At 73.9% G+C, this 57,488-nt stretch carries 43 protein-coding genes and 2 pseudogenes (2 of these 45 running past the window's edge); 20 read left to right on the plus strand and 25 right to left on the minus strand.

Annotated features, from left to right (window positions below; translation table 11 throughout):
* The 3 genes from ACZ34W_RS22535 to ACZ34W_RS22545 form a co-directional block, all read right to left on the minus strand.
* Window positions 1–108, minus strand: the beginning of a protein-coding gene (locus ACZ34W_RS22535; RefSeq protein WP_465606487.1) for a SigE family RNA polymerase sigma factor. The gene continues 414 nt to the left of window position 1, outside the view; the window shows 108 of its 522 coding nt (coding positions 1–108); its start codon is at window positions 106–108; its stop codon lies off the left edge, out of view.
* A 464-nt stretch (window positions 109–572) separates the two neighbouring features.
* Window positions 573–2,093: a M1 family metallopeptidase gene (locus ACZ34W_RS22540; protein ID WP_465606693.1), complete on the minus strand. Its 1,521-nt coding sequence runs from the start codon at window positions 2,091–2,093 to the stop codon at window positions 573–575.
* A 491-nt stretch (window positions 2,094–2,584) separates the two neighbouring features.
* Window positions 2,585–3,109 carry a GNAT family N-acetyltransferase gene (locus ACZ34W_RS22545; RefSeq protein WP_465606489.1) on the minus strand — a complete coding sequence of 175 codons (525 nt, stop codon included), beginning with the start codon at window positions 3,107–3,109 and terminating at the stop codon, window positions 2,585–2,587.
* A 177-nt stretch (window positions 3,110–3,286) separates the two neighbouring features.
* On the opposite strand from ACZ34W_RS22545, the gene ACZ34W_RS22550 reads away from it, so the two are divergent.
* Window positions 3,287–4,264, plus strand: a complete 978-nt coding sequence (locus tag ACZ34W_RS22550) for a polysaccharide deacetylase family protein (protein ID WP_465606491.1) — start codon at window positions 3,287–3,289, stop codon at window positions 4,262–4,264.
* 29 nt (window positions 4,265–4,293) lie between these two features.
* Here the strand turns inward: ACZ34W_RS22550 and ACZ34W_RS22555 are convergent, their stop codons facing one another.
* Window positions 4,294–4,731, minus strand: coding sequence for a YchJ family protein (locus tag ACZ34W_RS22555; RefSeq protein ID WP_329485954.1), 438 nt, complete (start codon window positions 4,729–4,731; stop codon window positions 4,294–4,296).
* Between the two features lie 619 nt (window positions 4,732–5,350).
* Here ACZ34W_RS22555 and ACZ34W_RS22560 point away from each other — a divergent pair.
* Complete coding sequence (locus ACZ34W_RS22560; RefSeq protein WP_465606494.1) at window positions 5,351–10,300, plus strand: amino acid adenylation domain-containing protein; 4,950 nt, start codon at window positions 5,351–5,353, stop codon at window positions 10,298–10,300.
* Window positions 10,297–15,867 (plus strand): non-ribosomal peptide synthetase/MFS transporter, encoded by a 5,571-nt coding sequence (locus ACZ34W_RS22565; RefSeq protein ID WP_465606496.1) that lies wholly within the window; start codon window positions 10,297–10,299, stop codon window positions 15,865–15,867. The genes ACZ34W_RS22560 and ACZ34W_RS22565 overlap by 4 nt, the downstream gene beginning before the upstream one ends.
* Before the next feature lie 56 nt (window positions 15,868–15,923).
* On the opposite strand, the gene ACZ34W_RS22570 is transcribed toward ACZ34W_RS22565, so the two are convergent.
* On the minus strand, window positions 15,924–16,580 hold the full coding sequence (locus tag ACZ34W_RS22570) for an NADPH-dependent F420 reductase (RefSeq protein WP_359804473.1): 657 nt from the start codon (window positions 16,578–16,580) through the stop codon (window positions 15,924–15,926).
* Window positions 16,581–16,755: 175 nt separating this feature from the next.
* On the opposite strand from ACZ34W_RS22570, the gene ACZ34W_RS22575 reads away from it, so the two are divergent.
* Entirely contained in the window at window positions 16,756–18,348 is a 1,593-nt protein-coding gene (locus ACZ34W_RS22575) for an outer membrane protein assembly factor BamB family protein (protein ID WP_465606499.1), read from the plus strand.
* Window positions 18,349–18,351: 3 nt separating this feature from the next.
* Here ACZ34W_RS22575 and ACZ34W_RS22580 read toward each other — a convergent pair whose 3' ends face one another.
* Both ACZ34W_RS22580 and ACZ34W_RS22585 read right to left on the minus strand, forming a co-directional pair.
* Window positions 18,352–18,546 (minus strand): hypothetical protein, encoded by a 195-nt coding sequence (locus ACZ34W_RS22580; protein WP_465606501.1) that lies wholly within the window; start codon window positions 18,544–18,546, stop codon window positions 18,352–18,354.
* Window positions 18,543–18,962, minus strand: a complete 420-nt coding sequence (locus ACZ34W_RS22585; RefSeq protein ID WP_465606503.1) for a hypothetical protein — start codon at window positions 18,960–18,962, stop codon at window positions 18,543–18,545. Before ACZ34W_RS22585 ends, ACZ34W_RS22580 begins: the two co-directional genes overlap by 4 nt.
* A 420-nt stretch (window positions 18,963–19,382) precedes the next feature.
* Between ACZ34W_RS22585 and ACZ34W_RS22590 the strand changes: the two genes are divergently transcribed.
* The gene (locus ACZ34W_RS22590; protein WP_465606505.1) at window positions 19,383–19,787 is read left to right on the plus strand and encodes a hypothetical protein; all 405 of its coding nucleotides are present in this window, start codon (window positions 19,383–19,385) and stop codon (window positions 19,785–19,787) included.
* 103 nt (window positions 19,788–19,890) lie between these two features.
* Here ACZ34W_RS22590 and qcrB read toward each other — a convergent pair whose 3' ends face one another.
* On the minus strand, window positions 19,891–21,543 hold the full coding sequence (qcrB, locus tag ACZ34W_RS22595) for a cytochrome bc1 complex cytochrome b subunit (RefSeq protein WP_329485946.1): 1,653 nt from the start codon (window positions 21,541–21,543) through the stop codon (window positions 19,891–19,893).
* A 375-nt stretch (window positions 21,544–21,918) separates the two neighbouring features.
* Here qcrB and ACZ34W_RS22600 point away from each other — a divergent pair, with 375 nt between their 5' ends.
* The 6 genes from ACZ34W_RS22600 (at window position 21,919) to ACZ34W_RS22625 (ending at window position 28,212) form a co-directional block, all read left to right on the plus strand.
* Complete coding sequence (locus tag ACZ34W_RS22600; protein WP_465606507.1) at window positions 21,919–22,326, plus strand: hypothetical protein; 408 nt, start codon at window positions 21,919–21,921, stop codon at window positions 22,324–22,326.
* A gap of 582 nt (window positions 22,327–22,908) precedes the next feature.
* Window positions 22,909–24,003, plus strand: coding sequence for a sugar ABC transporter substrate-binding protein (locus ACZ34W_RS22605; RefSeq protein ID WP_329485944.1), 1,095 nt, complete (start codon window positions 22,909–22,911; stop codon window positions 24,001–24,003).
* 107 nt (window positions 24,004–24,110) lie between these two features.
* Window positions 24,111–24,899 (plus strand): ATP-binding cassette domain-containing protein, encoded by a 789-nt coding sequence (locus tag ACZ34W_RS22610; RefSeq protein ID WP_329485943.1) that lies wholly within the window; start codon window positions 24,111–24,113, stop codon window positions 24,897–24,899.
* Complete coding sequence (locus tag ACZ34W_RS22615) at window positions 24,896–26,158, plus strand: sugar ABC transporter permease (protein ID WP_329485941.1); 1,263 nt, start codon at window positions 24,896–24,898, stop codon at window positions 26,156–26,158. The genes ACZ34W_RS22610 and ACZ34W_RS22615 overlap by 4 nt, the downstream gene beginning before the upstream one ends.
* Window positions 26,159–26,357: 199 nt before the next feature.
* Window positions 26,358–26,594, plus strand: coding sequence for a hypothetical protein (locus ACZ34W_RS22620; protein WP_352292002.1), 237 nt, complete (start codon window positions 26,358–26,360; stop codon window positions 26,592–26,594).
* Between the two features lie 211 nt (window positions 26,595–26,805).
* Window positions 26,806–28,212 carry a pyridoxal-phosphate dependent enzyme gene (locus ACZ34W_RS22625; protein ID WP_465606510.1) on the plus strand — a complete coding sequence of 469 codons (1,407 nt, stop codon included), beginning with the start codon at window positions 26,806–26,808 and terminating at the stop codon, window positions 28,210–28,212.
* Between the two features lie 24 nt (window positions 28,213–28,236).
* On the opposite strand, the gene ACZ34W_RS22630 is transcribed toward ACZ34W_RS22625, so the two are convergent.
* From ACZ34W_RS22630 to ACZ34W_RS22645, 4 genes are all read right to left on the minus strand, one after another.
* The gene (locus tag ACZ34W_RS22630) at window positions 28,237–29,742 is read right to left on the minus strand and encodes a GH1 family beta-glucosidase (RefSeq protein WP_465606512.1); all 1,506 of its coding nucleotides are present in this window, start codon (window positions 29,740–29,742) and stop codon (window positions 28,237–28,239) included.
* 86 nt (window positions 29,743–29,828) lie between these two features.
* On the minus strand, window positions 29,829–30,770 hold the full coding sequence (locus ACZ34W_RS22635) for a carbohydrate ABC transporter permease (protein ID WP_465606514.1): 942 nt from the start codon (window positions 30,768–30,770) through the stop codon (window positions 29,829–29,831).
* A gap of 1 nt (window position 30,771) precedes the next feature.
* Window positions 30,772–31,776, minus strand: coding sequence for a carbohydrate ABC transporter permease (locus ACZ34W_RS22640; RefSeq protein WP_465606516.1), 1,005 nt, complete (start codon window positions 31,774–31,776; stop codon window positions 30,772–30,774).
* Window positions 31,777–31,859: 83 nt separating this feature from the next.
* A complete protein-coding gene (locus ACZ34W_RS22645; protein WP_465606518.1) occupies window positions 31,860–33,188 on the minus strand; it encodes an ABC transporter substrate-binding protein in 1,329 nt (442 codons plus the stop codon).
* Window positions 33,189–33,764: 576 nt separating this feature from the next.
* Between ACZ34W_RS22645 and ACZ34W_RS22650 the strand changes: the two genes are divergently transcribed.
* Complete coding sequence (locus ACZ34W_RS22650; RefSeq protein ID WP_359804485.1) at window positions 33,765–34,826, plus strand: LacI family DNA-binding transcriptional regulator; 1,062 nt, start codon at window positions 33,765–33,767, stop codon at window positions 34,824–34,826.
* 145 nt (window positions 34,827–34,971) lie between these two features.
* Here the strand turns inward: ACZ34W_RS22650 and ACZ34W_RS22655 are convergent, their stop codons facing one another.
* The gene (locus tag ACZ34W_RS22655; RefSeq protein ID WP_465606520.1) at window positions 34,972–37,020 is read right to left on the minus strand and encodes a glycoside hydrolase family 6 protein; all 2,049 of its coding nucleotides are present in this window, start codon (window positions 37,018–37,020) and stop codon (window positions 34,972–34,974) included.
* A 395-nt stretch (window positions 37,021–37,415) separates the two neighbouring features.
* Window positions 37,416–39,242 (minus strand): cellulase family glycosylhydrolase, encoded by a 1,827-nt coding sequence (locus ACZ34W_RS22660; protein ID WP_465606522.1) that lies wholly within the window; start codon window positions 39,240–39,242, stop codon window positions 37,416–37,418.
* Window positions 39,243–39,894: 652 nt separating this feature from the next.
* Between ACZ34W_RS22660 and ACZ34W_RS22665 the strand changes: the two genes are divergently transcribed.
* Window positions 39,895–40,407 (plus strand): isochorismatase family protein, encoded by a 513-nt coding sequence (locus tag ACZ34W_RS22665; protein ID WP_329485933.1) that lies wholly within the window; start codon window positions 39,895–39,897, stop codon window positions 40,405–40,407.
* 164 nt (window positions 40,408–40,571) lie between these two features.
* On the opposite strand, the gene ACZ34W_RS22670 is transcribed toward ACZ34W_RS22665, so the two are convergent.
* Window positions 40,572–41,237 (minus strand): class I SAM-dependent methyltransferase, encoded by a 666-nt coding sequence (locus ACZ34W_RS22670; RefSeq protein WP_465606525.1) that lies wholly within the window; start codon window positions 41,235–41,237, stop codon window positions 40,572–40,574.
* Between the two features lie 176 nt (window positions 41,238–41,413).
* On the opposite strand from ACZ34W_RS22670, the gene ACZ34W_RS22675 reads away from it, so the two are divergent.
* Window positions 41,414–41,845: a VOC family protein gene (locus ACZ34W_RS22675; RefSeq protein WP_329485931.1), complete on the plus strand. Its 432-nt coding sequence runs from the start codon at window positions 41,414–41,416 to the stop codon at window positions 41,843–41,845.
* A 70-nt stretch (window positions 41,846–41,915) separates the two neighbouring features.
* Here the strand turns inward: ACZ34W_RS22675 and ACZ34W_RS22680 are convergent.
* Window positions 41,916–42,188: pseudogene (locus ACZ34W_RS22680) on the minus strand (transposase); the annotation flags it as partial.
* A 156-nt stretch (window positions 42,189–42,344) separates the two neighbouring features.
* Here ACZ34W_RS22680 and ACZ34W_RS22685 point away from each other — a divergent pair.
* On the plus strand, window positions 42,345–42,761 hold the full coding sequence (locus tag ACZ34W_RS22685) for a GNAT family N-acetyltransferase (protein ID WP_465606527.1): 417 nt from the start codon (window positions 42,345–42,347) through the stop codon (window positions 42,759–42,761).
* Between the two features lie 69 nt (window positions 42,762–42,830).
* Window positions 42,831–43,111: pseudogene (locus tag ACZ34W_RS22690) on the plus strand (helix-turn-helix domain-containing protein); the annotation flags it as partial.
* Window positions 43,112–43,247: 136 nt separating this feature from the next.
* Here the strand turns inward: ACZ34W_RS22690 and murQ are convergent.
* From murQ to ACZ34W_RS22705, 3 genes are all read right to left on the minus strand, one after another.
* Entirely contained in the window at window positions 43,248–44,309 is a 1,062-nt protein-coding gene (gene murQ / locus ACZ34W_RS22695; RefSeq protein WP_465606529.1) for an N-acetylmuramic acid 6-phosphate etherase, read from the minus strand.
* Window positions 44,310–44,449: 140 nt separating this feature from the next.
* Window positions 44,450–45,130: a DUF6445 family protein gene (locus ACZ34W_RS22700; protein WP_465606531.1), complete on the minus strand. Its 681-nt coding sequence runs from the start codon at window positions 45,128–45,130 to the stop codon at window positions 44,450–44,452.
* Between the two features lie 162 nt (window positions 45,131–45,292).
* Window positions 45,293–45,937, minus strand: coding sequence for a TetR/AcrR family transcriptional regulator (locus tag ACZ34W_RS22705; protein WP_465606533.1), 645 nt, complete (start codon window positions 45,935–45,937; stop codon window positions 45,293–45,295).
* A gap of 140 nt (window positions 45,938–46,077) precedes the next feature.
* Between ACZ34W_RS22705 and mca the strand changes: the two genes are divergently transcribed.
* Window positions 46,078–46,959, plus strand: a complete 882-nt coding sequence (gene mca / locus ACZ34W_RS22710; RefSeq protein WP_465606535.1) for a mycothiol conjugate amidase Mca — start codon at window positions 46,078–46,080, stop codon at window positions 46,957–46,959.
* A gap of 137 nt (window positions 46,960–47,096) precedes the next feature.
* On the opposite strand, the gene ACZ34W_RS22715 is transcribed toward mca, so the two are convergent.
* Entirely contained in the window at window positions 47,097–48,785 is a 1,689-nt protein-coding gene (locus ACZ34W_RS22715) for an extracellular catalytic domain type 1 short-chain-length polyhydroxyalkanoate depolymerase (RefSeq protein ID WP_465606537.1), read from the minus strand.
* 187 nt (window positions 48,786–48,972) lie between these two features.
* Between ACZ34W_RS22715 and ACZ34W_RS22720 the strand changes: the two genes are divergently transcribed.
* On the plus strand, window positions 48,973–49,515 hold the full coding sequence (locus ACZ34W_RS22720; RefSeq protein WP_329485924.1) for a PaaI family thioesterase: 543 nt from the start codon (window positions 48,973–48,975) through the stop codon (window positions 49,513–49,515).
* A 70-nt stretch (window positions 49,516–49,585) separates the two neighbouring features.
* Here the strand turns inward: ACZ34W_RS22720 and ACZ34W_RS22725 are convergent, their stop codons facing one another.
* The 4 genes from ACZ34W_RS22725 to ACZ34W_RS22740 form a co-directional block, all read right to left on the minus strand.
* Window positions 49,586–50,587 carry a YdcF family protein gene (locus tag ACZ34W_RS22725; RefSeq protein WP_329485923.1) on the minus strand — a complete coding sequence of 334 codons (1,002 nt, stop codon included), beginning with the start codon at window positions 50,585–50,587 and terminating at the stop codon, window positions 49,586–49,588.
* A gap of 204 nt (window positions 50,588–50,791) precedes the next feature.
* Window positions 50,792–51,760, minus strand: coding sequence for a prolyl aminopeptidase (pip, locus tag ACZ34W_RS22730; RefSeq protein ID WP_329485921.1), 969 nt, complete (start codon window positions 51,758–51,760; stop codon window positions 50,792–50,794).
* Between the two features lie 314 nt (window positions 51,761–52,074).
* Window positions 52,075–52,899, minus strand: a complete 825-nt coding sequence (locus ACZ34W_RS22735; protein WP_465606540.1) for a lysophospholipid acyltransferase family protein — start codon at window positions 52,897–52,899, stop codon at window positions 52,075–52,077.
* A complete protein-coding gene (locus ACZ34W_RS22740; protein WP_465606542.1) occupies window positions 52,896–53,924 on the minus strand; it encodes a GNAT family N-acetyltransferase in 1,029 nt (342 codons plus the stop codon). The genes ACZ34W_RS22735 and ACZ34W_RS22740 overlap by 4 nt, the downstream gene beginning before the upstream one ends.
* A 226-nt stretch (window positions 53,925–54,150) precedes the next feature.
* Between ACZ34W_RS22740 and ACZ34W_RS22745 the strand changes: the two genes are divergently transcribed.
* The gene (locus ACZ34W_RS22745) at window positions 54,151–54,624 is read left to right on the plus strand and encodes a hypothetical protein (RefSeq protein WP_465606544.1); all 474 of its coding nucleotides are present in this window, start codon (window positions 54,151–54,153) and stop codon (window positions 54,622–54,624) included.
* 85 nt (window positions 54,625–54,709) lie between these two features.
* On the opposite strand, the gene ACZ34W_RS22750 is transcribed toward ACZ34W_RS22745, so the two are convergent.
* Window positions 54,710–56,089 (minus strand): serine hydrolase domain-containing protein, encoded by a 1,380-nt coding sequence (locus tag ACZ34W_RS22750; protein ID WP_465606546.1) that lies wholly within the window; start codon window positions 56,087–56,089, stop codon window positions 54,710–54,712.
* Window positions 56,090–56,477: 388 nt separating this feature from the next.
* Between ACZ34W_RS22750 and ACZ34W_RS22755 the strand changes: the two genes are divergently transcribed.
* On the plus strand, window positions 56,478–57,488 hold the 5' portion of the coding sequence (locus ACZ34W_RS22755; RefSeq protein WP_465606548.1) for a lipase family protein. Its footprint extends 264 nt past the window's final position; the window shows 1,011 of its 1,275 coding nt (coding positions 1–1,011); it begins with the start codon at window positions 56,478–56,480; its stop codon lies off the right edge, out of view.

Below are 57,488 nucleotides of genomic sequence, written 5' to 3' on the forward strand. Positions count from 1 at the left end.
CAGGTCCTCGGCGAGGTGCGGATCGCCGGTCAGCAGCCAGGCCATCCGCAGCAGGCGCGGGCTGCGGGCGGCGACGAACTCCTCGAAGTCCGGTGTCGCATCCCTCATCGTGCCGCCCCCGCCATGGTGCTCCCGTCGTTCCCGCCGTCATCGCCGGCCGTGGTGGCCGTGCCGTCGTCGTCCTACTCACGGCTGCTGAACGCGATGGGAGGTCGAACGGGTTGCCTGCCGGAAGGGCACATTTTCCAGCAGTGCGTCGCGGACCGGCGCCGCGGCCCCCGCCGGGCGTCACGGGCGGGGCCTTGGCATCGTCCGGAGCGGGCCGGCGGGGCCGGCCGGCGCGCGGACCTTGGACGGCCCGCGAGCCGGCCGGAACTCGGCCGGGCGGCGGGCGGGCCGTGTGACCACGATGCGCCCGCGGACCCCCGTCGTACAGGGCGCGCGATGGGCGCCCGAGCGCACCGGACCGGCGCGCTCCGGCGTACGGCGGGGCCGGGGCGACGGTGGCCGGCCGGGAGGCGGGGAGGGGCCCGCCGCACCGGGTGGGTCCGGTACCCCGGAGGGGAGCCGGCTCAGAGCGTCCCGCTGCCGCGCGGCGCCGGGGCGGACCGGTCGGCCGCGCGGTCGGTCGGCGTGACCGGCGTGACGGTCCAGTCCGGGTGGCCCGGCATGGCCGGGGTCCGGTCGCCGTAGAGCCACTCGGTGAGGAAGGCGGTGAGGTCCTGGCCGGACACCTCCGAGGCGGTCCGGATGTAGTCCGCGGTGGTGGCCGTGCCGTCCCGGTGCCGGCGGAGGAACGTCCGCTCGATCCGGTCGAAGGCGGCCGCCCCGACCCGCTCGCGCAGGGCGAACAGCACCAGGGCCCCGCCGGTGTACCGCTGGCTGTCGAAGAGGTCGGCGGCGGTCGGCGAGGCGACCGGCCCGGAGTCGTGGCGCCACTGGTCGCCCTTGGCGTACACGTCGCGCATCCGGTCGGTGAGGGTGGCGAAGCCGCCCGAGTCCGGCCAGCCGCGCTCGTAGCGGTACATCAGGCCGTAGAAGTCGGCGTGGCCCTCGTTCAGCCAGAGGTCCGCCCAGGTGCGCGGCGAGACGCTGTCGCCGAACCACGAGTGCACCAGCTCGTGCATCATGTGCGAGCCGATCAGGGGCTCGGGCTGGCGCAGGAAGTTCGGCTTGTAGAGGGTGAGGGTCTGCGTCTCCAGCCCGGTGAAGCCGAAGGCCGCCGGGTCGTCGGTGTTGGCGGGCAGCAGCCCGTACGTCTCGAACGGGAAGGCCCCGAGGTGCTGCTCGGCCCAGGCCAGCTGGCCCGGGGTGAGCGCGAGGGCGGGCTCCAGAGCGGCGGCGCGCGCGGTCGGGACGACGTCCCGCAGCGGCAGCCCGCCCGGGCCGGTGCGCTCGCGCACCGTGTAGTCGCCGACCGACACCTGCACCAGCTCGGTGGCCATCGGCTCGCGCGAGACGTACCGGCGGGTGGTCTGCCCGCCGTCGCGCCGCTCGGTCGTCGTGAGCCGGCCGTTGGCCACCCCGTACAGCGCGTCCGGCGCGGTGACGGCGACGGTGAAGCGGGCCTTGTCGCTCGGGTGGTCGTTGCACGGGAACACGGTGTGCGCGCCGTCCGGCTGACCGGCCACCGCGAAGCCGTCGGGGGTGGGGACCCAGCCGGTGTGCGGCAGCTTCGCGGCGGGGTCGGCCGAGTAGTCGACCGTCACCCGGAGCGTGGCGTCGCGGCGCACCGGACGGGCCGGGACGACGGTCAGCTTCTCGTCGTGCGCGCGGAACGCGGCCGGCCGGCCGTCGACCCGGACGGCGTGCACGTCCAGGCCGAGCGCGTCCAGCTCCAGGCTGGGCAGGGCGGTGAGTGCCCGCGCCGTCAGCACGGCGGTGCCGTCGACCGTGCGGCTGTCGGGGCGGTAGCGGAGGTCGAGGTCGTAGCCCTGCACGTCGTAGCCGGCGTTCCCGAGCTGGGGGAAGACCGGGTCACCGACGCCGGCGGCCGGAGCGTCCGCCGCGGCCGCGCCGGGCGGCACCGCGGCGCCGAGCACCGCCGTCGCGAGTGCCAGGGCGATGACGAGGCTGGAGCGCGGCCTGGCCAGGGTGATCACCGCTTTCGTGTCGTGTCCCGGAGTGCGGCGGCGAGGTCCGCCGGTGCCGCAGGGTGACCTTTCGAGCACGGATCGTAGCGGATCGGTCGGACGGTCCGGGAGGCCGCGCGACACGCGGCATCCCCCGGACGGCCCACCGCGGTAGCCGAGTGGCTGCGGACTGTCATAGCGTTCGAAGTGCTCCGCCCCCTGACGGACGGGGCCACGGCCGTCGGAGCACCTGGCCAGGTCCGGCGGCCGTTCTTCATGCTCTCACCCCAGCCCGCCACGCGACTCCTGGGCGGGGGCGGGAGCTGGGGACGGGAAACCGCCCCGCCGAGCCCCCCGCCGCGAGCCGTCGCCCCGCGCGAGCCGCGGGGCGCGACGAATCTCCGGTGTGGATGCGCCGCCCGGGCTGGACTTCGGGGCCGCCGCGCGTACTGCTCCCTCCAGCCCCCGCCCCGCCGGCCGGTGGTCCGCGACCGGCGTCAACCGCCTTGCCCCTACTGCTCGGTGAGGTCCTTGCCGTACCAGACCTCGGCGTACGCCCCGCTGGTGTACGCCGGGATCTCGCGGTACCCGTGCCGGGTGTAGAGCGCCCGGGCCTCGACGAGGTCGAGCCGGGTGTCGAGCACGACGCGCTCGGCGCCGAGTGCTCGGGCGCCCTCGTCCACGGCGGCGAGCAGGAGCGCGCCGCCGCCGGTGCCGCGGGCCGCGTGCCGGACGAAGACCCTGGTCAGCTCCACCGTGCGGTCGTCGAGCACCCGCAGGCCGGCGCAGGCCTGCGCGGCCCCGCCGAGGCGGCCGAGCAGGAAGAGGCCGGTCGGCTCCGCGAGGTCGTCGCTGGGGGAGTCGGCCAGGCCGGTCTCGATCTCCTCGGGCGTGCCGTCCCGGCCCAGGTGCAGCCGGTAGTACCGGTTGGCGACGTCGATGTAGTACGCGCGCAGCAGGGCCTGCGCCTCCTCGGAGTTCACATCGGCCCGTTCGATGGCCCAGCGGTCGTTCGTGCGCGGGGTGGTGGTGGTCATGCGCCGGATTATCGGCGTCGGACGGTGCACGGCGCGAACGGTTATCCGGGCTGGACGGCCCGGTGACCTGCGCGGACCGGTGTTGCGCCGGGTGGGTGACGGTGGGATTGGCCGGTGGGCGTGGCGGGGGAGCAGTGCTCCATGGACACACCATCAGATCATCGTATTAACGGAGGGTTGAGGGGGAGTCGCCGGGCCGGAACCGGCCTCGTGGCGGCGGTCTGCCTGGCGGCGGTGATCGCCGGCTGCGCCGCGCCGACCGGACACCAGGCGCCGTCCTCGCGGGCCGGTCTGAGCGCCGCCCCCGCCCCGGCCGCCCCGGCCGCCACCTCCACCGCCGAGCGGGGCGGACCCCGGCCGCCGGCCGTGCCGCTGGCGCTGCCCGGCCTGGCCCGGGCGGAGGAGGAGACCAGCAGCGAGGCGGTGGCGCGCCGGGAGACGGCCGTCCGCGAGGCGCTGGAGACCGCGCGGCGCTGGGGGGTGGACCGGCTGCCGCTGCGGGCGCCGCGGCCACCGGTGTCCAAGCCGGAGCTGAAGCCGGTGCAGGGGGTGCGGCTCCAGGACGGGCGGCCGCCGGTGGTGTACCGCGTCCCGACCGACGAGAAGATCGTCTTCCTGACCGTCGACGACGGCGCGGAGAAGGACCCGGAGTTCTCCCGGATGGCGGCGGAGCTCGGAATCCCGCTCAGCACCTTCGTCGCCGACTACCTCGCGCGCGCCGACTACGGTTACTTCCGCGACCTCGCCGCCCAGGGCGACGCGGTGAACAACCACACCATCAACCACCGCAACCTCAAGGTGCTCGGCTACGACGTGCAGCGGGACGAGATCTGCCGCCAGCAGGACCAGTTGGAGGGGCAGATCGGTACCCGGCCCCGGCTGTTCCGGCCCCCGTACGGCGAGTACAACGACGACACCCTGCGGGCCGCCGCCTCCTGCGGCATCGAGGCGGTGCCGCTCTGGAACGAGGAGGCCTTCCCCGACCACATGGAGTACCGCTACGACGACCAGCGGCTGCACGCGGGGGACATCATCCTCACCCACTTCCGGGGCACCGACCTGTGGCCGGGCACCATGCCCGACCTGCTCCGCAAGGTCGTGAACGACGTCACCGCGCAGGGCTTCGCCCTCGCCCGGCTGGACGACTACCTGTAGCCGCCGCCGGTGCGCCGCCGGCGGCCCGGTCAGTCCACCGCGAGGGCGTCCAGGTACACCCAGGCGCCCTCGTACCGGACGAAGCGGCTGTGCTCGGTCAGGATCCCCTGGTCGCGGCCCTCGGTGTAGTGGGCGCGGAAGGCGACGGTGCCCTCGGCGTGGAAGCGGCCACCGTCGGTGGTGGAGAGCACCTCCAGCCCGGTCCAGCGCAGCGTGGGATCGACGTCGATCGCGTCCGGCCGGGTGTCGGGGTGCCAGGAGCGGAGCAGGTACGCCTCGTCGTGGGCGGCGAAGGCGCTGAAGCGCGAGCGCATCAGCGCCTCGGCGGTCGGCGCGGCGGCCAGGCCCCGGTGGTAGCGGCCGCAGCAGTCGCCGTACGCGGCGGACAGGCCGCAGGGGCAGGGCGAGGAGGGCAGCAGGCGGGGTGCGGGGGTGGCGGCGCGGGGCGCGGAGCGGCGTCGGGACATGGCGTCCATTCTCACCCCTCGCGGGGCCGCCGCCGCCCCGCCCCTGCACCCGGGTGCCGGGCCGGGTGCAGGGGCGGGTGCCGGTCGGGTGCCGGGCCGGGTGTCTGGACGGGGCCGGGTCGCCCCGATCCGCCGGAATCCGGGCGAAGGGGCGGACCCGCTGCGGACATGTGCGTACCGCGTGAAGGCGGGCCGGATCGCGCGGTCGCGCGGCGGTGGTGCGGCCGGCCGCGTACGGCGGGCGTTGCCGAGGGGGTCGTGAGCCTTCGGGGGTGAGTGGCTGACGCTGCTTCAGGCACCGAAATGACGGGTTCAGGTCAAGACATCCGAGGTCGAAGGCCCTTTGCCGCCCCGGAGCTGATGCCCCGTCGGCTACTGGGGAGACCGTATCGGCACCGCGCGCGGATGTCACGGGCTTCGGCAACCGGTAGGAATCGTCGACGAACCGTCACGTACTCGTACCGCTCCGTGGTGATGGGCAGGTGATCTTTCCGGCATATCGAACGAGTGATGGAGATGTGCTGGTCATCCGGAGACCGTTACCCCACCATCTCCGAGGGCACACCGCCCATTTCCAGCCGACCACAAGTCGGCGCAGGGCCATCCCTCAGGAGAGTTGATGAGTTCGACGGGACTTCCTCCACTGGCTCCACCGGACCCGACGGCCTCGCTGGCCGATCTGGTCGACGCACAGGTCGGCCGGACCCCCGGGGCGACGGCGGTGATCGACGGCGACCGGCGGCTGACCTACCGCGAGCTGGCCGCCGCCGTCGACGCGATGGCCGGCCGCCTGGCCGCCGCAGGAGTACGCGCCGAAACCCTGGTGGCGGTCTGCCTGCCGCGCACGGCGGACCTCGTGATCGCCCTGCTGGCGGTCCTGCGGGCCGGCGGCGCCTACGTGCCGCTCGACCCGGCCTACCCGCGGGACCGGCTGGAGCTGGTGATCGGCGACGCGCAGGCGCCCGTGGTCCTCACCGACCGCGCCCACGAGCACCTGCTGGCCGGCGCCGGCGCGACCCTGCTGTACACCGACGCCGAGAGCCCCCGCGCACCGCTCGCCCCGGGCGCCGGCGCCGACTCCCTCGCCTACGTCCTCTACACCTCCGGCTCCACCGGCCGGCCCAAGGGCGTCGCGGTCACCCAGCGCGGCGTCAACGCGATGCTCCGCTGGGCCGCCCGGACCTACGGGCCGGCCGACGTCGCGGGCGTGCTGTTCGGCACCTCGGTCTGCTTCGACATCTCGGTCTACGAGCTGTTCTTCCCGCTCGCCGTCGGCGGCACGGTCGTGGTGGCGGAGAACGTCCTCGCCCTGCCCGAGCTGCCGGCCCGCGACGAGGTGACCCTGGTCAACACCGTGCCGAGCGCCATGGCGGCGCTGCTGCGCGGTGGCGCCCTTCCCGGCGGCAGGGGCCTGCCGGGCGGCGTCCGCGTGGTCAACCTGGCGGGCGAGGCGCTGCCGCGCCGGCTGGCCGACCAGGTCTACGGCGAACCGCGGGTCGAGCGGGTCTACAACCTCTACGGGCCCACCGAGGACACCGTCTACTCCACCTGGTCGCTGGTCGACCGGGGCGGCAGCGAGGAGCCGCTGATCGGCCGCCCGCTGCCCGGCACCACCGGCCACGTGCTCGACGAGCGCCGGAGCGCCGTACCGGACGGCGGCATCGGTGAGCTGTACCTCTCCGGCGAGGGCCTCGCCCGCGGCTACCACGGCCGCCCGGACCTCACCGAGGAGCGCTTCGTCACCGTCGACGGCGAGCGCTGCTACCGCACCGGGGACCTGGTGCGCCGCCTGCCGGGCGGGGAGCTGGAGTACCACGGCCGGGTCGACCACCAGGTGAAGGTACGCGGCTTCCGCGTCGAGCTGGGCGAGATCGAGGCGGTGCTCGCGACCCACCCCGCCGTCGAGGCCGCCGCCGCCGTGGTCCAGCGGGACGAGGCCGGCGACTACCTCGCCGCCTTCGTCCAGCCCGGGCCCGGCGTCGCCGACCCCACCGCGGCCGAGCTGCGCGCGCACTGCGCCGCGGCGCTGCCCGGCTACATGGTGCCGCTGGCCGTCGGCGTGCTGGCGCGGCTGCCGCTGACCCCCAACGGCAAGACCGACCGCAGGGCGCTCCCGCCGGTCGCCCGGAGCCGGGGCGACCAGGAGCTGTTCGTCGCGCCACGCACCCCGGTCGAGACCGGGATCGCCGAGCTCTGGCAGCAACTGCTCGGCGTCCCGCGGGTCGGCGTGCACGACGTCTTCCTCGACCTCGGCGGGCACTCGCTGCTCGCCGCCGGACTGCTCGCCCGGATCGAGCGCGCCTACGGCACCCGCGTCCCGCTGGCCGAGTTCTTCGCCGCGCCGACCGTCGCCGCGCTCGCCGTCCGGGTCACCAAGGGGGGCGGCGGCCGTCCGTCCGTCGCCCCGCCCGTGCGGGAGGCCGCGCTGCCCGCCCGCCCCACCGGCTTCCAGCGCGAGCTCTGGCTGCACGAGTCGCTGGAGCCCGGCAGTGCGCTCTACAACGTGCCGCTGCGCTTCCGCGCCGTCGGCACGCTGGACCGGTCCGCCCTCAGCCGGGCGCTGAGCGAGGTGGTCCGCCGGCACGAGGTGCTGCGCACCGCGTTCGCCGACCGCGACGGCGAGGTGACCGCGGAGATCCGCCCGCCGTACCCCGTCGACGTGCCGCTGCTCGACCTCGCCGGAGCCGGTGAGGAGGAGCTGGACGCCGCGCTGCGCACCGAGGCCGCCCGGGCGCTGGACCTCGCCGGGGGGCAGCTGCTGCGCGCCCTCGCCGTGCGCACCGGGACCGACCGGCACGAGCTGCTGATCACCGTCCACCACGCCGCGATGGACGGCTGGGCCGCCGGGCTGCTGCTGGCCGAACTCGGCCGCGCCTACCAGGGCGGGGAACTCGCCGAGCCTCAGCTGCAGTTCTCCGACATCGCCCGCTGGGAGGAGCGCGCCCACGCGGCCGCCCGCGACGGCGCGCTGCGCTGGGGCGACGGGCTGTTCGGCCTCGACGCCGACCAGCACCTGCCCGGCGACCGCCCGCACCCCAACCCGTACGACACGGCCGGCCGCCGGATCGCCCGCCGGCTCGACACCGAGCTGATCCAGGCCACCGAGCGCTGGGCCGCGCAGGAGGGCGCCAGCCTCTACATGGCCGTGCTGGCCGCGCTCGGCGGCGTGCTGCACCGCTACAGCGGCCGCACGGACCTCGCGGTGCTCAGCCCGTTCGCGGTCCGGCCGGTGCCCGAGCTGGAGCAGGTGCTCGGCTCGCTGATCAACACCGTCGCGCTCCGCTTCGACGCGGCCGGCACCGACACCTTCCGCGAACTGGTCGCGCGCGTGCGTCCGGTGGTGCTGGAGGCCGCCGAGCACAGCGGCTACCCGTTCCTGGAGCACGTCCGCCGGGTCGGCGGCTCCGCCGGGCTGACCGCCTCACCGATCGCCCAGGTCCTGCTCGCGGTCCAGAACCACCCGGTGGCCGGCCTCGAACTCCCCGGCCTCAGCCTGCAGTTCGTCGCCGAGGTGTGCAACGGCACGGCCAAGACCGACCTGTCGCTGTTCCTGGAGTTCCCGGCCGAGGGCCCGCTGCTCTCCGCCGAGTACCGCACCTCGCGCTACGACGAGCGGTCCGTCCGGGCCGCGCTGGACCACCTGGTGGCCCTGCTGGCCGCCGCCGTCGCCGAACCGGACCGCCCGCTCGGCGAGCTGGCGATGCTCCCGGCCACCGGGCCGGAGGCCGTGGCGCCCGCCGAGGGCCCCGCGGCGGCGCTGCCCGACCTCCGTCTGCACGAGCTGGTCGCCGCCCAGGCCGCCCGCACCCCGGAGGCGGTGGCCGTCTCCGCCGACGACGGCGTCCTCGACTACGCCGGACTCGACGCCACCGCGGGCCGGCTGGCCCAGCTGCTGGCCGGGCACGGGGCCGGCCCCGGCACCCTGGTGGCGGTCGCCGTCCGGCGCGGCCGGCTGCTGCCCGCCGCCCTGCTCGGCGTGCTGCGCAGCGGCGCCGCCTACCTGCCGCTCGACATCGACCAGCCGCTGGCCCGCAACCGGGCGGTGCTCGACGACGCCGGTGTCACCCTGCTGGTCGCCGAACGGTCCACCGCCGGGGACGCGCTGCTCGACGGGCGGACCGTCGTCCTGGTCGACGGCCCGCAGGCGGCCGCCGCACCGGAGCTGCCGGCCGTCCCGGTCGGGCCGGAGGACCGCGCCTACCTGCTCTACACCTCCGGCTCCACCGGCACGCCCAAGGGCGTGGCCGTCCCGCACCGCGCGATCGTCAACTTCCTCACCTCGATGGGCCGCGAACCCGGCCTCACCGCGAGCGACGTGATGGCCGCCGTCACCACCGTGACCTTCGACATCGCCGGCCTGGAGCTGTGGCTGCCCCTGGTCACCGGCGCCCGGGTGGAGATCGCCGACCGCGCCACCGCCACCGACGGCCGTGCGCTGGCCGACTGGCTGGAGCGGCGCGCGGTCACCCACCTCCAGGCGACCCCGGCCACCTGGCGGCTGCTGCTGGAGGCCGACTGGCCGGGCAGACCCGGGCTGACCGCGCTCTGCGGCGGCGAGGCGCTCACCGCAGACCTCGCCGAGACCCTGCTGAAGCGCACCGGCGCGCTGTGGAACCTCTACGGCCCCACCGAGACCACCGTCTGGTCCACCATCCAGCGGGTCACGCCCGAACTCGTCGCCCACGGAGGAGTGGTGGCGCTCGGCGCGCCCGTCGCCAACACCCGGCTGCACCTGCTCGACACGGCCGGGCGGCCCGTCCCGGTCAACGGCATCGGCGAGCTCTGCATCGCCGGCGACGGTGTCGCGCTCGGCTACCACGGCCGCCCGGACCTCACCGCCGAGCGGTTCGTCCCCGAGCCCGGCCGCCCCGAGGGCGCGCCGATGTACCGCACCGGCGACCTCGCCTGCCGCCGCGCCGACGGCCGGCTGGAGTACCACGGCCGCACCGACGCCCAGGTCAAGCTGCGCGGCTTCCGGATCGAACTCGGCGAGATCGAGGCCGCGCTGACCGCCGTCCCCGGTGTCACCGCCGGCGCCGCCCGGCTGGCCGACGGCCCGGCCGGTCCCGTCCTCGCCGGGTACGCCGTCACCGACGGCACCGTCGGGGAGGACGCGCTGCGCACCGCGCTCGGCGCCCGGCTGCCCGACTACATGGTGCCCGCCGCGCTCGTCCTGCTCGACCGGCTGCCGCTGACCTCCAGCGGCAAGATCGACCGGGCCGCGCTGCCGGTGCCGCCCTCCGGCGGTGCCGGTGCCCCGCCGGAGGGCGACTGCGAGGAACTGCTGGCCGACCTCTGGCAGGAGGTCCTCGGCGTCGAGCGGGTCTCCCGGCACGACGACTTCTTCTCGCTCGGCGGCCACTCGCTGCTCGCCACCCGCATGGCCGCCCGGGTCCGCGACACCTTCGAGATCGACCTGCCGCTGCGCAGCGTCTTCGAGTCCCGCACGCTGGCCGCGATGGCCCGCCGAATAGAGGAGCGACTGCTCGACGAGATCGACGAGATCGACGGCGTGGACGGCATGGACGCCGAGGACGGCATCGGCGCACTGACGGGGGAGACGGTATGAGCGACCAGCACACCACCGGCGACCGGCCGGACCGGGAGGCGAGACGCCAGGAGCTGCTCCGCCGTCGGCTCGCCGCGGCCAAGGCCGCGAAGGCCGCCCGGGACGCCGGCAGCGGCGAGCCCGCCCGCCGGGGCGTCGCGCCCCGCCCCGAGGGCACCCCGGCCCCGCTCTCCTCGGCCCAGCGCCGGATGTGGTTCCTCGCCCAGTACGAGCCGGACAGCGCGGCCTACCACATCCCGCTCGCCCTCCACCTCACCGGCGAGCCGGACACCGCCGCACTGGCCGCCGCGCTCACCGACGTCCTCGACCGGCACGAGGTGCTGCGCACCGTCTACCCGACCGTCGACGGCGAGGTCCGGCCGCGGCCGCTGACCGCCGCCCCGCTGATCCTCGCCACCGCCGACGTCCCCGCCGACGAGGTAGACGCCCGGCTGGAGGAGGACGCCCGCCGCCCGTTCGACCTCGCGGCGGACCTGCCGGTCCGGGCCACCCTGCTGCGCACCGCCGAGGGCGCGGTGCTGAGCCTGGTGCTGCACCACATCGCCGCCGACGGCTGGTCGATCGGCGTGTTCTTCGCCGACCTCGCCACCGCCTACGGCGCCCGCCGGGAGGGCCGCGCACCGGCCTTCGAGCCGCTGCCCCTCCAGTACGCCGACGTGGCGTACTGGCAGCAGACCGAGCTGGCCGACGAGCTGGCCCGCCAGCAGGCCTGGTGGCAGGAGCGCCTGCGCGGCGCCACCGCCACCGTCACCGTGCCCACCGACCGCCCGCGTCCCGCGGTGGCCGGCACCGACGGCCGGCGGATCACCGTCGAGTTCGGCGCCGAGCGCACCCGCCGCATCCGGGCGCTCGCCGAGCAGACCGGCGGCACCGTCTACATGGTGCTGCTCGCCGCCCTGCAGACCGTGCTGTCCCGCTACACCGGCGCGCAGGACGTCGTGGTCGGCACGCCGGTCGCCGGGCGCACCCGCAGCGAGACGGAGCCGCTGGTCGGCTGCTTCGTCAACACCCTGGCGATGCGCACCGACCTCTCCGGCGACCCGAGCGTCCGGCAGTTGCTGGAGCGGGTCCGCGAAGGCACCCTGGGCGCCTTCGGCCACCAGGACCTGCCGTTCGAGCGGCTGGTCGACTCCCTCGGCCTGGAACGCGAACTCGCCCACACCCCGCTCTTCCAGGTCATGCTCAACGTCCACAACCAGGACCGGGCCGACCTCGACCTGCCCGGGCTGCGGGCCGACTGGCGGCCGATCGGCACCGACACCGCGAAGTTCGACCTCTCGGTCGCCGTCGTCGACCACGGCGGAGAGCTCTGCGCCGACCTGGTCTGGCGCGCCGAGCTGTACGACGAGCCGACCGTACGACGGGTCTTCGGCCATCTCAGCACCGTGCTCGACGCGATGGCCGAGGCCCCCGACCGGCCGCTCGCCGAGCTGCCGCTGCTCACCCCCTCCGAGCGGCGCCGGCTGGCCGAGTGGGACGGCGCCCCGCGCGACTGGGACCTCGGAGCCACCCTGCACGGCCTGGTCGAGGAGCAGGCCCGCCGCACCCCCGGCGCGCCCGCCGTCCGGGGCGCCGACGGCGTCCTCGACTACGCCGAACTGGACAACCGCGCCAACGCGTTGGCCCACCGGCTGCGCGCGCTCGGGGTCGGTCCGGACCGTCCGGTCGGGCTGCTGGTCGAGCGCTCGGCCGCGCTGGTCGTCGGCATGCTCGGCATCCTCAAGGCCGGCGGCGCCTACCTGCCGCTCGACCCGGTCTACCCGGACGAGCGGATCCGGGCGCTGCTGGCGGCCGCCGGGGCCGCCGCCGTGGTCACCACCGACGACCTGGCCGGCCGGGTGGCCGGCACCCCGGTCGTCGTCCCGGAGCCGCTGGACGCCCCGGTGGCGCCGTGCCCGGCCCCCGAGGCCGGGGCCGGCCCGGAGAACCTCTGCTATCTGATCTTCACCTCCGGCTCCACCGGGGCGCCCAAGGGCGTCGCCGTCGAGCACCGCAACGTCCGCAACTACCTGCACGGGCTGCGCGAGCGGATCGGCGGCGACCAGCGGGGCTGGGACTGGGCCCTGGTCTCCACCTTCGCCGCCGACCTCGGCACCACCAACGTGTTCGGCGCGCTCACCGGCGGCGGCTGCCTGCACCTGCTCACCCGTGACCAGGCCACCGATCCGGACGCCTTCGCGGCCTACACGGCCGTCCACCGGATCGACGCGATGAAGCTCGTCCCCAGCCACCTGGAGGGCCTCGCGGCCCACGGCGCCGGGCTCGCCGGGATCCTCCCCGGCCGGCTGCTGATCTGCGCCGGCGAGGCCCTGCGGCCCGACCTGGTGGCCCGGATCCGGGCCGCCCGCCCGGACCTGCTGCTGCACAACCACTACGGCCCGACCGAGACCACGGTGTCGATGCTCGGCGCCGCCGTCCCGGCCGACCTCGGGGACGCCGCCACCGCGCCGCTCGGCCTGCCGTTCGGCAACGTCGGCGCCCACGTCCTGGACGCCCGGCGGCGCCCGGTGCCGATCGGCGTCCCCGGCGAGCTGTACGTCTCCGGCGCCGGCGTGGCCCGCGGCTACCTCGGCCGGGACGACCTCACCGCCGAGCGGTTCGTCCGGGTCGACGGCCGCCGGAGCTACCGCACCGGAGACCTGGTCCGCCGCCGGGAGGACGGCGCCGTCGAGTTCCTCGGCCGGATCGACCACCAGGTGAAGATCCGCGGCTTCCGGGTCGAGATCGGCGAGGTGGAGGCCGAACTCACCGGCCGCCCCGAGGTGCGCGAGGCCGTGGTGGTGGCGCGCGGCGAGGGAGCCGCCCGCACCCTCGTCGGCTACCTGGTGCCCGCCCACCCGGCGGCCGCCCCCGACCCGGCCGCCCTGCGCGCCGCGCTGCGCACCCGGCTGCCGGACTACATGGTGCCCGCCGCGCTGGTCGTGCTGGACGCCCTGCCGCTGAACGCCAACGGCAAGGTCGACCGGGCCGCGCTGCCCGAGCCGGCCGCCGCCCGCCCGGCCGAGGGCGGGGGCGCGTTGTCCTCCGCCACCGAGCACGAGGTGGCCGCCGCCTACCGCACCGTGCTGGCCGTCGACGAACCCGGCCCGGCGGACGACTTCTTCGCGCTCGGCGGCGACTCCTTCTCCGCGGTGCACGCCGTCCGCCTGATCGGCCGGGGCCTCTCGGTGATCGACCTGTTCCAGCACCCCACCGTCCGCGAACTCGCCGCGCTGCTCGACGCCCGGGCCGCCGGCACCGGGGACGAGGGACCGCGCACCCTGCTGCACCGGCTGACCCGCGGCACGGCGCCCGCCGAGGTGAGCGTGGTCTGCGTGCCGTACGGCGGCGGCAGTCCGATCACCTTCCAGCCGCTCGCGGACGCGCTGCCGGCCGGCCACCGGCTGTACGCCGTCGAGCTGCCCGGGCACGATCCGAGCAGGCCCGACGACGAGCTCGTCGAACTCGGCGCCCTGGCGGACCACCTGGTCGAGCAGATCACCGAGCGGATCGAGGGCCCGGTGCTGCTCTACGGCCACTGCCTCGGCGGTGCGCTCGCCACCGCGCTCGGCTCCCGGCTGGAGGCGGCCGGCGTCGACCTGCGCGGCGTCGCCCTCGGCGGGACCTTCCCGGCGGCCCGGCTGCCCGGCCGGTTCGCCGAGTGGATGGCCAAGCGGTTGCCCGGCGACCGGATGCTCTCCAACCGCTCCTACCTCGACTACCTGCGCGCCATGGGCGGCTTCACCGACGTCTACGACCAGGAGGAACAGGACTTCCTGGTACGGGCGTTGCGCCACGACGTCCGGCAGGCGGAGGACTTCTACACCCAGGCGTACGGGGACGCCCGCCCGGCCCGGATCGCGGCGCCGATCCTCTGCGTGGTGGGCGAGAAGGACCGCGCCACCCAGCTGTACGAGGAGCGGTACGCCGAGTGGGAGCACTTCGGCGAGGCCGTCGACCTGGCCGTCATTCCACGGGCCGGGCACTACTTCCTCAAGCACCAGGCCGACGAACTCGCCCGGGTGCTGGCCGAGTTCACCGCCACCGGGGCGGTGGCCGAGCAGGTCGCGGCCAAGCGGCCGGCGGCCCGGGCCGAGCTCGGCACCTTCGCCAAGGTGGCGATCGGCCAGTTCGTCTCGATGATCGGCACCAGCCTCTCCACCTTCGCCCTCGGCGTCTGGGTCTACCAGCAGACCGGCTCGGCCTTCGACTTCGCGATGATCTCGGTGGTGGCGGTGCTGCCCGCCGTGCTGCTGCTGCCGATCGCGGGCGCGCTGGCCGACCGGATCGACCGCCGCAAGATCATGATCGTCACGGACACGGTGGCCGCGGCCGCGATGCTCTCGCTCGGTCTCCTGCTCTGGGCCGACCTCCTGGAGGTCTGGCACATCTATCTGGTGGCCTGCGTCGGGGCGGTCTGCTCGGCCTTCCAACGCCCGGCCTATCTGGCCGCGATCACCCAGCTGGTGCCCAAGCGCTACCTCGGACAGGCCAACGGCCTCGCCCAACTCGGCACCGGTGCGGGCGACATGATGGCCGTCCTGGCCGGTGGCGTGCTGGTCTCGCTGATCGGCCTGCACGGTGTGGTGCTCTTCGACATGGCGACCTTCCTGACCGGGGTCAGCTGCCTGCTGCTGGTCCGCTTCCCCGACGCGCTGTTCGACCGGCAGGAGGAGCCGCTGCTGCGCGAGGTGGTCACCGGCTGGCGCTACATCGTGCGCCGGCACAGCCTGGTGGCGATGGTGGTCTTCTTCGTGGTCTTCAACTACCTGTTCGCCGTCGCGACGGTGCTGGTCACCCCGATGGTGCTGGCCGGCGGCTCGGCCGTGCAGCTGGGCGTGATCACCGCCGTCGGCGGCGTCGGCGCGCTGACGGGCGCGCTGGTGATGGCCCTGTGGGGCGGCACCAGGCGGCGCGCGGTCGGCATGATCGGCTTCACCTCGCTGGTCGGCGTGGCCGCCGTCGTCACCGGCTGCCGGCCGCAGGCGGCCATCACCGCCTGCGGGCTCTTCGGCCTCTGGGCGGCGTTGATGATCCTCAACTCGCACTGGATGGCGCTGATCCAGACCAAGGTCGGGATGGAGCTCCAGGGCCGGGTGCTGGCCACCAACCAGATGCTCGCGATGTCGATGATGCCGCTCGGCTTCCTCACCGCGGGGCCGCTCTCCGACCACGTCTTCGAGCCGCTGATGCGGCCGGGCGGCGCGCTCGCCGACTCCGTCGGCCTGGTGCTCGGCACCGGCCCGGGGCGCGGCGCGGGCCTGCTGCTCGTCGTGGTCGGCGCCGTCCTGGCGGTCTGGGGCCTGCTCGGCCTCGCCTACCGGCCGCTGCGGCTGATCGAAGACCTGCTGCCGGACGCCCTGCCGGACGCCGAGATCGGTGACAAGGACGCCATCCAGGCCGAGGCGGACCGCCTGCTGGCGCTCACCGAGGCGGCCCGCGTGGCCGGTACCGCTGCCCCGGCCGGCCCGGGCGCCGTCGCCCCGGCCGGGGTACGGATTCCCCGGCCGGCCCGGGGCACCCCGGAGCCGGTCGAGGACGAGCCCGAGAAGCGCGTACCCGCCGGAGCCGGACCGGGCTCCCGGTAGCGGCGTGCCCCGTCCCCCCCGCGACCGGGGGGACGGGGCACGGGCCTCCCGGCGCGCTACCCGGCGCGCCTGATGGAGTAGTTGAACTCGGCCGTGCCGTAGGCCCGCATCAGGCGGAGCCAGAACGGCATCATCATCTCCATCGCCCGGGCGCCCGCGATGTCCCCGAGGTCGACGACCGACTCCGCCGGCCAGCCGAACTCGCCCAGCAGCGCGACCGTCTCGGCCTTCGCCCCCGCGTCGTTCCCGGCGACGAAGACGTTGTGCTCACCCGGGAGCCGCCCCGGGTCCACCATCAGCGGCGCGGTCAGGGTGTTGAGCGCCTTCACCACCCGGGCCTCCGGGAACTCCCGCTGGATCCGCTCGCCCACACTGTCGGTGTTCACCGGATCCAGCGTCACCTCGCCCTCGGCGGAGAAGACCAGCGGGTTGGAGATGTCCACCAGCAGCTTCCCGGCCAGCCGCTCGGCGCCCGCCGCCCGGAGCGCCTCCAGCGCGACCGTCCCGCCGGTGGCGTTCAGCACCACCTCGCCGAAGCCCGCCGCGTCGGCGAAGGTCCCGTGCCGCCCGTTCGGCCCCGCCTGCTCCGCCCAGGCGACGGCCGTCTCGTTGTCCTTGTTCCGGGAGCCCAGCGTCACCTCGTGGCCGAGCGCCACCAGTTTGTCCGCGAGCGTCCGCCCGACCGTCCCTGTGCCGATGACTGCGAACCGCACCGTGCCTCGCCCTCCGTCGTCGCGCGCCCCGTGACGCGTGCAGCGACGACGATAGATCACCGCGCCCCCGCCGTCGGGCGAATGACCGCCTTCGGCGGCGGCCGAGCCGCTCCGGGTGCGCCGACTGGACCACGCCCGCTGGTGGCCGTGCCGCCACCGCCGAAGCATGGGCGCCATGAACCGAACCAACAGACCGTACGCCCGGGCGGCCGCCCTGCTCACCGGCATCGCCCTGCTCGCCCCGGCAGCGGTCGCCCACGCGGACGTCACGACCGTCTCCGTCACCACCGAACGCACCGCCTGGGACCAGGCCGAACCGGGGCTCGCCCCCGGCGAGGTCGACGCCTCCGACTTCGGCATCCGCTTCAGCACCCCGCTCGACGGCCAGGTGTTCGCCCAGCCGCTGGTCATCGGCCCGACCGTGGTCGTCGCCACCGAGACCAACCACGTCTACGGCGTCGACGCGGCCACCGGGAGGGTCCGCTGGCACCGGACGACGGGCGCCCCCTGGCGCTCCGCCGCGATCGGCTGCTCCGACCCCGGTCCCAACGTCGGCACCACCTCCACCCCCGTGTACGACCCGGGCACCGGCACCGTCTACCTGACCGGCAAGGTCGACGACGGGCCGGACGACCGGCACCCGCACTACTACGTGCACGCCATGGACGCGCAGACCGGTGCCGAGCGCAGCGGCTGGCCGGTGACCGTCCAGGGGGACCCGGTGAACGCGCCCGGCAAGCCGTTCAACGCCTACCGCTCGCTCCAGCGGCCCGGACTGCTGCTCCTCGACGGGCGGCTCTACCTCGGCTTCGGCTCGCTCTGCGGCATCGGCGACTACATCGGCACCCTGGCCGGCCTCGACACCCGGACCCGCAAGCTCACCCTCTGGTCGACGGTGGCCGGCTCCGACACCCAGCGGGCCTCCATCTGGATGGCCGGCAGCGGGCCGGTCTCGGACGGACCCGGCCGGATCATCCTCACCACCGCCAACGGCCAGGGCGCCGGCGCCTCACCCGCGCGGGGCCCCGGCTCCAGCCCGCCCGGCGGCCTCGGCGAGTCGGTGATCCGCTTCGCCGTCGACGACGACGGCGGCTTCACCCCGCAGGACTTCTTCAGCCCCAGCAACAACGCGACCCTCGACAAGCGGGACACCGACCTCGGCTCCGGCGGCCCGGTCGCCCTGCCCGCCGCGCACTTCGGCACCCCCGCCCGCCCCCGCCTGCTGGTCCAGGTCGGCAAGGACGGCCGGATCTTCCTGCTCGACCGGGACGACCTCGGCGGCATGGGCCAGGGCCCCGGCGGCACCGACCGGGCCGTCGGCGTGACCGGCCCGCACGGCGGCGTCTGGGGCCACCCGGCAGTCTGGGGCGGCGACGGCGGCTACGTCTACACCGTCGAGAACTACGGCAGGCTGCGCGCCCTCAAGTACTCCGTCACCGCGGCCGGCGACCCGCGGCTGACCAGCGCCGGCACGAGCGCCGAGGACTTCCTCAAGATGTCCGGCTCACCCGTCGTCACCTCCGACGGCACCCGGTCCGGCTCCGCCCTGGTCTGGGTGATCTGGTCCGGCACCGGCCAGTACGGCGAGGGCGGCGAACTGCGTGCCTACGACCCCGTCCCGGTCGACGGCACGCTGAAGCTGCGCCGCTCCTTCCCGATCGGCACGGTCAGCAAGTTCTCGGTGCCGGCCACCGACAAGGGCCGGATCTACGTCGGGACCAAGGACCACCGCCTGGTCGCCCTCGGCCGGCCTTCGGCCTTCGCCTGACGCTCAGGTGCCCGGGTTGATGGTGAAGATCGCGGCGACCACCGACAGCAGCGCCGCCCAGACCCGGGCCGGCCGCAGCAGGTACGCCACCGGCCACTGCACCACGAGCAGGGGGCACCAGCACGTCCGCCGCCTGCCGGGCGAGTACCGGCTAGACCGGCAGGCGGCGCCGGCGAGCGGCCGGGCGGTGGTCGTCACCCCTGCCGGCCGTCGGCCCCGCCGGGGCGCTCGGCCGGGCTCTGCCGGGGCCCGAAGGTGCTCTCCATGGTCCGGTTGGCGAGCGCCGGCGCCAGCGAGCTGAGGTTGAGCAGCAGGTCGAGGACGTCGTGCGCGTTGGCGGCGAGGCGCTGGGTCTGGTCGGCGGCGTCGCCGGTGGTGCTGCCGAGCAGACGGCTGCTGACGGCCTCGATCAGCTGGTGGGTGTTCTCCGAGACCCGGCGCACCAGGCGGTCGAACTCCTCCTGGTCGACGTGGTGTTCGCCGGTCAGCCGGTCGCCGGCGGCCTCGGCGTCGGTCAGCCCGGCGGACAGCTCGCGCTCCAGCACCGCGGCCGCCTCCATGACGGCCTGCGAGCCCTGCTCGCCCGACTCGCTGAACCGACCGGCATCGGGCACGGCTGACCTCCTGGTTCGGACCCCGGGCGGACCGGGGCAGGCCGGACCGGCGGTCGGGCAGAGCGCCGCCGTGATCGCTGATCGTACACGCCTGTGTGCGGAGCGTGTCCACCCGGTTTTCGGGGTGCGGGCGGGTCGCCCGGGCGGGCCGCCGCGCCGGTCGTGCGGGCGTCCCGTGGGGTCGCCGTCGCACCGATCGGCCCAGCGCGGGCGGCCGGGCGGGCGCCCCGTGGTGCGGCCGGACCCGGCGAGTCGTCCCGTGGGCCGCCGTCGGTCACTGATAGTAGTTGCGTGGTTGCGGTGCGATCGACCGCCGGCCTGTCCTGGCCGGTGGAGCGTTCGGCCGGCCCAATCGACTGGTGCGCGCCGCTGCCGCAGTGCTGCTCGCCGCGGTGCCCGGGTGCTGGACAAGGAGCGGTCATGGGTGGCAGAGAGCGCCCGCCGAGAGCGCGGACCCCTCGGCCGGGCAAGGGCGGCGGGCCGGCCCGGCCCCGGGTGGACGCACGGGTGGAGATCGCCCGGCTGGAGGGCTACCTGGCCTGGGAGGCCGAGGTGGCGGCGGCCGAGCGGGACGCCCAGGCGTTCGCGGGCCGGTTCCCCTGGCTGTCGCCCGCCGAACGGGAGGACCTCGAACGGGCCTACGCGGCCGACCGGTTGCGCTACGCCGAGGACGTCGTCGACCGGGCGGTGGAGCGGTGCCGCCAGCTGGCCGCGCGCTACCGCAGCGAGTGCTGGCGGATCTGCGCGCGCTGGGCGGCCGTCTGCCTCTCGGTGGCGCTCGCCGCGGCCCTGCTCGCGGTGGTGCCGGTCGCGCTGCGGGCCTGACCGGGGCGGCGGCCGCGCGCCGGAGCCTGCGGGGTGGCCGCACGCGACGGGCCCGCCACGCGCTGGACGGCGTGGCGGGCCCGGTCGTGCGGGGTGCGGGAGGTCAGTGGTGGCCGTGGCCGCTGGTGATCTCCTCGTGCTCCTGCGCGGTCGGCTTGGCGATCTGGCTGCCCCGGCCGAAGAAGCCGCGCGAGAGCTGGGCCCGGGTGCGGGTGAGCAGGCCGGCTCGGCGGACCACGCCGTTCTCGTCCACCTCGGCCGGCAGCTCCATCGGCTGCGGCTGCTCGTGCGAGGTGAGCGTGTACAGCCGTCCCTGCGGGAGCGGGGCGTGCACCTCGACGAACTCGCCGTGCTGCAGCCGGTTGATGACGCCGGTCTCGCGGCCGTGCAGCACCTTCTCCTTGTCGCGCCGCTGGAGGCCCAGGCACCAGCGCTTGGTGATCACGAAGACCACCACCGGGAGGACGAAGAAGCCGATCCGGACCGCGTTGGTGATGGCGTTGATGGACAGGTGGAAGTGGGTGGCGATGAGGTCGTTGCCGCCACCGATCAGCAGGATCACGTAGAGGCTGACCCAGGCGGCGCCGAAGCCGGTCCGCACGGGCGCGTTGCGCGGGCGGTCCGCGATGTGGTGCTCGCGCCGGTCGCCGGTGACCCAGGCCTCCAGGAACGGGTACGTCCAGATGGCGAAGAGCACCAGTGGGAAGATCATCAGAGGCACGAAGACGCCCATGTTGAGGGTGTGCCCCCAGAGGCCGATCTCCCAGCCCGGCATGATCCGGATCAGGCCCTCGGAGAAGCCCATGTACCAGTCGGGCTGGGCGTCCGTGGACACCTGGTCCGGCCGGTACGGGCCGTAGGCCCAGATCGGGTTGACGGTGGCGATCGCCGCCATCGCGCTGATGATGCCGAACACCAGGAAGAAGAAGCCGCCCGCCTTGGCCATGTAGACCGGCATCAGCGGCATGCCGACGACGTTCTCCTCCTTGCGGCCGGGGCCGGAGAACTGGGTGTGCTTGTGGTAGAAGACCAGGATCAGATGGGCCACCAGCAGGCCCAGCATGATCCCCGGGATCAGCAGGATGTGCACGGTGAACAGCCGGGGCACGATCACGAAGCCCGGGAACTGGCCGCCGTAGATGAAGAACTGCAGGTACGTGCCGACCAGCGGGACGGCCAGCACCGCGCCCTCCATGAACCGGATGCCGGTGCCGGAGAGCAGGTCGTCGGGCAGCGAGTAGCCCATGAAGCCGTCGAACATGCCGAGGAACAGCAGCAGCGCGCCGAAGATCCAGTTGATCTCGCGCGGCTTGCGGAACGCGCCGGTGAAGAAGACGCGCATCATGTGCACCAGCATCGCGGCGACGAACACGATCGCCGCCCAGTGGTGGATCTGCCGGATCAGCAGACCGCCGCGGATGTCGAAGCTGATGTCGACCGTCGAGGCGTACGCCTCGGACATCCGGATGCCCCGGAGCGGGATGTACGAGCCCTCGTACGTCACCTCGGCCATCGACGGCTGGAAGAACAGGGTCAGCCAGACGCCGGTCAGGATGATGATGATGAAGGTGTACAGGCAGATCTCGCCGAGCATGAAGGACCAGTGGTCCGGGAAGATCTTGCGCAGGTTGGCCTTGGACAGGGCGTAGATGCCGAGCCGGCCGTCGGCCCAGTCGGCGAGGGCCTCGGCCTTGTTCGCGGGCGCCGAGCGCGTGCTGGTGACCGGTCCCGGGCGCGACTGCTGGTGGGCTCTCACGACGGGCTCCCCGGCGTCCGCTGCGTACCGTCCGGGGAGCCCGCCTGCGGAGCTGCCGGCCGGCGGAGTGATGTGATCATGGGACCTCTCGATACGGGGCCGCCGGGGTCGCCGGCGCGCGGATCCGCCGACCCGCTGGCCCCGTTGCTCAAAGTGATGGAGCGCTTACTCTGTCATGCTGTCGGCAGGGGGCCGACTGTGCACGTCCATCGGCCCGGACGGCCGCTCGTGTCGGCCCGTCCGGGGGTGTGCGTGCCGCTGACCGGCCGCTTTCGGGCCGGGAATGGTGCGCCCGGGTGCTGTTGCCGGGGAGCCGAACCGTTTCGGCGCGCGCCGTGCGCGGGGAGGGTGCGGTCCCCGGCCTACGCTGCGCCAATGGTGGATCACCGGGAACTCTACGAGGACGTGACAGCGGCCCTGGCCCGTGCCGGGTTCGACACCGAGCGGGACCCCTCGGGGCCCTCGGGCCTGCGGATCGCGGAACTGCCCCAGGGCGTGCTGGTCGGCTGGTCGCCGGGCGCGGACCAGGACGCCGGGCAGGGCGCCGAGCCCGGCGGGGACGGCGCCGGCGGGCCGGGCGACGCCGCGCCGCCGCCCGTCGAGGGCATCCGTACGGCGATGACGGGGGCGGTCGCCGCGGTGCTCCGGGAGTCCGGCTACCGGGTGGCCGAGGCCGGGCCGGGTGAGCTGCTGGTGACGGCCGGCCCCCGGGCGCGGGAGGAGGCGGTGCGGTCCGGCGGTGCTCCGGAGGCGGCCGCCGTGCCGGAGCAGTGGTGGGGCTGAGCGGGCGGGGCCCCGGCGGACCCGGGCCCCGGGTGGTGGGTGCCGTCCGCCGGTAGGCACCCCCTACGAGCACGTTCCCGAACGCCGTGGACCCGTCGGACGATCACGTCCGGCGGGTCCACGGCGTTCCGGGGGTGCGCCGCGGCCGCCCTTCCTGTACCACGTTCGGGCGCCGGCGGGCCCGCACGGTGATCCCGGCCGCCGCCGACGGAACGTCAGATCCTCAAGCCTTCCGTCCTGTTGATCTAAGTCTTGAACGCACGAAGCATTTTGCTCTGTTCTTGTCAAGAGCGCAACAGTCAGGGGATCGGCGACCGGCCCTTTGGATTCGCGGATCGATTCTCATGTTCGCACCAGGTGGTGAACGTCGAAGCGAAACAATATGTCCGTTCTGTCATGTCCTGCCAGATTGATACTCGGAGGTTCCTCCAAGCTTCAATGACGAGTAGGCGTTCACGAAGATAACGAAAAGATCTGAATCGTGAGGGCTTGGATTTACTTATTGACGTCATATGCCGAAGACGGATTAACTCCTCCCACCCCGCCGCAGCGCTGCGGCACCGTCACGGAGGCACTCCCCACATGAACGCAACGATGCGTCGCGTCGTCATTGGCACCGCCGCGGTCTCGATGGCCCTTTCGATGGCCGCCTGCGGCAAGGCCGGCAGTGACAAGAAGGACTCCGCGAGCTCCGGGGACAGCAAGTCCATCGGCCTGCTGCTCCCCGAGAACGCCTCCTCCACCCGCTACGAGTCCTTCGACCGGCCGTTCATCGAGGCGAAGGTCAAGGCGCTCTGCTCGGACTGCAAGGTGCAGTACAGCAACGCCGAGGGCAGCGCCGCCAAGCAGAAGCAGCAGTTCGACACCCTGATCGCCCAGGGTGTGAAGGTGATCATCCTGGACGCCTTCGACGCCAAGTCCACCCAGTCCTGGGTGAAGGAGGCGGCCGGCAAGGGCGTCAAGGTCATCGCCTACGACCGGCTCGCCACCGGCCCGGTCTCGGCCTACGTCTCCTTCGACAACGAGAAGGTCGGCGAGCTGCAGGGCCAGGCGCTGGTCGACGCGCTCGGCGCCAAGGCGGCCGACGCCGACATCATCATGATCAACGGTGACGAGGCCGACCCCAACGCCGCGCAGTTCAAGTCGGGCGCGCACAAGGTGCTCGACGGCAAGGTCAAGAAGGTGGTCTACGAGCAGTCCGGCGAGTGGAAGCCCACCGTCGCCGGCCAGAAGACCGGTGCCGCCATCACCCAGCTGGGCAAGGACGGCTTCCAGGCCGTCTACTCCGCCAACGACGGCATGGCGGGCGCCATCATCACCCAGCTGAAGGCCGCGGGCGTCAGCGTCCCGGTCGGCGGTCAGGACGCCGGCCTCGACGCCGTCCAGCGGATCGTCGCCGGGGACCAGGCCTACACCATCTACAAGGCCTACAAGCCGCTCGCCGACAGCGCCGCCGAGCTGGCCGTGAACCTCCTGCAGGGCAAGGACCTCAAGGCCGCGGCGCCGTCCACGGTGGACAGCGACACGGACAAGGGCATCCCGGCCAAGCTGCTGGAGCCCAAGGTCGTCACCAAGGCCAACATCAACGACACCGTCATCGCCGACGGCCTCTACAAGGCCGCCGACATCTGCACCGCGGACTTCGCCGCCGCCTGCACCACCGCCGGCGTCAAGTAGCGCGCCCGCCGGGCTCGAAGGCCACGGCGCTCCCCGTACCGCCCGGGGAGCGCCGGCCCTCCTGCCCGCAGGAACCCCACCCCACCCCACGCACTACCCCGCAGGAGATGGTTCACGTGACAGGCGCACCCGTACTGGCGCTGCGCGCGGTCTCCAAGCGCTTCGGCGCTGTCCAGGCACTCACCGATGTCGACCTCGACGTCCACGCCGGCGAAGTCGTCGCGCTGGTCGGCGACAACGGCGCCGGCAAGTCCACCCTGGTCAAGACGATCGCAGGAGTTCACCCGATCGACGAGGGTGAGATCACCTGGGACGGGCGCCCGGTCCGGGTCACCCGCCCCCAGGAGGCCCAGGCACTCGGCATCGCCACCGTGTACCAGGACCTCGCGCTCTGCGACAACCTCGACGTCGTCGCCAACCTCTTCCTGGGCCGCGAGCTGCGCCGCTTCGGCACGCTGGACGAGGTCGCCATGGAGCGGCGCGCCAAGGAACTGCTGGACACGCTCTCGATCCGGATCCCCAGCGTGCGGATCCCGATCGCCGCGCTCTCCGGCGGCCAGCGCCAGGTCGTGGCGATCGCCCGCGCCCTCGTCGGCGACCCGAGGATCGTGATCCTCGACGAGCCGACCGCGGCCCTCGGCGTCGAGCAGACCGCGCAGGTCCTCGACCTGGTCGAGCGGCTGCGCCAGCGCGGCCTCGGCGTGATCCTGATCAGCCACAACATGGCGGACGTACGGGCGGTCGCCGACACCGTCGCCGTCCTGCGCCTGGGCCGCAACAACGGGGTCTTCCCGGTCGCCGGCACCTCGCCCGAGGAGATCATCTCCGCCATCACCGGCGCCACCGACAACGCCGTCACCCGGCGTCAGGCACGTATCGCGGAGGAAGCGAAGTGAGCACCAGCCAGACCACCCCCACCAACGCCCCGGCACCGGTGGCCGACCCGCGTCTGCTGGTCCGCCAGGGCGGCGTCGCGGGCTACGTGGAGGAGTTCCGCCGCAAGATCAAGAGCGGGGACCTCGGCTCGCTGCCCGTCGTCATCGGCCTGGTCCTGATCGCGGTCATCTTCCAGAGCGTCACCGGCCACTTCCTCCAGGCCGACAACCTGACCAACATCACCAAGTGGATCGCCGGTCCCGGCCTGATCGCCGTCGGTGTCGTCTTCGTCCTGCTGCTCGGCGAGATCGACCTCTCGCTGGGCTCCATCGCGGGCGTCACCTCGGCCATCACCTCCGTCCTGGCGGTCCGTCAGGGCCTCAACGAGGGCCTGGCGATCCTGCTCGCCCTCGTCGCGGCGGTGGCCATGGGCGCCCTGCACGGCTTCTTCTTCGCCAGGATCGGCGTCCCCGCCTTCGTCGTCACCCTGGCCGGCATGCTCGCCTGGAGCGGTCTGCAGGACTACGTCCTCGGCAAGCTCGGCACCGTCAACAACATCAACGACGGCGTCGTCGCCAACCTGGACACCTACTTCCTGGGCGACGGCGACATCGCCTTCGCCTGGCTGGCGGCCGTCCTCGCGATCGTGCTGTTCCTCGGCGGCCAGCTCCTGGACGCCCGCCGCCGCACCACCGCCGGACTGCCCGCCCGCACCACCGGCGAGATAGCGCTGCGCACCGGCGCCCTCGCGGTGCTCGCCCTGGCCGGCGCCTACACCCTCAACCAGGACAGCGGCCTGCCGCTGCCGCTGGTCATCCTGCTCGGCGTCGTCGTGCTGACCGACTTCGTGCTGCGCCGCACCTCCTACGGCCGGCAGATCTTCGCCGTCGGCGGTGGCATCGAGGCCGCCCGCCGCGCGGGCATCAACGTCGCCTGGGTCCGCATCTCGGTCTTCATGATCTCGGCCGGCCTGGCCGGTCTCGGCGGCCTGTTCATCGCCTCCCAGCAGGGCTCGGCGGACAAGACGCTGGGCAGCGGCAACGTGCTGATGAGCGCCATCGCGGCCGCCGTCATCGGTGGCACCAGCCTCTTCGGCGGGCGCGGCAAGACCTGGTCGGCGCTGCTCGGCATCCTGGTCATCCAGTCCATCACCACGGGCCTGGACATGGTGCACGCCGCCCAGGCGATCCAGTACATGATCACCGGTGCCGTGCTGCTGGCCGCCGTCGTCCTGGACTCGGTCTCCCGTCGCACGCAGAAGTCCTCGGGCCGCGGCTGACCACCGCCCCTCGAACGGCCCGGTACCCACCCCCACGGGTACCGGGCCTCCGGCGTTCCCGGGCCCCGGCGGGCGCCGGACGGGCCGGGGCGCGGGACGTTCGTCCCTCCCGTCCGGGTCGGCCGCCCCGCACCCTGGAAGTGGAGCGCCGGCCCGTGGAGGCCGGCAGCACGCACCGAGAGAGGGAAACGCGGCCTTCATGTCCGACGAGCTGATCGTGCACCGCATGGTGGACGCCTTCTTCACCCACTGCCACGACTGTGACGAGCCGCGTGACCCGAACTGCCACACCCGGGCACACTGGCGCCTGTACCTGGACCTCGATCCGGAGACCGTCGGGCGGATCCGGCACTGGCTGCTGGACCCGGCGAACCCCACCGGCACCGTCGCCGACCGCGCCGTCCTGCTGAACTGGCTCGACACCCAGGAGGCGTGACCCGGCCCGGCCGGGCCCGTCCGTCCGGCTCTGGGCCCGGCCTGCCGACCCGGCCGGGTCCTCTCGCGCCGGGTTCTCTCGCGCCGGGTCCTCTTGCGTCGGGCGATCGTGCGGTGAAAGCCTTTCGTCCCAGCGGTCGCAGGCGTTCGCCCGGGGCCGTGGCGTACGCGGCAGAGGCCGCGCGCGGCGGGGTACCGGGGCAAGGAGTCGCATGACGGTTCACGAATCGGTGGTCGACGCGATCGGCGGGACGCCGCTGTTCCGGCTGGCCCGGCTCGGCGCCGGCCTCGCGACCCCCGTCTACGCCAAGGCCGAGTTCCTCAGCATCGGCGGGAGCGTGAAGGACCGCGCCGCGCTGTCGATGGTCCTGGCGGCCGAGCGGGAGGGCCTGCTCCGGCCCGGTGGGACGATCATCGAGGCGACCTCCGGCAACACCGGGATCGGCCTCACCATCGTCGGCCGCCGGCGCGGCTACCGGGTGATCGCCTGCGTGGCCGACCGGTCCGCCGTCGAGAAGTCGGACATCCTGCGGGCGTACGGCGCCGAGGTGGTGCTCGCCCCGACCACACTGCCGGCCGAGCACCCGGACCACCTGTTCAACGTGGTGCGCCGGCTCGCCGAGGAGATCCCCGGCGCCTGGCTGGCCAACCAGTACGACAACCCCGCCAACCCCGACGCGCACGTGCGGACCACCGGTCCGGAGCTCTGGAAGCAGACCGGGGGCCGGGTGACCCACTTCGTCGCGGGGGTCGGCACCGGCGGCACGATCAGCGGCACCGGCGCCTTCCTCAAGAAGGCCTCCGGCGGCGGCGTCACGGTGGTCGGCGCGGACCCGGAGTCCTCCCGCTACGGCGGTGGCGACGGCAGCCCCTACTTCGTCGACAGCATCGGCCACTTCCTGCACCCCGGCACGGCGGAGGACCGCTGGCCGGAGTCCTACCACCGCGAGGTCGTCGACCACGTCGAGCGGATCCCGGACCGCGAGTCCCTGCTGACCGCACGGCGGCTGGCCCGTGAGGAGGGACTGCTGGCCGGCCCCTCCTCGGGCACGGCGGTGGCCGCCGCGCTCCGGGTCGCGCGCGGACTCGGCCCCGACGACCTCGTCGTGGTGCTGCTGCCCGACTCCGGCCGGTCCTACCTCTCCAAGCTGTACAGCGACGACTGGCTGCGCCGGTGGGGGTTCCTGGAGGAGCCGCGGGGCGCCGACGACACCGGGCCGACCGTCCGGTCCCTGCTGGACGCTCGGCCCGGCGGGCCGGTCGCGGTCGCCTCGGTCGCCTCGGACGCCTCGGTGGCCGACGCCCTGGCCGTGCTGCGCGAGGTGCCCGGCGGCGTTGCGCCGGTGGTGCTGGCCCGGCCGGAGCGCCCGTACGGGGTCAGCGCCACCGAGGTGCTCGGCTCCCTCTCCTCGGCGGCCGTCGAGCGAGCGGTCACCGAGGGCCGCGCCGCGTCGGACGGCCCGGTCACCGCCCTGCTGGGCCCCGCCCTGCCGACCGTCGGCGTCGGCCAGTCGCTCGCCGAGGCCCGGGAGTCGCTCGGGCCCGGCCAGGACGCCGCGCTCGTCCTGGTCGACGGCCGGGCCGTCGCGCTGGTGCGGCGCGACGAGCTGGCCGGCTGAGGCCCGGGGCACCCGGCCCCTCGCTCAGTCGATCCCGCCCCGGCGGATCACCTCCGCGTACCAGTGGGCGCTGGCCTTCGGGGTGCGGGCGAGCGTGTCGTAGTCCACGTGGACGGCGCCGAAGCGCTTGGCGTAGCCGTAGGCCCACTCGAAGTTGTCGAGCAGCGACCAGAGGTAGTAGCCGCGCACGTCTGCGCCGGCTTCGAGGGCGTGGTGGACGGCGGCGAGGTGGGCGCGGATGTAGGCGATCCGCCGGGGGTCGTCGACGCTGCCGTCGGGGCCGACCACGTCCTCGAAGGCCGCGCCGTTCTCGGTCACGAGGAGCGGCAGCCCGTGCTCCCGGTGCAGCGAGGTCAGCAGCTCGGTCAGGCCGGTCGGGTCGATCGGCCACCCCATGGCGGTGAGTTCGCCGGGCGCGCGGTGGAAGGTGACGTCGTCGGCACCCGGCCAGGGGGAGTGCGGGCTCGCGCCGTGGCCGTCGTGGCGGGCCGTCGCGGCCTCGCCGTCGCGGGCGGCGGAGACCACCGTCGGCGTGTAGTAGTTCAGCCCGAGCAGGTCGATGGGCCGGGAGATCTCGGCGAGGTCGCCGTCGCGCACCAGGTCCGCCCAGTCGACCAGGTGGGCGGTGTCGGCCAGCAGGTCGTCCGGGTAGGCGCCGGCGAACATCGGACCGGTGAAGATCCGGTTGCCCACCGCGTCGATGCGCCGGGCCGCGGCGAGGTCGTCGGAGTGGCCGGTGAGCGGGCGGACGGCGTGCAGGTTGAGCGAGACGGCGATCTCGGCGGTCGAGGGCAGGGCGGCGCGCAGGGCGCCGACGGCGAGGCCGTGCCCGAGGTTGAGGTGGTGGGCGGCGCGGAGCGCGTCGGCCGGGCTGGTGCGGCCGGGTGCGTGGACGCCGGAGCCGTAGCCGAGGAAGGCGCTGCACCAGGGTTCGTTCAGGGTCACCCAGGTGTCGATCCGGTCGCCCAGGGCCTGCGCCGCGAGGGCCGCGTACTCGGCGAAGCGCTCGGCGCTCTCGCGCACCGGCCAGCCGCCGGCGTCCTCCAGGTGCTGCGGGAGGTCCCAGTGGTAGAGGGTGGCGACCGGCCGGATGCCGTGCTCCGCGAGCTCGTCGGCCAGGGCCCGGTAGAAGTCCAGGCCGCTCTCCAGGGCGGGGCCGCGGCCGGTGGGCTGGATCCGTGGCCAGGAGAGCGAGAACCGGTAGGAGGTGAGGCCGAGCCGGGCCATCAGCCGGACGTCCTCGCGGAACCGGTGGTAGTGGTCGACCGCCACGTCGCCTGTCTGCCCGCCGGCGGTCCGGCCGGGGGTGTGGCTGAAGGTGTCCCAGATCGACGGCGTCCGGCCGCCCTCGGCGGCGGCGCCCTCGATCTGGTAGGCGGCGGTGGCGGCGCCCCAGCGGAAGCCGGGCGGGAAGGCCCGGGCGGGGGGTTCGGCCGCGGTGCGGGCGGCGGGGGTGGAGGCGGAGGTGCGGGCGGAGGTGCGGGCCGCGGGGACGGCATCGGTGCGGGCGGGCGGCACGGTGGAGGTCATGGCGGGGATGCTCCCGGGAGGTGGTGGGCGGGGCGGGGGTCAGCGCTCGACGGCGGTTCAGCTCTTGACGGCGGCGTGGGGCGGGTTCAGCTCTTGACGGCGCCGGCGGTGATGCCCCCGACGATGTGCCGGCCCAGGACGGCGAAGAGCAGCAGCAGCGGCAGCGTGCCGACCAGGGCGCCGGTCATGATGACCGCCTGGTTGACTTCGTAGGCGCTGCCGCCGCCGATGGCGGACAACGCGACCTGGACGGTCGGGTTCTGCTGGGTCAGGACGACGAAGGGCCAGAAGAAGTCGTTCCAGGACTGCACGAAGACCAGCATTCCCAGCACGGCCATCGCCGGCCGGGCCACCGGCAGCACGACGTGCCAGACGATCCGCAGACTGTGCGCGCCGTCCACCCGGGCCGCCTCGATCAGCTCCACCGGCAGCGCCTCGGCGAGGTACTGCCGCATGAAGAACACCCCGAAGGCGGCCACCAGGGAGGGGAGTACGACGGCCTTCAGCTGGTTGCCCCAGCCCAGGTCGGTGATGATCCGGTAGAGCGGGATCACGCTGAGCTGCGGGGGGATGGTCATGGTGGCGACGACCACGGTCAGCAGGGCGCCCCGGCCGCGGAACGCCAGCTTGGCGAAGGCGAACCCGGCCAGGGTGGAGAACGCGACCGTGCTCAGTGCGACGCAGCCCGCCACGACCGTGGAGTTGAGCAGCGCCCGGCCGAGGTCGGCCTGCTCCCAGGCGGTGGTGATGTTGGTCCACAGCGATCCGCCGGGCAGCAGCGGCGGCGGTGCCTGGGCCACCCGCTCCCCGGTGGAGGAGGCGGCGACGAAGGTCCAGTACAGGGGGAACAGCGAGAGCACGGCGGCGGCCACCAGGACGGCGTAGGTCAGCGGCCCGGCCTTGTCCTGCTCCCCGGCACCGGGCCGCAGCCGGCGCCGGACGGCGCGCAGCGCGCCCGCGAGACGGCGGGGGGCACGGCCGGCGGTGGACGGCCCCGCCGTCGGGGTGGGTTCGAGGGTGGTGGTCATCTCAGCGCCCCTGTCCGGCACGGCCCCGGCGGGCGAGCAGCAGTTGGACGGCGCCGATCAGCAACAGGATCAGCAGCATCGTCCAGGCGACGGCCGACGCGCGGCCCAACTGACGGCTCGGCCATCCGAGTTCGTACATGTAGAGGCTCAAGGTCTGGAACTGGTGGGCCGATCCGCCGCTGACCCCGACACCGCCGCCGAAGAGCAGCGGCTCGCCGAACAGCTGGGTGGCCCCGATGGTCGAGACGATCACCGTGAACAGGATGGTGGGCCGGATGGACGGCACGGTGATCCGGGTGAACTGCTGCCAGCGGGAGGCGCCGTCCAGGCTCGCGGCCTCGTAGAGGTCCTTCGGGACGGCCTGCATCGCGGCCAGGTAGATCAGCGCGTTGTAGCCCGTCCAGCGCCAGGTGACGATGGTGGCGACGGCGATCTGGGCGGGCCAGGTGTCGGCGTACCAGTCCGTCCGGCCGACCCCCACCAGCGAGAGCAGCCAGTTGACCAAGCCGTAGTCGGGGTTGAACAGTTGGACGAAGACCAGGGTCGCCGCCGCGATCGAGGTGGCGTACGGCGCCAGGACCGCCACCCGCAGGAAGCCGCGGCCGCGCAGCCGGTAGTTGAGCAGGTGCGCCAGCCCGAGCGCCATCAGCAGCTGCGGCACGGTGGACAGCACCCCGATGGTGAAGGTGTTGAGCAGCGCGGTGCGGAACTGCTCCGTGCCCCAGAGCCGGGTGTAGTTGCCCAGCCCGCGCCACTCCATCACCCCCGGGTCGAGCAGGTCGACCCGGTGCAGCGAGAGCCAGCCGGTCCACAGGAGGGGGAACAGGCCGAAGGCCGCGAAGCAGAGGAAGAAGGGCGCGATGTACGCGTAGGGCGAGGCCTTGAGGTCGAGTCGGTGCAGGCGCGAGCGCCAGCTGGGGGGCGGCGCGGCGGGGCCGGAGCGGCGCCCTGCGGGCGCGGGCCGGGGCGGGCCGCTGCCCGTCGCGGGCCGGTGGGTGGTGGCCACGGGGGAGTCCTTCCAGGGGTGGCGGGCCGGGCCGGTCCGGGCCGCGGACGGGCCCGGCACCGGAACGGCCGGAGGGGTGGCGCTCAGCCGTTGACCTTGTCGTCGATCAGCTTGGTGACGTTGCTCCAGGCCTTGGCCGGGTCGGTGCCGTGCTGCTCGATGTCGAGGATCCCGTTGTCCGTGATGACGGTCTTGACCGTGCCGTCCTGTTCACCGATCGGTGCCGGCGCGATGTTCTGTGCGGTGGCGGCGAAGATCTTCCCGGTCGGGGTGGTGCCGAAGTAGTCCAAGGTGGCGTTCTGGACGGCGGGTTGAGCCAGTGCCGCGGTGGTCGACGGCAGATTGCCGACCTTGGCGAAGACCTTGGCCTGCTGCTCGGGCGCGGTCAGCCAGGCGGCCAGCGCGGCGGCTTCCCTCTGGTGCTTGCCGGCCTTGGGCACCGTGAGGAAGGCGCCGCCCCAGTTGGAGGCCACCGGCGCCTGCGCGATGTCCCACTTGCCCTTGCCCGGGTCGCCGGAGTACTTGCTGATGATGCCGGTCATCCAGGACGGGCAGACCACGGTGGCGAACCGGGCGTTGCTGAAGGCGGTGTTCCAGTCGTCCTGGAACTGCCGCAGACCGGCGCTGATACCGGCGCGGGACGCGTCCACGGCGGTCGTCCAGGCCTTCTTCACCCCGGGGCTGTCCCGGTAGACGAGCTTGCCGGAGGCGTCCGAGTACTGCTGGGACTCCGCGGAGAGGGCCGCGTTGAAGAGGCCGCTCGCCGAGTCGGTGAAGAAGGTGCCCGCCGGGGCCTTGGCCTGGTACTGCTTACCGGCCTCGACGAACTTCGCCCAGTCCCCGCTCCACAGCTTGCCGACGGCCTCGCGGTCGGTCGGCAGTCCGGCCTGCTCGAAGAGGTCCTTGCGGTAGCAGACGGCCATCGGGCCGATGTCGGTGCCCAGGCCGATCAGGGCGCCCTTGGCGGTGGTGGCCTGCTTGGCCTTCCACGGCAGCCACGCGTCGGCCCGGACGCCCTCCGCCTTGGAGAGGTCGGTGAACTTGTCGCCGAGCGTGCCGGTGGCCTGCGCGATGTAGCCGACCTCGACGGCCTGGATGTCGTTGAGGCCGCTGCCGGAGGCCAGGTGGGTGGCCAGGGCGTCCCAGTACTTCTGACCGTCCTGGACGGTCTCGTACCGGATGGTGATCGAGGGGTGGGCGGCCATGTACTCGTCGTACAGGCCGGCTTCCCGGTAGCCGAAGGTGCCGAAGTCGCCGACGGAGAGCGTGACTTTGCCGCCGCCGTCGGCGGCTGCGCCGGTGGCGGGATCGGCGTCGGAGCCGCCGGCGCAGCCGGTGAGCAGGAGGGCCGAGAGGGTCAGTGCGGTGGTGACGGGGACGGCCCGGCGGCGTGCGCGGGTGGTGGGACGCATGGGGGTTCTCCTCGGTGCCTGTGCGTGGTGGGTGTGGCGGGTGTCTGGTGGCCGGTGTCCGGTGCTCCCGGGGGCCGGGTGGCCGGGTGGCCGGGTGGCCGGTGCTCCCGGGGGCCGGGTGCGGGTTTGCTCGGGCTTCGGCTCGGGCTCTCTGGTTCCGGCTCGGGCTCTGGTTCCGGCAGTACTCGGCGGACGCGTGCGTGGTGCCCGGCCTCGGTTGATCAGTCAGTGTTACGGCGGCCAATTCGGCTCACTGGCAAGCTTGTTGATTGAGCGTCGGACAGCCCCTCCGGCTCCGGTCGGGCGTCGGAGGCTGGCCCCGGTGGCGGCGGGCCGCTAGGGTGGGCGCACTGTCGTGGGAGCGCTCCCAAGCACTAGGGGAAGGTTGCTGGGTGATCGGGTCGGGTGTCAAGGCGGATCGCGCCATCCGTTGCGGGAACGTGTCCTGCGGCGGGCGGCCCACCGGGCCGGCACCTGCCCCCTCGCGCCCGCGCCGCGCCCCGGTGGAGGAGGATGGTCTCCGGGGCGCCCGCCCGGCGCGGCGGCCCCCGTGGCGAGGTCTTGGAGAGGTGGACGATGGCACAGGCGGCGAGTGGGACGGCCGGCGCGTCGGGCAGTGGGTCACGGGGCTCGGCACGGCCGACCCTGGAGGAGGTGGCCGCCCTCGCCGGCGTGGGCCGCGGCACGGTCTCCCGGGTGGTCAACGGCTCGCCCCGGGTGAGCGACAAGGCCCGGGAGGCGGTCCAGGCCGCGATCGCCGAACTCGGCTACGTGCCGAACCGGGCGGCGCGGGCCCTGGTCACCTCCCGGACGGACGCCGTCGCCCTGGTCGTCCCGGAGGCGGAGACCAGGCTCTTCTCCGAGCCCTACTTCTCCGACATCATCAGCGGGGTCGCGGCCGAACTCAGCGAGACCGACATGCAGTTGCTGCTGATCCTGGTCCGCAACCAGCGCGAGCGCGACCGGCTGGCCGCGTACCTGTCGGCCCAGCGGGTGGACGGCGTGCTGCTCGTCGCGGTGCACCGGGACGACCCGCTGCCCGGCCTGCTGGAGAGCCTGGAGATCCCGTCGGTGCTGGCCGGCCGGCGCAACGACCACGAGGTCCTCAGCTATGTCCACGCCGACAACGCCGGCGGTGCGCGGATGGCCGTCCGGCACCTGCTGCGGCGCGGCTGCGGCCGGGTGGCCACCATCACCGGCCCGCTGGACATGGAGGTGGCGCTGGCCCGCCTGGACGGCTACCGCCGGGCCCTGGAGGAGGCCGGGCAGACGTACGAGGAGGACCTCGTCGGTCTGGCCGACTTCACCGAGGAGGGCGGGCGGCAGGCGATGCGGGCGCTGCTGGAGCGGCGGCCCGACCTCGACGCGGTGTTCTGCGCCTCGGACGTAATGGCCGCCGGGGCCATGCAGGTGCTCCGGGCGGCAGGCCGGCGGATTCCGGACCAGGTCGCGGTGATCGGGTTCGACGACTCGATCGTGGCCCGGCACACCGAACCGGCGATGACCAGCGTCCGCCAGCCGATCGAGGAGATGGGGCGCACGATGGCCCGGCTGCTCCTGGAGGAGATCGCCGGGCGGCACCGGGGCAGCCGGCAGGTGGTGCTGGCGACCGAGCTGGTGGTCCGCGACTCGGCCTGACGGGGGCCTGCCCGCGGCCCCGGCGCGAGTACCGGCTTGGCGGGAGCCCCTGTGTGGCGGGAGCCCCTGACTGGCCGGAACGCTGGGGACAGCGCCGGTGCCGGCCCCGCCGTCGTGGCGGAGCCGACACCGGGCCGGTCGGGCGTCAGCTCGTCGTGCAGCTCAGCGTGGGCGCGGTGTTGCCGCCGGAGTAACCGGCGCCGAACCCGAAGGCCGTGCTCGCGCCCGCCGCCAGCGCGCCGTTGTACGGGGCGTTGGTGACGGTCACGCTCGGGCCGGACTGCGCGAGGACGCCGTTCCAGAGGTTGCTCACCTGCTGGGTGCCGCCCCAGGTCCAGGTCACCTTCCAGTGCGTGGCGGCGGCCGTGCCGGTGTTGGTGACGGTGACGTCGGCGTTGAAGCCGCTGCCCCAGTCGCTGCCGACCCGGTAGGTCGCGGTGCAGCCGGAGCTCCCGCCGCCGCTGCCCGCGGCGGTGGTGACGGTGAGGGCCGCCGAGGCCGTCGAGGCGTTGCCCGCCGCGTCACGTGCGACCACGGTGTAGCGGTAGGCGGTCGAGGCGGTCAGCCCGCCGTCGGTGTAGGTGGTGCCGCCGGCGCCCGTGGTGGACCCGACCGCCGTGCCGTTGCGGTAGACGTCGTACCCCGTGACCCCGACGTTGTCGGTCGAGGCCGTCCACGCCAGCGAGACGGTGGCGGCCGTGGTGGCGGTGGCGCGGAGGCCGGCCGGGGTGCTCGGCGGCGTGGTGTCGCCGGTGCCGCCGCCGGTCACCGGCGGGTAGGCGTTCTTCAGCAACTCCTGGAACTGGGCGGAGAACCAGGCCCCGGCCAGCGGCGCGCCCGGCAGGGCGCCGGAGAGGTGGAAGTTGTTGCGCGCGTTGCCCGTGTACGTCGGGTCGCACATCCGGTCGAAGCCCTTCCCCTCGTCGTTGGGGATGTACTGGCTGGCGCCGTCCGACTCGCCCGGGGGCTTCACCCACACGTAGGCGTCGATGCCCGGCTCGGGTGCGGTCCGCGGACGCTCGCCGAGGCCGGCCCCGGACTGGTTGCACCAGTTGCCGGTCTGGAACCGCCGGTCGGTCCGGCCGCCGTCCACGTAGCTGTCCACGCTGGTTCGGGCGCCCGGCCCGGTCGGGCGGGCCGCGCCGCCCCAGCCGTTGCGCGAGGTGTCGATCAGCATGCCGACGGCCGGGTCGAACCCGGCGCTGACGGCCTTCTGCCGGAAGGCCTGGGCGTAGGAGAGCTCGTCGACGTAGCGGTTCCAGTCCACCCAGGCGCTCTGGCGCACCGAGGTGCCGTTCACCGAGTCGTCGATGGTGTAGTAGGGCTCCTTCAGGGCCGAGTAGTTGGCGGTGTTGACGATGAAGCCGTGCACGTTGGCGGTGGTGGAGCCGGCGGCCGTCGCGGCCTGGTGGAGGACGTCGACGGCTGGGCCGAGGTTGGAGTCCCAGCCGAGCCAGCCGTGGTGGCCGGCATCGACGTAGTTGTAGACGTTCGGGACGGCGCCCAGCTTGGCCAGTGCGTACCCGACGCCGTTCACGTAGTTGCCGTTGGCCTTCATGGTGTCGCACTGCGGGGTGGCGGTGGCGGTGCCGCCCGCGTTGGTGACCAGGTTCGGCAGCGAGTCGATCTCGACGGTGGTGACGATCCGCAGGCCGGCGTAGGCGGGATCGGCCAGCACGGCGGCGATCGGGTCGATGAACTCGGTCCGGTAGCGGCCGATCTCGGTCGGGCCGAGTTCGCCGTTGGAGGCGAGGGCGGCGCAGTCGCGGCCGGGGAGGTCGTAGACGACGAGCTGGACGACGAAGGGCTTGCCCGCCGCCTGCCGGACGGCGTTGTCGAGGTGTCCGCGCAGGCCCAGGTGGCCGGCGGTGCCGTTGATGGCGGCGATGCGGTCGAGCCAGACGGCGGTCGGCTGGCCCGCGACGGCGCTGCCGCCGGGTTCGGCGGCGGCGTTCGCGGCCCACTCGGGGTTCACGTAGACGCCCGCGCCGGCATAGGGGTTGTCGACCCGGGCGGCCGGCGTCGAGGCCTCCGCCGCAGCGGCTGAGGCGGAGGCGGGGGCGGCGGAGGCGGAGGCGGTGGCGACGGGCAGGAGGCTGGTGGCGCCGAGCGCCGCGACGGCGGCGAGGGCGCGCAGCCGGTGGAGCACGGGCCTGCGGCGGGTGCGTCCGCCGTTGTGGTGGCCGGAAGGCATGGGGGAGTCCTTTCGGGTGGGGGACCCAGGGGTAAGGGCGCCGGTCCGGGGCGCCGGAGTGGGATCGCTCCCATCAGAGATGAGAGCGATCCCGGTGCAGGTTTCCGGCGGGTCGGCCGGGATGGTTGCCGAACTGCGGGAGGGCTCTCAATTCGGCTGCTGTGTGAGTGAGATGGAGTCAGACTCCGGCTCCCCGCTATCAACCCATGAACGCTCGGGGGCGTCAAGGCGTTCGACGCAAATGCGTGGGAGCGCTCCCGCAGCAGGGTCCGTGCTGGGCCTCGGCGAGTGTCGGGTGGGTCTGGGTGGGCTGCCTGCGGTACGGCCTGGTGTCCGGTACCTGGTGGTGGTGCCCGGTGGCTGGTGGTGCCGGGTGGGCGCAGGCCCTGCTGCCGTCAGGGCGTGACGCTGCACGTCGGCACCGGCGGGGAGGCGCCGAGCCGGCCGCTGCCCTGAAGGCCGAAGGTCGTCGAAGCGCCGGGCGCCAAGGCGCTGTTGTACGCCAGGCCGGTCGCGGTGACCGTGCTCGCCGACTGGGTGACGGCGGCGTTCCAGGTACCGGTCGGCTGCCACCCGGCGGGCCGGTCCCAGGCGGCCGTCCAGGTGCTACCGGCCCGGCTCCCGGTGTTGGTGACCGTCACGGTCGCGGTGAACCCGGTGTCCCACTGGCTGTCCGTGTACCAACTGGCCGTGCAGCCGGTGGTGTCGGGAGGCCCCGCGGTGGTCACGGTCGTCGCCCCGGAGGCGGCCGAGACGTTCCCGGCGGCGTCCCGGGCGGTGACGGTGTAGGTGTAGGCGGTCGCCGGGGTGAGGCCGGTGTCCGTGTACGTGGTGCCCGTGACCGTGCCCACCAGTGTGGCGCCCCGGTGGACGTCGTAGCCGGTGACGACCGTGTCGTCCTGGGAGGCGGCCCAGCCGAGGGTGGCGGAGGTGGCGGTGACAGCGGTCGCCGTGAGACCGCTGGGGGCCGTCGGCGACCGGGTGTCGCCGACCCCGCCGCCGGCGGCGAACCCCGGGGCCTTGACGGCGGTGAGGTAGCCGTCCTTCACCGTGTCCACGGTGGTCCAGTCGTCCTTGAGGATCCCGCCGGTGTCGCCCGAGTTCGGGTTCCAGGACCAGAACGTCCAGGAGAAGGCGTCCGCGCCCGCCTGCGCGGTGGGCCGCAGGTACTGGGTGAGCGCGGTCAGCCAGGTCCGGTCGGCGGCCGCTTGCAGGGTGGAGCCGAATTCGCCGATCCACACCGGCGCGATGTTCTGTCGGAACAGGTAGCCCCAGTCGGAGTCCCACACCCCGGGCAGGTTGGCGGGGAACGCCGGGTCGTCGAACCACGGTTGGCGCGCCACGCTCGTGGCGTACTCGTGCGGGGAGTAGACGAGGCGGTTCGGCACGCCCAGCCGGACCGGGTACGCCGCCGCGCCGCGGAGGTTCCCGCCCCACCAGGTCGAACTGCCCTGGAAGCTCTGCACGCCCTCGACGAGGACGAGCAGCGAGGGGTTGGCCCCCAGGACGGCCTCGCCGCCGCGCTCGGCCGCCAGGCGCCAGTCGAGCGCCGGGTCGCCGCAGCCCCAACAGGCCGGATCGTGCGGCTCGTTGTGCAGGTCGATGCCGATGACGGTGGGGTTGCCGGCGTAGCGCGCGGCGATCGCCCGGAGGTCGGCGAGCCAGGTGCTCTCCGGGACGGCGCTCGTGTACCAGAGCGCCGACTGCCCACCGGCGTCCGGGCGGTGGCGGTCGAGGATCACCTTGAGCCCGGCGGATCCGGCCCGGTCGACGATCCGGTCCATCACCTGGAGCGAGGTCAGGCCCTGGAGGTCGGCGTTCATGCCGCCGGAGTGGTTGACGCCGGTCGGTACGGAGCCCCGGAAGAGGTCGTCGCTGTAGGGCAGGCGGATGGTGTTGAAGCCGAGGGCGCGCATCTGGTCGATCATGCTGCCGTAGTCGCGGGCCCAGAGGCCGTGCGGAACGTGGTCGGCCGTTTCGAAGCCGAACCAGTTGACTCCGGCGATCCGGACGGGTCGGCCGGCCTCGTCGAGCAGTTGGCGCCCGCTGGTGTGCCAGTAGCCGGAGCCCGGGGCGGTGGCGCCGGTTGCTTCGAGCGCTCCGGGGGCGGGGGCGCTGGTCGGGGTGGGGGCGGCCTGCGCGGGCGGGGCCGACAGGAGCACGGCCGCCGTGACAGCGAGCGCTGTCACGATCCTGCGCAGGCGGCGTAGGGGGTGGGACACGTCGGTCTTCCTCTCCGAGGAGTGCGGCGGCGGTCCGAGCGGGCCTCCGCCGGTGGGCACCGGCCGGGGCGGAGCGGATGGTTCTTGCGGGCGGTTCTTGCGGGGCGGGGCGGGGAGGGGTGGGGCGGGATGAGGAGTGCGGGAGCGCTCCCACCTTCGGGTGCGGGGAAGCTCCGGTGTTCTCGGGGTGGGCGGCCGGTGCGGTGTCGTCGCTGGGTGGTGCGTCGCGGACGGAGGTGCGGACATCACCCCCCTGGGGCATGAGGCACCCACATCGCGGTCGATGCTCGGGACCGGGCGACGTTCACACCATGAAATCGACAACCCGCCGAGGGCGTCAAGGACGGCGTTGGCGTTCAACTCTTGTCGGCGGCCTGGCCGAAGCCGGCCGACGGCGCGGCCGGACGGCGTTGCGGCGGTCCGATCAGTTGCCCGGTTGCCTGGTCGGAAGGCACCTTGTTCGGCCGTCGCTCGTCAGCTCGTGTGTGGCGTCGCGCGGCCTGCCGCTGTTGAGCGAGGCCGCCGACATCCTGCGGATGACCGACCACGTCGCAGACGTCGAGTACGGGCGGTGGGTGCTGATCGAGGATTACGGAGCGCGACCGCCCAGGAGCAGGCATCCGACCACGGTGATCCGCTACCGTGATCCGCCATGCGAACCCTTGACTCCGGCCGGACGGCGCTCGTCCTGGTCGACCTGATGGACCGGATCGTCGCCCTGCCGCTGGCCCCGCACGCGGGGACCGAGGTGCTCAGGGCGTCGCTGGAACTGGCGGCGGCCTTCCGGGCAGCGGGTGCCCCCGTCGTCGCCCTGCGCGTCGAGCGCCCGAACGTCGCCGAGCAGCCGCCCGGCAGTGGGCTGGTCGCGGAGGTGGCGGCGACCGCCGATGCCGTATTGGTGAAGCGCACCATCGGCGGGTTCCAGGACACCGGGCTGCACGACCTGCTCCAGGGGCGCGGCGTGGACACGTTGGTGTTCGCCGGCATCGCGACCAACCTGGGCGTGGAGTCGACCGCTCGGGCAGCCGCCGACCACGGCTACGAGCTGGTGTTCGTCGAGGATGCGATGGCGGCCCTGACGGAGGCGGAGCACCGGTCGGCGGTCGACCTCGACCTGCCCCGCTTCGGCGAGGTGGTGGCGCGGGAAGCCGTCCGTCTCTCGTGACCGCCGGGTGAGCCCCGGGCGGGGTCCGATCGCGTGGCGGGCGGCCTTCCCACCGTTCGGCGTACCGCTGGAGGGGCCCGCCACTGTACGTGCTGAGCGTCGTGCTGTACCCGGATCCGTGCCGGGGAGTGGCCGCGGCGCGTCTCAGCGCTGCGCCGCCGGCATCAGGCCGGACCGGACCGGATCACGACCAGCGAGCCTTGGTGGCAGGGCTGTTGCCGCCGAGCGCCGAACCGGGTGTCCCATGCTCCGCTGTCCAGGTCGGCCCGCAGATCTGCGGCGAACCGTTCGCGCGACTGCTCGTCGACGAAGCTCCACGCCGAGCACGCCTGTCGAGCACCGGGGTCGACCAGCATCTCGGGGCGAGCGTAGGACGCCTCGTTGCAGCCGTCGGTGCAGTCGACGGGTATCGGCACCCGGGTCACCGACGCGGGTCCGCCGAGCGCCTCGGTCAGATCCGCGATCGCCGGGGTGCGGCGCGCCTCGGTGTCCAGCACCTCCGGCGCGTACTCGTAAAGCCAGAAGTCCCGGACGAGAGCGGGGTCGCAGGTCAACACGACGAGGGGGCCACGCGCCGTCCGCCGCATCTCGCGCAGGCCCGTCATGAGGTCGCTCCACTGGTGCACGCTGAAGGCGGTCAACGCCGCGTCGAACGCGTCGTCGCCGAACGGCAGCTGCTCGGCCACGGCATCGACGGCATCGACGGCGGCAGACAGGTGCGCGGGGCGCTGGGCACGCATGGACGCCGACGGCTCGACCGCCCTCACCTCCAGCGTCGCCGACTCGTACGACCCCGCGCCGGCCCCGACATTGACCACGGCGCGCCCCACCCAGGGCGGCGGAGATCGCCTGCTCGATCCTCGGCATCCGGCCGCCGGTAGGTGGCGTACCCGCCGCCTACCGTGCCGTCGTCCGCACCGTCGGCGCTGCCGTCCACCCCGCCGCCTGACCACCTGTGGATCCCCTGACCTGCGAGAATGAGCAGAGCCCCTGTTATTGTGCGCCAATGTCAACGATCAAACAGTTCCAAGTGGCCTTCGACTGCGCGGAGCCTGTGCGCCTCGCCGCCTTCTGGTGCGAGGTGCTGGGGTACGTCATGCCGGCGGTCCCGGAGGGCTTCGCCACGTGGGAGGAGTGCTTCCGCTCACTGCCGCCCGAGGATGCGATCTACTTCGCGTGCACTGATCCCGCGGGTGTGGCTCCGCGCCTGCTCTTCCAGCGAGTCCCCGAAGGAAAGGTCGTCAAGAACCGGGTGCATCTCGATGTGCGGGCCGGCACCGGGCTCGTGGGTGACGAGCGCCTGGCCACACTCGAGGCCGAATGCGCACGGCTGATGGCGCTCGGGGCGAAGCACGTGCTGACGCAGCGCGCCGATGGCGTCAACGAGTCGTGCATCACGATGCAGGACATCGAGGGCAACGAGTTCTGCCTCGCCTGATTTCCCCTCCGAGACTGCGAGGTGGGGACTCCCCTCCCGGGAACCTCTGAGGTCGCGCATGCGGCGGGAGTCATCCCGTGAGAGCGAGGTTGTGCGGACGGGCAACGCCGTGCATCGCGTGGCGCACACCGTCGCCTCTCAGGCGGCGGTCGCGCAGGTTCTTCCGGGTCTTCATCCGGGCGAAGGCGGGCTCGACGCGGGCGCGGACCCGTTGGTGGTCGTGGTTGTGTTCGGCCTGCCAGTCGGTCAGTTCGTCGCCTTCGAGCCGACGGTGCGGGATGACGAGGCCGGTTCCGGGGTAGCCGCCGTCGGCGATCGTGGTTGTCCGGCCGACGGCGGCCTTGGGCTCAGTGCCGCATCAGGCGACGTTCGCCCTGCTGGGGTACCGACAGAGGTCGGAGCGACGGGGTTCCGAAGGCCGTAGAGACGGGTTCGGCGTCGGGATCGCTCTGCGGCAAAATGGCCGCCCCCCGATGCCGGAACGTGTCAGGATCTTCGAATGGAGATCCGTCGTGTCACTCAGGTCGAGGCGGTCGACGCCGCTGGACATCTCTTCGACACCGTCCCAGGGCGGGAGGCGACTGAACGGTTCCTGACGGACGAGCGCCATCACCTCCTCGTCGCCTATGTGGACGACGTCCCGGCGGGGATCGTCACCGGTGTCGAGATGACCCATCCGGACAAGGGAACCGAGATGTTCTTGTACGAGCTGGGCGTGGACGAGTCCTTCCGCGGGCGTGGCGTCGGCCGGGCTCTGGTGTCGGCGCTCGCCGACCTGTCCCGTGAACGGGGCTGCTATGGCGTGTGGACCATCACGGACGAGGAGAACGCGGCAGCACTGGCCACGTACCGCCGCGCCGGCGGCGTCCCGGAAACGGGACAGGTAGTCCTCACCTGGACATTCGATCAGCTGTAGACCGACGCAACGGATCCCCGTCCCGCACCGCATGGTTGGCGACCCGGCGTCCACGTACAGGTCCGCGAGATCGATGATGACGAGGGCAGCCGGCTGCTGCGGATCGTCCACCGGGTCGCCGGGTGGTGGTGCCCTGGCGGCGGGCACAGATAGTGCTGCTGTCTGCCCCGCGTGTGCCTGTGGCGAAGCTCGCCGAGGTCACCTTCACCAGTACGGACCGGGTTCGCGACGTGATCCACCACTTCAACGCCGACGGCTTCGACTCACTCTTCCCGAAGCACGAGGGCGGGCGGCCACGGGCGTTCACCCTGCCCGAGCGCCGGGAGATCATGGAGATCACCAAGTTCAAGCATGATCCGCCGCTACATCGTCTGGCGGAACAAGCACGCCGTCGACGAACGGCTAGCCGGCTCAGTGTGCTCCGGCGGCGTCTCTGCGGCCGCCACGAGTGCGTGCCGCCGAGGCCGTCCGTCAGTCCACCGTCCGTCAGTCCACCGTCCGGGCCGCTTCCAGGGCTTCGCGCAGTCGGCCGCCCGAGGCGGCGAGCAGTCGGCGGGCGGTCGGCGCGTCCACTCCGGCGAGCACGACCAGGACGGCGTCCTTGGCCTCGCCGCCCGTCACGGCCAGCGCGCTCCGGACGGTCTCCTCGTCCGCGCCGGTGGCCGTGGCCACGATCCGGTGGGCCCGGTCGCGAAGCTTGGCATTGCCCGCCCGCACGTCGACCATCAGATTTCCGTAGGTCTTGCCGAGCCGAACCATGACGGCCGTCGAGAGCAGGTTCAGGACGAGCTTCTGTGCGGTGCCCGCCTTGAGCCGGGTGGATCCGGCCAGCACCTCCGGCCCCGTCACCACCTCGATGCCCAGCGCGGCCGCCGACACCAGGGCGGACCCCCGGTTGCAGGCCAGGCCCACGGTCAGCGCCCCGGCGGCGCGGGCCTGTCGGATCGCGGCCACCGTGTACGGCGTACGGCCCGAGGCGGAGACGCCCACCACGCAGTCGGCGGCCGTCGGAGCGAGTGCTTCGAGGTCGGCGACGGCGAGGTCCGGCCGGTCCTCCGCGCCCTCGACGGCGCGGACCAGCGCTGCGGAGCCGCCCGCGATGAGGCCCACGACCTGGCCGGGGGCGGTGTTGAAGGTCGGCGGGCACTCGCTCGCGTCCAGCACTCCGAGCCGCCCGGCCGTTCCCGCTCCCACGTACACCAGTCGGCCGCCCCGGGCCATCCGGGCGGCGATCGCGTCGGCCGCAGCGGCGATCGGTTCCAGCTGCGTGGCCACGGCCTCGGCCACGGTGCGGTCCTCGTCGTTGATCAGGCGGAGGAGGTCGAGGGTCGTCATCCGGTCGATGCCGGACCAATCGGGGCGTACGGCCTCGGTCACCGAACCGCCGATGGCGCCGTCGCCGCTGTCGGTCCCGCTGGTGCTGTCGGTGTCGTCGCCGCTGTCGCTGAGGGTGTCGCTGCGGGTGTTGCTGGGGGTGTCGCTGCCGGGGTCGTCGGTCGCACCGGTCGCTGTGCCGGGCTCCGGGTGCGGCGGGAGGTCGCTGTCCATGAGCGCTGTTTCCCCGGGTGTGCGTGCCGTGAACCAGGGTGGGCGGCGGGGCCGGTGCTCCGGGGTTCAGCTGCACGGACGGGTCGCGTCAGGGATCCGGGGCCGGGCGCTCCGGGGCCCGGTGCCAGGGCGCTCCGGGGTCAGGCCATCCAGAAGAAGACGGCCGTCATTCGCCGCTCCTCCAGCGGGATGCCGTAGTAGCCGGTGGCACTGTGGATCAGGTTGGCGCGGTACAGCAGGAGCCGGTTGTAGCGGTTGGGGACGCGGACGTCCTCGGTGAAGGCGTCACCCGGGACGCGGCGCGTGCCGAGCGCCTCGACGAGGTTGTTGTGCGGTGCGTCGACGAGGTTGCCGCCGAGGCGCCCGCCGGGGAACTGCTGGCGGTAGAAGCTGGTGCCGGCCTCCTTGGGGGCACCGGGGCTGAGGTAGAGGACGGCCGCGTAGCGGCAGAGCGCGCGGGAGTCGGTGTGGGGGCGGGATTCCGACTCGCCGGCGCCGACCAGTTGGACGCAGTTGTGGTTGAGCGTTCCGCCGCCGGGCGTGCTCTGGACCCAGAGCTTGGCGGTACCGGTCGCCCTGCGGACCAGTGCCTCCACCCGGGCGAGCTCGGCCGGCTCCAGGCCGGGCATGGTGCGCAGCCCGGGCCATGTCTCGGGCCGGTAGGGGTACCCCTCGGTCCAGTCGCCCCGGGCGAGGCACCGTTCGCGGACCGCGTCCGGATCGGGCAGCACGTCGTCCAGCACCCAGTAGTCCCGGCCGGGGGTGGGTTTGCGGTAGGGCAGGACGGGCAGGGCTGTCCGCCCGATGGGCTGTGGGGGCATGCGCCGACCATAGGGTCGGGGCCCGCCAACGTTCTGCCGTGAACAAGTCAACCTTTCGTCAAGTGTCGGGACCTGCGCTTTTTCGCTGTGCCGGTGTGCCTGTACGACGAGCGGCCCGGTCGGGGGATGCCGTCGTCGGCGCGCCCGGTGTGTGGCGGCGCGTCAGTCGGTCGGCCGGACGGCGTACCCGTCGAGCGCGCTCCGCAGGTGGTCGAAGGCCCGGACGGCGGACGGTCTGATGGCCGCCGATATCGCCTCGTGCTCCTCGCCGGCCAGGACGCGGCGGAAGACCTCGGTGAAGAGCGCGCGGCGGATCGCCGCCAGCAGGCCGGCCGCGAGTCTGGCGGTGAGGTCGCCCGGAGGGGAGTCGGTGGCCTCGGCGAGGGTCGCGGTGAGCGCGTTCTCGCTCTGCTCGTGGATCTCGCGCAGCCGGGCGAGCAGGGCGGGGCTCTCCGTGACGGTGCGGGCGAACGGCGGATCGGCGAAGCCGAGGGCCGGGTCGTGCCGGTCGATCGAGGCGAGGCAGGTGCGGCGCAGCGCCGCCAGCGCGGACTCGCCGGGCGCGCGCCCGGCGACCGCCTCGGCCTGGGCGGCGATCATCTCCCGGTGCAGGTCGAGGACGAGGTCCTCCTTGCGCGGGAAGTGGTTGGTGACGGTCATCTTGGCGACCCCGGCGGCCACCGCGACCTCGGCGATCGTCGTCCGGTCGAAGCCGTGCTCGATGAAGAGCCGCGTGGCGGCGTTCGAGATCGCCTCGCGGGTGCGGCGCTTGTTGAGCTCGCGCAGGTTGGGGGTGCCCTCGGTCATGGCGTGAGCGTAGCGCAGATTCACTGGGTCGGGTACAGAAATTAGGCTTGACCCAGTCAATGGGTCCGACCTAAGTTGTCTCCCGGCGGGCCACCGGACCGGACCGCTGCTCGATGCCACTCGGACCGAAGGAACCGCGCATGTTCACTCACCCCTCCGCACTCCGGCTGCTGACCGTGCACGCCCACCCCGACGACGAGTCCAGCAAGGGGGCGGCCACCCTCGCCCGCTACGCCGCCCAGGGGGTGGACGTCATGGTCGCGACGTGCACCGGCGGCGAGCGCGGCTCGGTGCTCAACCCGGGACTCGACCGGCCCGGGACCAGGGCCGAGCTGACCCGGATCCGGCGCGAGGAGATGGCAGCCGCACGCGAGATCCTCGGTGTCGGCCAGCGCTTCCTGGGCTTCACCGACTCCGGGCTACCGGGCCCCGGCGAGCCACTGCCCGACGGCTGCTTCGCGCTCCTGCCGCCCGCCGTCGCCGCCGAGCCGCTGATCACGCTGATCCGCGAGTTCCGCCCCCACGTCGTCGTCACCTACGACGAGACGGGCGGCTACCCGCACCCCGACCATGTGATGACCCATCGGGTCACCGTCGAGGCGGTCGAGGGCGCGGCCGACCCCGACCGCTCTCCGGAGGCGGGCGAGCCCTGGCAGGCGGCCAAGCTCTACTACCACCTGGCGCTGTCCCGGGCCTGGTTCCAGACCATGCACGACGCGATGACGGTGCGCGGCGTCGACTCGGCCATGGGCGAGGTGCTGGCCGGCTGGCCCGACGCCCCGCCCGCCCTCGCCACCACCACCCGGATCCGCTGCGCCGAGCAGTTCGCCGTACGGGACGCCGCCCTGCTCGCGCACGCCACCCAGATACAGCCCGGTACCGGGTTCATGGCACACCCGCGTGAGATCGAGCGCGAGGTCTGGCCGACGGAGGACTACCACCTGGCCCGGAGCCTGGTGGAGACGGTCCTCCCCGAATCCGACCTGTTCGCCGGTCTGCGCCCCGGAGAGGAGCACGGATGAGGATGCTCAGAAGGTTGGGCGGAGGCCGGCACACCGGCGGTGGCACGGTGGCCGGACACCGCGGCCACGCGGGCCCGGCCCGGAGTCGGGGGCCGCATCAGGGCCCGTGCCGGGGCCGACTCGCGGCCGGTTGCGGGTCAGCACCGCCCGTCGGCGAGGACGAAGTAGCCCGCCCCGGTCTCCTTCAGCGTGTGGATCGTGAAGGTGTTCCAGAGGCCCATGGCCTGCCCCGAGCCGAGGGCGTAGGTGAGGCCGCCGGTCTGGGTCGCACGGCCCGCCTTCACCTGGTCGTAGTTGCTGTCCGTGAAGCACTGCTGCGCGCCGCCGGGAGTGCTCGCCGTCACCGCCGCCGACCGGGCTCCCACGGCGCCCGCCGCGTCGACGGCGGCCACGGTGTAGGTGTACGAGGCCCCGGGGTTCAGGCCGCCGTCGGTGTACGAGGTGCCGGCCGGGGCGGCCGCCCGCGTTCCGTTCCGGTACAGCACGTAGGACGCGGCGCCGGTGACGGCCTGCCAGCCGAGCGCGATCGAGTCCTGGCCGGTGGCGGTCGCGGTCAGGCCCGCCGGTGCGGGCAGCGAGGGCGTGGCCGGGCCGCCGCCGTCCAAGCCCCAGAACCGCGCGGTGTAGTAGCTGGAGCAGATCGTGTCGAGGAAGTAGGCGCCGCCGGCCCCGCACTGGTCCGCCCCCGGGCCCGGGTCGACCGCGAGTCCGTGACCCATCCCCGCGACGGAGTAGAGCGCCACGGCGGGCCGGCCGCTCGCGTCGTTGTAGACGGACTCGGTGGTCCCACCCGGCAGGTTCCGGGTGGCGGAGGCGCTCTGGCCGATGCTCCACACATCCGTCCACTGGTCCCGCAGCTCGGTGCCGTTCACGGGCCTGACGGTGGTGTCCGCGGTGCCCTGCCAGATCGCCAGTCGGGGCCACGGCCCGCTGTGGCCCGGGTACGCCCGGCGGACTCGGTCGCCCCATTGGGCCGGGGTGAGCCGCTGGTCGTCGTTCTGGCACCCCGAGGCGGCGGCCTGGGTGGTGGCGCAGTGCGCCGGCAGGCCGGAGTCGATCGCCCCGCCCGCGAACACGTCCGGGTAGTCGGCCAGCAGGTCGGCCGCCATACCGCCGCCGGCCGAGAGGCCCGTGACGAACACCCGGCGCCCGTCGGAGCCGTACAGGGCCCGGGCTTCGGTGACCATTTCGGACACCGATTCGGCCTCGCCCGCGCCCCGGCTGTCCTTGGCGGCGTCGAACCAGCTGAAGCAGGAGAGGGCGTTGTTGGCGCTGCCGGTCTGCGGGAACACCACCGCGAAGCCGTACCGGTCGGCCAGGGTGGTCCAGCCGGAGTTGCGGTAGTAGTCGGTGGCTGTCTGGGTGCAGCCGTGCAGCGCGACCACCAGCGGTGCGCCGGTCGGCAGGCCTGCCGGGGTGTAGGAGAACATCGCCAGGTTCCCGGGGTTGCCACCGAACCCGGTGACCTGTTGGAAGGTCCCGCCCGCCGTGGAAGCGGCAGGGGCGGCCACATGCGCGGCGGAAGTCGCGGAGGCCGCGGTACGGCCGGGGCCCGGGGTGGCGGCCGCGACGGCGGAGGCCGGTGCCGTGGAGGCGAGTGCCAGCGCCGCGAGCAGCGCAGCCGCGGCGCGGCGCGCGAGCCGCCGGCCCGGGCGGGCCGGTCCGGCGACGGGCACGGCGCGGGTGGTCCCGGTCTCAGCGGTACCGGGTGCGCTGGATCCGGGTGCGCTGGATCCGGGCACGTCGGATCCGGTCGGTGGGACGAGCGCGGTGGACGGGGCGGTCACGGCGGGCGCGGTCGACACGCGCACGGGCAGCAGAACCATGGAGGACTCCTGGGTGGGGGCGGAGTTCGGTGGACTGCCGTGCAGCGTGGCGCGTCCGGTCGTCGGGTGACATGTGACGGTCACCCGTTGTCGGCGCGCCCGTCATGGCCGGTGCCGCCATGGGCGGAGCCGCTCCGTAGTGCGAATCGCAGTTGAGCCGGACGGGCGGACCGGGCAGGTTGGTCCCATGACCACGTATGGATTCCAGGGAGAGCAGACCGTGCCGGACAAGGCGTCGCACAGCCGTACCCACCACTGGCAGGCCGGACCGCCGGTCTCCGCGTTCCCGCACCTCACCGGGGAGGAGATCCTGCAGGAGATGATCGCGGGACGGATCCAGGCTCCGCCGATCGCCAGCACCCTGGGCTTCGGACTGGTCGAGGCCGGGCCGGGCACGGCGGTCTTCGAGGGCGAGGTCGGCGAGCATCTCTTCAACCCGATGAACACCGTGCACGGCGGCTACCTCGCCACCCTGCTCGACTCGGCGCTCGGCTGCGCCGTGATGAGCCGACTGCCCGCCGGCACGGCCTACACCACGACCCAGCTGAACGTGCACATGGTGCGCCCGGTGTTCGCCGACTCGGGGAAGCTGCGGTGCGAGGCCGTGGCGCTGCACGTCGGCCGTACCCTCGCGACGGCGGAGGCGCGGGTGGTCGGCGTGGAGGACGGCAAGCTGTACGCGCACGGGACGACCACCTGCGCGGTCCTGGCGCCGCGTCCGACGGCATGACATGGCGGGCCCCGGGCCGTTTCCCCGGGTTCTGGCGGCCGGGGCCCGGAAGGACGGGGTGCCCGGTGCGTCAGAGCGCGGCGGCGAGCACTCCGCACAGCGCGAGGAAGCCGCAGATACCGAAGTTGATCAGCTTGTGGGAGAGGAAGACGGCGGCGAACTCCCGGATCGTCGCACTCGGCCAGTAGTACGCCGCGGTGGGGGAGCCGAAGACCTGCCCGGTCACACCCGCCTTACGGGCCGTCAGCGCGGCACGGAACGCGTGGAAGTTGTTGGTGACGATCACGCAGCGGTACCCGGGCTTGGCCTGCTCCATGATCGCCCTGGAGAAGAGCAGGTTCTCCTCCGTCGTGCGCGAGTGCTCCTCACGCACGAGGTGTGCCTCGGGGAAGCCGCGCTGCACGAGGTAGTCGGCCATCGCGTGGGACTCGGGCAGCTTCTCGTCCGGTCCCTGGCCGCCCGAGGTGATCAGCACCGGTGGGTTGCCGCGAGCGGCCTGCTTCTCGTACACCTCACGGCCCCGGTTCAGCCGGCTCGCCAGCAGCGGCGGCACCCGGTCGCCGCCGATCAGGCCCGAGCCGAGCACCACGACGAAGTCGACGTCCCGGCGGGGGCGGTGGCGGCCGTACAGGAAGGCGTAGCCCACGAAGCAGACGAACAGGAAGGAGATGTAACCGACCACCAGCACGGCGGTGCCGGCGAGGACCCCCAGCCGGTACGAGCGGGTCACCACGGCGGCGACGAGCAGGCTGATCACGGAGAGGATGCCGAGGCCCGCGAGCAGGGACAGCAGATTGGCCGGCCGTCTGCCCTCCTTGCGGACCATCGTCAGGCCGTTGGCGATCAGGAAGCCGACCAGCGCCAGCGTTCCGACCGCCGGCAGCAGGATGATGGCGACGGCTGCCACCTCGGCGACCAGTGTCGGGGCCTTGCGCAACTCGGCGAGCAGTGCCAGGGCGAGAAAGGAGACGGCTATGCCGAGCAGGACGGCGTTGCTGAATCGGCGTCGGTCACGGAGCACCCCGATCCCGCACAGGACGAAGAACAGGGCCGCGGGGGCATAGGCGATCATGCTCGTATCGTAGGGGCCCGATCGGGCGGCCGGGAGCGGCCCTTGGGCACACGGCCGACCGGGCCCGGACGGCCCCCGGCCGGGCAACGGCCGGGCAACGGCCGGGCAACTCCGCCGTCTCGGTCTCGCCGCAGGTCCGACTCCCGGTCGGGCCGGCGGGCCGTCTCGCCGCCGGCCCGAGACGGCCGGAGCGAGCCGTCGTGGTCAGTTCCGGGCGGGTCCGGCGAACCGTTCGATGGCTGCGAACACCGCCTCGCCCATGGCGGGGCTCCCGGTGTGGCCGGAGTCCTGGATGACCGTCAACTCGGCGTCCGGCCAAGCCTTCGCCAGTTCCCAGGCGGTCTTCAGCGGCGATCCGAGGTCCAGCCGGCCGTGGATCAGGACGCCCGGGATCCCGGCCAGCCGTCCGGCGTCGCGCAGGAGTCGGCCGTCCTCCAGGAAGGCGTCGTGCGCGAAATAGTGCGCGGTGATCCGGGTGAACGCCATCAGGGCGTCGTCCGGGCGGTCGGAGTAGGCGTTCGGTTTCCCCAGCGACTCGTGCGCGATCACCGCGTCCTCCCAGGTCGCCCAGTCCCGTGCGGCCTTGCGGCGGACGGCCTCGTCGGGGCTGTTCAGCAGCCGGCTGTACGCGGCCACCAGGTCGCCGTCCCGTTCGGCGGGCGGCAGCCCGTCGCGGAACGCCTCCCAGGGGCCCGGCAGCAGCCGGCCCACGCCGCGGTACAGCCAGTCGGTCTCCTCGGGGCGGGTCATGGTCACCCCGCAGATCACGATCTCCGAGACTCGCTCGGGGTGGGTCTGCGCGTAGGCGAGGATCAGGGTCGAGCCCCAGGAGCCGCCGTACAGCAGCCACTTCTCGATGCCCAGGTGTTCGCGAAGCCGTTCCATGTCGGCGATCAGATGGGCGGTGGTGTTGTGTTCCAGACCGGTCGTCGGGTCGGCGGCGTGCGGCAGGCTCCGTCCGCACCCGCGCTGGTCGAACAGCACCAGGTGGTAGCGCTCGGGGTCGAAGCAGCGCCGGTTCTTCGGACTGTGGCCGGAGCCCGGCCCGCCGTGCACCACGACGGCCGGCTTGCCGGCGGGGTTGCCCGAGGCCTCCCAGTAGATTCGCTGGCCGTCGCCGACCTCCAGGAGTCCTTGCGCGTAGGGCTTGCCGATCGGGTACAGCTCGGGCACGGCGGGAGTCCTCCTGGGCGTGGCGTCGGCCGACCTCGGCGGCGGGCGGGGGCGGTCCCGTGGAACGGCTGCCGGTCGCAGGGGAGTCGGACGGTGTGGCACGGCGGTCGACGGCGGCGAGCCGTGGTGGACGGGCGGATGCCGTGAGGCTACCCGCCCGGCCCGCCGCCCGTCGATCACCGGGCGGCGCCGGGCACGACGGGCATCCGCCGCGGGCACCCGGCCGCACCGACCCCACCGGTCTGACTCACCAGCGGGCACTCACAGCGGGCACCCACAGCGGGCGCTCACAATGGGCAGTCACCAACGGGCACTCACCGGCCGGTCGCCTCCACGGCCGCCTGGGCGGCACGGGCCAGCTCCCGGCGCGGCTGCCACCGGTCCGCCGGCTGACCGGTCCGGACCGCGGGTGCCGGGATCGCGGGCAGGAAGGTCACCTCGGCCACCAGTCCACGGACCGACACCACCCGGGCGATCGAGGCGAGCAGGCCGTCCTCGCCGACGAAGGCCGGCGCGCTGGTCGCCCGCCCGTCCGCGAGCCGGTAGCGGACCGTCACCGGCTGCACGGGAGCACCGGACTGGACGGCGGCCTCGAAGAGCGCAGGGCGGAACCGGCCGCTCTCCCGCCCGCACCAGGTCGACCCCTCGGGGAAGACGACCACGGGCCGTCCCGCGCGCAGCAGTTCGGTGACCGCGGCGACCGTGCCGGGGAGGGTGCGCAGCCGGTCGCGGTCGAGGAAGACGGTGCCGCCCCAGGCCACCAGCGGGCCGAGCACCGGCCAGTGCCGGACTTCGGTCTTGGCCAGCGAGCGGCCGGGCCGGCCGGCCGCGATCAGCGGGATGTCCAGCCACGAGACGTGGTTGGCCACCACCAGCACCCCGCCGCCGCAGGCCGGGGGCGGCGCGATCCGGGCGGTGACCCCGAGCGCGCGGAGCAGGGTGCGTGCCCAGAACCGGACCAGCGCGTCGCGAGGGCCCCCGGGCAGGGCCCGGACCGACGGGGTGAGCGCGAGGCCCGCCACCAGCACGACCAGGAACGCGCCGAGGCGCAGGATCCGCCGGGGGAGCGCCACCACGGGGGCGGCCTCGGTCAGGCAGGTCTCCGGCGTGCAGGGGGCGGTCGGCAGCCAGACGCTCACGAGAGCGGCCCGGGCGCGGGTTCCGTACCGCCGGGCACCGCCGGTCCGGTGGCCGGGGCCGCCGGAGCGAGCCCGGAGAGGAAGTGCCGCAGGTAGCGCGGATCGGTGCGCTCCAGGGACAGCAGCACGTAGAGGTCGGCGGTGGCGAAGTCCGGGTCGTGGGCGGGCGCGCCGCAGACCCAGGCGCCCAGCCGCAGGTACCCGCGGAGCAGTGCCGGCAGCGCGGCCCGCTCGGCGCGGGGCAGGCCGGTGGGGTCCCACGGCCGGTGCGGGGCGACCCGGTACTCCTCGGGGGCGAGGTACTTGGCGCTGACGGTGTCCCAGACCCGCGCCGCCGTCGCGCCGCCGTCGTCCAGCGGGATCGAGCAGCAACCGCCTACCCAGGTGTTGCCGGTGTCGGCGAGGTAGCGGGCGATGCCGCCCCACATCAGGTTGATGACCGCGCCGTTGCCCCGGTGGTCCGGGTGGATGCAGGAGCGGCCCAGCTCCACCAGGCCGTCGCGGAGCGGGGACAGGTTGCGCAGGTCGAACTCGCCGTCGGAGTAGAGCCGTCCGGCCCGTCGGGCGGCCGCCGGGCGCAGCAGCCGGTAGGTCCCCACCACGGGGCCGTCCTCGCCCTCGCGCACCAGCAGGTGGTCGCAGAACGCGTCGAACGGGTCGACGTCCAGCCCCGCCACCGGGCTGTGCAGCCGGGCACCGAGTTCAGCGGCGAAGACCTGGTGGCGCAGCAGCTGGGCGGCGCGCACGTCGGCCTCGTCGCGGGCGAGCGCGACGGTGTAGGCGGGCGCCGGCACCTTGCCGAGGAGGGCCGGTGCGGACAGGGCCGGTGCGGAGAGCGCCGGTGCGGAGAGGGCCGGGGCTGCGAGGGCGGGCACGGGAGCGGCCGGGGCGGGTACGGCCGGGGCGGGGACCGGACGGACGGTGAGCGGCCGGACGACGGTCTGCTGCGCCGGCAGCGGGACGGGGAGCACCGAGGTGTGGCCGGGGGTGACGGCGGGCGGAGCGTACGTGGGGACGGTGGTCATGGCAGACCCTCCAAGGCGGCACGGACGACGGCGGCCACGGATCGCCGTGGCACCGGCCCGCACTCTCGGTCGTGGGGCGTGCGAACCGGTATCCGTATGTTTCTCCGTGTCGGCTGGCGTCCACGTTGCCGTTCGGAAGAGCTTGGATGTGCACCTGCTGAATGGGGCCACTCACTGTCTGCCGGACACCTGTTCGGTGTGCGGGCGCCACCGTATGCTCCGCTCCATGGGGTGGAAACCGGGCTCGGCGCGGCGGCGGGAGATCGCCGCGGAGCTGCGGGACATCCTGCGGGTGCAGGCCCAGCTCGCGGTCGTACTGCTCCTCCTCCACCTGCTCGCCAGGCTGGTCGGACTGGCCACCTCACCCTGGTGGATGCTGGTGGTGGCGATGGCCGGCGCCCTGCAGATCACCTCCGACCGGTGCTGGGAGGAGGACCGCAGGCGGAGCACCCTCGCCTTCGCGATGGTGGTCGCCCCCGTGACGGGGGTCGTCCCGTTCCTGGCGGTCGGCGCCTTCCTCGGGTGGGAGAGCGGCGCGACGGACACCGCGCTGGCGCCGTGCACGGTCGTCGGCACGCTGCTCGCGTCGCACGCGCTGCGCACGGCCCACCTTTTGCGCCTGGCCCGTCCGCCTGGTTCCCCGGCCGGAGCGCGGGCCCCCGACGCCGAAGCGCCGGAGCCCCGCGGCGGCGCGGTGTAGGCCCGCCGCGCCGCACCGGGCGCCCGTCACGGCGGGCCGGAGCCCCGCGGCGGCGACACACCCGGGCCGGGGGAGGCCCGACGCCTCAGAAGGCCTGCCAGCCGGCCGGGTCGACCCCGCCGGGCACGGCCTCGGCCGGACCGTAGGGCCGGCGGGTGAAGACGAAGGAGCCGACGTCCAGGTGGCTGACCGAGCCGTCGGCGGCGCGGACGACCCGCAGCGTCTCGCCCGCGTAGTAGTGGTCCAGCCCCGTCCAGGAGCCGTCCGGCTCGGCGCGGAACCGGGAGCTGCGGGTGCCGCCGGTGAGCGGGGCCAGTTCCAGGACGCGGTCGGCCTTCAGCCGCAGGGTGTGGCCGGCGGCGCCCCAGTACCAGGGGCCGGTGAGCGCGAGCAGGTCCTCGTCGAGGGAGGACAGCGGGCGCCAGGGCTCGGGCAGCCGGGGTTCGTGCTGGGCGGTGAGGGAGATCAGCTCCGCCGCGACCCGCGGGGTGTCGCCGCCGCCGGTCGCGTTGGCGACCGCGATCGCCGCCAGACCGTCCGCGTCGCTGATCCAGAGGCCGGCGGTGAAGCCCGGCATCGAACCGGTGTGGCCGTAGAGCACCCGGTCCTGGTGGCGCAGCAGTTGCAGCCCGAGCCCGTACCCGCCGGACCAGTTCTCGCCGCCCGGGCCGACGGCGGGTACGCGCATCTCGGCGAGGCTCTCGGCGGTCAGCACCTTCGGGTCGCCGGCGGTCAGGAAGGCGGCCCAGCGGGCCAGGTCGGCGACGGTCGACCAGAGCTGCCCGGCCGGTGCCATCAGCCCGGTCTCGGTCAGCGGTTCGGGCAGCATGACGTCGGCCCAGGGGTGGACGGCGAAGCCGCCGGCGTGCGGGTGCTCGGGCAGCAGGGTGGTGCGGTCCATCCCGAGCGGAGCCAGGACCTCGCGGTGCAGCACCTCGTGCCACGGCTCGCCGCGCAGGCGCTCGACCAGCGCGCCGAGCAGGGCGTAGCCGGGGTTGGAGTAGTGGTGGAGCCGCCCCGCCGGGTGCTTGCGCGGGTTGTCGCCCTCCAGGAGGTCGGCGAGCTCGGGGCGCAGCGTGCCGTCGGTCCGCTCCCACCAGGGCGCCGGGGTCTCGGAGGCGAGGCCAGCCGAGTGGGCGAGCAGTTGGGCGACGGTGGCGCCGTCGGCCGGGGTGCCGGGCAGGTGGCGTTCCAGCGGGTCGGCCAGGTCGAGCAGGCCCTCGTCGCGCAGCCGGAGCACCAGGACGGCGACGAAGGTCTTGGTGAGCGAGCCGATCCGGTACTGCACATCGACGGTGGGCGCATGACCGTCGATCATGCTGCGCGCTCCGCTCCAGACCAGTCTGCCGTCCCGGACCACCGCGGCGACCAGGGAGGGCGTCCGGCCCTCGGCCTGTGCGACCGCGATCCGGTGCAGCAGCGCGCGGCGGGTCGTCGGGAGGAGCTCGTCGTACTGGTCGGTCATCTGATCCTCTGAATCATTCGGTGCAGGGGCTGAAACGCGGACCGGGGCCGGTGTCGACCGTCGCCGGATGCCGTCGGCGGGGCCGGACGGCTCCTTCAACCTACGTCGGTCGTCCACGGTCCTCCACCTCCTTCCCGGGCCGGCCGGGGGAGTCCCGCCGAGGGCCCACCGCGCCGCTCACGGCGGCTCCTCCCCGGGCCGGAGCCGCCAACACGCGGCGGTGGTGACGGTCAGTCGATTGCCGGTCGACGAGGAGTAGCCTCGGCTCGACCATGACAAGCCGGCTCGCACGGCACGGCCGCCTCCGGGGCCGGCCGGGGGCAGCCGGCCTCCGGCGATGGGATACCTGATGAGAGCCTGGCTACGGGCAGTCACTGCGGCTGCCCTCGTGACCTTTCTTGCCCTGCCCGCACTGAGCACCGAGGCGGCCGCGACCGACGACGGCCGCGGCCCGGACCACTCCGGCCGGTGCGCCCCCGGTGTCCCGGTCGGCCCCGGCGGCGACGCCTTCTACGAGCCCCCGTCCCCGCTGCCCGAGGGCCGGCACGGCGACCTGATCTGGGCCCGCGCCATCGAGGCGCCCGACCACGCCCGGGCCTGCCGGATCCTCTACCGCTCGACGCTGCACGACGGCACCCCGGTCGCCGTCTCCGGCCTGGTGGCCTGGCCGACCGATGCCGTCCCCCGCCGCGGCGACCGGAACGTCGTGGCGTGGGCCCACGGGACCGTCGGCGGGCCGCGCCAGTGCGCCCCGTCGGCCGCCCCGAACCCGGCCCGGGACCTCGTCGACTACTTCAGCTACCAGAGCCCCTTCTCGATCGACGTCGGAGTGCCCGCGCTGACCCAGTTCCTCGGCGCCGGCGACGTCGTGGTGGCGACCGACTACCAGGGCCTGGGGGCGCCGGGCGTCCACCAGTACGTGGTCGGCGCGACCGAGACGCACAACGTGCTGGACTCCGTCACCGCGGTGCGGCAGATCCGCTCGGCCCGGGCGGGCCGGCGCACGGCCGTCCTGGGTTGGTCGCAGGGCGGCGGCGCGGGGCTGTTCGTCGGTCAGGACGCGCCCGGCTACAGTCCGGACCTCGACCTGGTCGGCGTGGCCGCGCTGGCGCCGGCCGCCGACCTCGGTCCGCAGTTCGCCGGTCTCGTGCCGCCCGGTCCGCGCAACGAGTCCTCGGAGGCCCACAACGCGGCGCTGCGGATCAACGTCTACCGGGGCTTCCTGGCGGCCTACCCCGAGCTGCGGGCCACCGACGTGCTGCAGCCGGCCGGACTCCAGGCGTTGGAGGGCGACGGGGTGGCCTGCATCGAGCACTTCGCCGACGTGATCCAGAACAACGTCGCGGACAACCACCAGCTGGACACGCTGTTCAAGCCGCTGCGCGATGTGCCGGAGGTC

It is taken from the genome of Kitasatospora sp. NPDC022856 (assembly GCF_055561235.1).

What these genes read in the sequence shown, in the direction of transcription:
- ACZ34W_RS22545 (WP_465606489.1), bottom strand. Translation starts at nt 3,109, where the DNA reads ATGACCACCACCACCCCGCGCACGAACGACCGCTGGGCCATCGAACGG.
- ACZ34W_RS22555 (WP_329485954.1), bottom strand. Translation starts at nt 4,731, where the DNA reads ATGTCCCGACGCCGCTCCGCGCCCCGCGCCGCCACCCCCGCACCCCGC.
- ACZ34W_RS22560 (WP_465606494.1), top strand. Translation starts at nt 5,351, where the DNA reads ATGAGTTCGACGGGACTTCCTCCACTGGCTCCACCGGACCCGACGGCC.
- ACZ34W_RS22565 (WP_465606496.1), top strand. Translation starts at nt 10,297, where the DNA reads ATGAGCGACCAGCACACCACCGGCGACCGGCCGGACCGGGAGGCGAGA.
- ACZ34W_RS22575 (WP_465606499.1), top strand. Translation starts at nt 16,756, where the DNA reads ATGAACCGAACCAACAGACCGTACGCCCGGGCGGCCGCCCTGCTCACC.
- ACZ34W_RS22590 (WP_465606505.1), top strand. Translation starts at nt 19,383, where the DNA reads ATGGGTGGCAGAGAGCGCCCGCCGAGAGCGCGGACCCCTCGGCCGGGC.
- ACZ34W_RS22600 (WP_465606507.1), top strand. Translation starts at nt 21,919, where the DNA reads ATGGTGGATCACCGGGAACTCTACGAGGACGTGACAGCGGCCCTGGCC.
- ACZ34W_RS22605 (WP_329485944.1), top strand. Translation starts at nt 22,909, where the DNA reads ATGAACGCAACGATGCGTCGCGTCGTCATTGGCACCGCCGCGGTCTCG.
- ACZ34W_RS22610 (WP_329485943.1), top strand. Translation starts at nt 24,111, where the DNA reads ATGGTTCACGTGACAGGCGCACCCGTACTGGCGCTGCGCGCGGTCTCC.
- ACZ34W_RS22620 (WP_352292002.1), top strand. Translation starts at nt 26,358, where the DNA reads ATGTCCGACGAGCTGATCGTGCACCGCATGGTGGACGCCTTCTTCACC.
- ACZ34W_RS22625 (WP_465606510.1), top strand. Translation starts at nt 26,806, where the DNA reads ATGACGGTTCACGAATCGGTGGTCGACGCGATCGGCGGGACGCCGCTG.
- ACZ34W_RS22630 (WP_465606512.1), bottom strand. Translation starts at nt 29,742, where the DNA reads ATGACCTCCACCGTGCCGCCCGCCCGCACCGATGCCGTCCCCGCGGCC.
- ACZ34W_RS22635 (WP_465606514.1), bottom strand. Translation starts at nt 30,770, where the DNA reads ATGACCACCACCCTCGAACCCACCCCGACGGCGGGGCCGTCCACCGCC.
- ACZ34W_RS22645 (WP_465606518.1), bottom strand. Translation starts at nt 33,188, where the DNA reads ATGCGTCCCACCACCCGCGCACGCCGCCGGGCCGTCCCCGTCACCACC.
- ACZ34W_RS22650 (WP_359804485.1), top strand. Translation starts at nt 33,765, where the DNA reads ATGGCACAGGCGGCGAGTGGGACGGCCGGCGCGTCGGGCAGTGGGTCA.
- ACZ34W_RS22655 (WP_465606520.1), bottom strand. Translation starts at nt 37,020, where the DNA reads ATGCCTTCCGGCCACCACAACGGCGGACGCACCCGCCGCAGGCCCGTG.
- ACZ34W_RS22665 (WP_329485933.1), top strand. Translation starts at nt 39,895, where the DNA reads ATGCGAACCCTTGACTCCGGCCGGACGGCGCTCGTCCTGGTCGACCTG.
- ACZ34W_RS22675 (WP_329485931.1), top strand. Translation starts at nt 41,414, where the DNA reads ATGTCAACGATCAAACAGTTCCAAGTGGCCTTCGACTGCGCGGAGCCT.
- ACZ34W_RS22685 (WP_465606527.1), top strand. Translation starts at nt 42,345, where the DNA reads ATGGAGATCCGTCGTGTCACTCAGGTCGAGGCGGTCGACGCCGCTGGA.
- murQ (WP_465606529.1), bottom strand. Translation starts at nt 44,309, where the DNA reads ATGGACAGCGACCTCCCGCCGCACCCGGAGCCCGGCACAGCGACCGGT.
- ACZ34W_RS22700 (WP_465606531.1), bottom strand. Translation starts at nt 45,130, where the DNA reads ATGCCCCCACAGCCCATCGGGCGGACAGCCCTGCCCGTCCTGCCCTAC.
- ACZ34W_RS22705 (WP_465606533.1), bottom strand. Translation starts at nt 45,937, where the DNA reads ATGACCGAGGGCACCCCCAACCTGCGCGAGCTCAACAAGCGCCGCACC.
- mca (WP_465606535.1), top strand. Translation starts at nt 46,078, where the DNA reads ATGTTCACTCACCCCTCCGCACTCCGGCTGCTGACCGTGCACGCCCAC.
- ACZ34W_RS22715 (WP_465606537.1), bottom strand. Translation starts at nt 48,785, where the DNA reads ATGGTTCTGCTGCCCGTGCGCGTGTCGACCGCGCCCGCCGTGACCGCC.
- ACZ34W_RS22720 (WP_329485924.1), top strand. Translation starts at nt 48,973, where the DNA reads ATGACCACGTATGGATTCCAGGGAGAGCAGACCGTGCCGGACAAGGCG.
- ACZ34W_RS22725 (WP_329485923.1), bottom strand. Translation starts at nt 50,587, where the DNA reads ATGATCGCCTATGCCCCCGCGGCCCTGTTCTTCGTCCTGTGCGGGATC.
- ACZ34W_RS22740 (WP_465606542.1), bottom strand. Translation starts at nt 53,924, where the DNA reads ATGACCACCGTCCCCACGTACGCTCCGCCCGCCGTCACCCCCGGCCAC.
- ACZ34W_RS22745 (WP_465606544.1), top strand. Translation starts at nt 54,151, where the DNA reads ATGGGGTGGAAACCGGGCTCGGCGCGGCGGCGGGAGATCGCCGCGGAG.
- ACZ34W_RS22750 (WP_465606546.1), bottom strand. Translation starts at nt 56,089, where the DNA reads ATGACCGACCAGTACGACGAGCTCCTCCCGACGACCCGCCGCGCGCTG.